Annotated in this window: 59 protein-coding genes (2 of these 59 only partly in view); 38 read left to right on the forward strand and 21 right to left on the reverse strand. The window is 65.3% G+C overall.

Features of this window, described 5'->3' with window-relative positions; genetic code table 11:
- A protein-coding gene (locus AC2FNJ_RS05680) for a CHASE2 domain-containing protein (RefSeq protein ID WP_496763128.1) crosses the window boundary here: on the forward strand, positions 1-2,176 show its 3' portion. It extends 56 nt beyond the left edge of the window; 2,176 of the gene's 2,232 nt are visible here — the last part of the coding sequence; the start codon falls outside the window, past its left edge; the stop codon is at positions 2,174-2,176.
- 6 nt (positions 2,177-2,182) lie between these two features.
- On the opposite strand, the gene AC2FNJ_RS05685 is transcribed toward AC2FNJ_RS05680, so the two are convergent.
- Positions 2,183-3,163, reverse strand: coding sequence for a DMT family transporter (locus AC2FNJ_RS05685; RefSeq protein WP_496763130.1), 981 nt, complete (start codon positions 3,161-3,163; stop codon positions 2,183-2,185).
- A 169-nt stretch (positions 3,164-3,332) separates the two neighbouring features.
- On the opposite strand from AC2FNJ_RS05685, the gene AC2FNJ_RS05690 reads away from it, so the two are divergent.
- The 11 genes from AC2FNJ_RS05690 (at position 3,333) to AC2FNJ_RS05740 (ending at position 12,049) form a co-directional block, all read left to right on the forward strand.
- On the forward strand, positions 3,333-3,857 hold the full coding sequence (locus tag AC2FNJ_RS05690; RefSeq protein ID WP_496763131.1) for an SRPBCC family protein: 525 nt from the start codon (positions 3,333-3,335) through the stop codon (positions 3,855-3,857).
- Positions 3,858-3,947: 90 nt separating this feature from the next.
- The gene (locus AC2FNJ_RS05695; RefSeq protein ID WP_496763132.1) at positions 3,948-4,877 is read left to right on the forward strand and encodes an ABC transporter ATP-binding protein; all 930 of its coding nucleotides are present in this window, start codon (positions 3,948-3,950) and stop codon (positions 4,875-4,877) included.
- On the forward strand, positions 4,874-5,635 hold the full coding sequence (locus AC2FNJ_RS05700) for an ABC transporter permease (RefSeq protein WP_496763133.1): 762 nt from the start codon (positions 4,874-4,876) through the stop codon (positions 5,633-5,635). The genes AC2FNJ_RS05695 and AC2FNJ_RS05700 overlap by 4 nt, the downstream gene beginning before the upstream one ends.
- 116 nt (positions 5,636-5,751) lie before the next feature.
- Positions 5,752-6,549 carry a S49 family peptidase gene (locus AC2FNJ_RS05705; protein WP_496763135.1) on the forward strand — a complete coding sequence of 266 codons (798 nt, stop codon included), beginning with the start codon at positions 5,752-5,754 and terminating at the stop codon, positions 6,547-6,549.
- Between the two features lies 1 nt (position 6,550).
- The gene (locus AC2FNJ_RS05710) at positions 6,551-6,721 is read left to right on the forward strand and encodes a hypothetical protein (protein WP_496763136.1); all 171 of its coding nucleotides are present in this window, start codon (positions 6,551-6,553) and stop codon (positions 6,719-6,721) included.
- On the forward strand, positions 6,718-7,680 hold the full coding sequence (locus AC2FNJ_RS05715; RefSeq protein WP_496763138.1) for a calcium/sodium antiporter: 963 nt from the start codon (positions 6,718-6,720) through the stop codon (positions 7,678-7,680). The genes AC2FNJ_RS05710 and AC2FNJ_RS05715 overlap by 4 nt, the downstream gene beginning before the upstream one ends.
- Positions 7,681-7,702: 22 nt before the next feature.
- On the forward strand, positions 7,703-8,482 hold the full coding sequence (locus AC2FNJ_RS05720; protein ID WP_496763139.1) for an SDR family oxidoreductase: 780 nt from the start codon (positions 7,703-7,705) through the stop codon (positions 8,480-8,482).
- A 290-nt stretch (positions 8,483-8,772) separates the two neighbouring features.
- Complete coding sequence (gene uvrC / locus AC2FNJ_RS05725) at positions 8,773-10,647, forward strand: excinuclease ABC subunit UvrC (protein ID WP_496763220.1); 1,875 nt, start codon at positions 8,773-8,775, stop codon at positions 10,645-10,647.
- 114 nt (positions 10,648-10,761) lie between these two features.
- On the forward strand, positions 10,762-11,352 hold the full coding sequence (gene pgsA, locus AC2FNJ_RS05730) for a CDP-diacylglycerol--glycerol-3-phosphate 3-phosphatidyltransferase (protein ID WP_496763141.1): 591 nt from the start codon (positions 10,762-10,764) through the stop codon (positions 11,350-11,352).
- Positions 11,353-11,355: 3 nt separating this feature from the next.
- Positions 11,356-11,601, forward strand: coding sequence for a molybdopterin converting factor subunit 1 (moaD, locus tag AC2FNJ_RS05735; RefSeq protein WP_496763142.1), 246 nt, complete (start codon positions 11,356-11,358; stop codon positions 11,599-11,601).
- 4 nt (positions 11,602-11,605) lie between these two features.
- The gene (locus tag AC2FNJ_RS05740) at positions 11,606-12,049 is read left to right on the forward strand and encodes a molybdenum cofactor biosynthesis protein MoaE (RefSeq protein ID WP_496763144.1); all 444 of its coding nucleotides are present in this window, start codon (positions 11,606-11,608) and stop codon (positions 12,047-12,049) included.
- 62 nt (positions 12,050-12,111) lie between these two features.
- Here the strand turns inward: AC2FNJ_RS05740 and AC2FNJ_RS05745 are convergent, their stop codons facing one another.
- From AC2FNJ_RS05745 to ubiA, 3 genes are all read right to left on the reverse strand, one after another.
- A complete protein-coding gene (locus AC2FNJ_RS05745; RefSeq protein WP_496763145.1) occupies positions 12,112-12,426 on the reverse strand; it encodes an MreC domain-containing protein in 315 nt (104 codons plus the stop codon).
- A 1-nt stretch (position 12,427) separates the two neighbouring features.
- Complete coding sequence (locus AC2FNJ_RS05750) at positions 12,428-14,344, reverse strand: OmpA family protein (RefSeq protein ID WP_496763146.1); 1,917 nt, start codon at positions 14,342-14,344, stop codon at positions 12,428-12,430.
- Between the two features lie 66 nt (positions 14,345-14,410).
- The gene (gene ubiA, locus AC2FNJ_RS05755; RefSeq protein ID WP_496763147.1) at positions 14,411-15,373 is read right to left on the reverse strand and encodes a 4-hydroxybenzoate octaprenyltransferase; all 963 of its coding nucleotides are present in this window, start codon (positions 15,371-15,373) and stop codon (positions 14,411-14,413) included.
- A gap of 12 nt (positions 15,374-15,385) precedes the next feature.
- On the opposite strand from ubiA, the gene AC2FNJ_RS05760 reads away from it, so the two are divergent.
- The 3 genes from AC2FNJ_RS05760 to AC2FNJ_RS05770 all read left to right on the forward strand — a co-directional run bounded on the left by AC2FNJ_RS05760 (position 15,386) and on the right by AC2FNJ_RS05770 (position 18,246).
- Positions 15,386-16,111, forward strand: coding sequence for a 16S rRNA (uracil(1498)-N(3))-methyltransferase (locus tag AC2FNJ_RS05760; RefSeq protein ID WP_496763149.1), 726 nt, complete (start codon positions 15,386-15,388; stop codon positions 16,109-16,111).
- A gap of 170 nt (positions 16,112-16,281) precedes the next feature.
- Entirely contained in the window at positions 16,282-16,809 is a 528-nt protein-coding gene (locus tag AC2FNJ_RS05765; RefSeq protein ID WP_496763150.1) for a hypothetical protein, read from the forward strand.
- Between the two features lie 66 nt (positions 16,810-16,875).
- Positions 16,876-18,246 (forward strand): glutamate--cysteine ligase, encoded by a 1,371-nt coding sequence (locus AC2FNJ_RS05770; RefSeq protein ID WP_496763151.1) that lies wholly within the window; start codon positions 16,876-16,878, stop codon positions 18,244-18,246.
- 76 nt (positions 18,247-18,322) lie between these two features.
- Here AC2FNJ_RS05770 and AC2FNJ_RS05775 read toward each other — a convergent pair whose 3' ends face one another.
- From AC2FNJ_RS05775 to AC2FNJ_RS05810, 8 genes are all read right to left on the reverse strand, one after another.
- Complete coding sequence (locus AC2FNJ_RS05775; RefSeq protein WP_496763152.1) at positions 18,323-18,877, reverse strand: outer membrane protein; 555 nt, start codon at positions 18,875-18,877, stop codon at positions 18,323-18,325.
- Positions 18,878-19,068: 191 nt separating this feature from the next.
- Positions 19,069-19,545, reverse strand: a complete 477-nt coding sequence (locus tag AC2FNJ_RS05780) for a YHS domain-containing (seleno)protein (protein ID WP_496763154.1) — start codon at positions 19,543-19,545, stop codon at positions 19,069-19,071.
- Between the two features lie 238 nt (positions 19,546-19,783).
- Positions 19,784-20,389 carry a glycerol-3-phosphate 1-O-acyltransferase PlsY gene (gene plsY / locus AC2FNJ_RS05785; protein WP_496763155.1) on the reverse strand — a complete coding sequence of 202 codons (606 nt, stop codon included), beginning with the start codon at positions 20,387-20,389 and terminating at the stop codon, positions 19,784-19,786.
- The gene (pyrC, locus tag AC2FNJ_RS05790; RefSeq protein ID WP_496763157.1) at positions 20,389-21,669 is read right to left on the reverse strand and encodes a dihydroorotase; all 1,281 of its coding nucleotides are present in this window, start codon (positions 21,667-21,669) and stop codon (positions 20,389-20,391) included. Before pyrC ends, plsY begins: the two co-directional genes overlap by 1 nt.
- On the reverse strand, positions 21,666-22,043 hold the full coding sequence (locus AC2FNJ_RS05795) for a hypothetical protein (RefSeq protein ID WP_496763159.1): 378 nt from the start codon (positions 22,041-22,043) through the stop codon (positions 21,666-21,668). The genes pyrC and AC2FNJ_RS05795 overlap by 4 nt, the downstream gene beginning before the upstream one ends.
- Positions 22,040-22,564, reverse strand: coding sequence for a hypothetical protein (locus tag AC2FNJ_RS05800; protein WP_496763160.1), 525 nt, complete (start codon positions 22,562-22,564; stop codon positions 22,040-22,042). Before AC2FNJ_RS05800 ends, AC2FNJ_RS05795 begins: the two co-directional genes overlap by 4 nt.
- The gene (locus tag AC2FNJ_RS05805) at positions 22,561-23,496 is read right to left on the reverse strand and encodes an aspartate carbamoyltransferase catalytic subunit (RefSeq protein WP_496763162.1); all 936 of its coding nucleotides are present in this window, start codon (positions 23,494-23,496) and stop codon (positions 22,561-22,563) included. Before AC2FNJ_RS05805 ends, AC2FNJ_RS05800 begins: the two co-directional genes overlap by 4 nt.
- A 65-nt stretch (positions 23,497-23,561) precedes the next feature.
- Positions 23,562-24,182 carry a scavenger receptor class F, member 2 gene (locus AC2FNJ_RS05810; RefSeq protein WP_496763163.1) on the reverse strand — a complete coding sequence of 207 codons (621 nt, stop codon included), beginning with the start codon at positions 24,180-24,182 and terminating at the stop codon, positions 23,562-23,564.
- Between the two features lie 84 nt (positions 24,183-24,266).
- On the opposite strand from AC2FNJ_RS05810, the gene AC2FNJ_RS05815 reads away from it, so the two are divergent.
- The 5 genes from AC2FNJ_RS05815 (at position 24,267) to AC2FNJ_RS05835 (ending at position 31,199) form a co-directional block, all read left to right on the forward strand.
- Positions 24,267-25,034 (forward strand): uracil-DNA glycosylase, encoded by a 768-nt coding sequence (locus AC2FNJ_RS05815; RefSeq protein ID WP_496763164.1) that lies wholly within the window; start codon positions 24,267-24,269, stop codon positions 25,032-25,034.
- Positions 25,031-25,624, forward strand: coding sequence for a metallophosphoesterase family protein (locus AC2FNJ_RS05820; protein ID WP_496763166.1), 594 nt, complete (start codon positions 25,031-25,033; stop codon positions 25,622-25,624). The genes AC2FNJ_RS05815 and AC2FNJ_RS05820 overlap by 4 nt, the downstream gene beginning before the upstream one ends.
- Before the next feature lie 63 nt (positions 25,625-25,687).
- A complete protein-coding gene (gene moaB, locus AC2FNJ_RS05825; protein ID WP_496763167.1) occupies positions 25,688-26,230 on the forward strand; it encodes a molybdenum cofactor biosynthesis protein B in 543 nt (180 codons plus the stop codon).
- A gap of 107 nt (positions 26,231-26,337) precedes the next feature.
- Positions 26,338-27,792: an efflux RND transporter periplasmic adaptor subunit gene (locus AC2FNJ_RS05830; protein ID WP_496763169.1), complete on the forward strand. Its 1,455-nt coding sequence runs from the start codon at positions 26,338-26,340 to the stop codon at positions 27,790-27,792.
- Positions 27,793-27,797: 5 nt separating this feature from the next.
- Positions 27,798-31,199: an efflux RND transporter permease subunit gene (locus tag AC2FNJ_RS05835; RefSeq protein WP_496763170.1), complete on the forward strand. Its 3,402-nt coding sequence runs from the start codon at positions 27,798-27,800 to the stop codon at positions 31,197-31,199.
- Positions 31,200-31,209: 10 nt separating this feature from the next.
- Here AC2FNJ_RS05835 and AC2FNJ_RS05840 read toward each other — a convergent pair whose 3' ends face one another.
- Together AC2FNJ_RS05840 and AC2FNJ_RS05845 are read right to left on the reverse strand one after the other, a co-directional pair.
- The gene (locus AC2FNJ_RS05840) at positions 31,210-31,635 is read right to left on the reverse strand and encodes an NUDIX hydrolase (RefSeq protein ID WP_496763172.1); all 426 of its coding nucleotides are present in this window, start codon (positions 31,633-31,635) and stop codon (positions 31,210-31,212) included.
- Between the two features lie 3 nt (positions 31,636-31,638).
- Complete coding sequence (locus AC2FNJ_RS05845) at positions 31,639-32,451, reverse strand: protein-disulfide reductase DsbD domain-containing protein (RefSeq protein WP_496763173.1); 813 nt, start codon at positions 32,449-32,451, stop codon at positions 31,639-31,641.
- Positions 32,452-32,596: 145 nt separating this feature from the next.
- On the opposite strand from AC2FNJ_RS05845, the gene AC2FNJ_RS05850 reads away from it, so the two are divergent.
- The gene (locus tag AC2FNJ_RS05850) at positions 32,597-33,151 is read left to right on the forward strand and encodes a YqgE/AlgH family protein (RefSeq protein ID WP_496763174.1); all 555 of its coding nucleotides are present in this window, start codon (positions 32,597-32,599) and stop codon (positions 33,149-33,151) included.
- Here AC2FNJ_RS05850 and AC2FNJ_RS05855 read toward each other — a convergent pair whose 3' ends face one another.
- Positions 33,152-34,102, reverse strand: coding sequence for an L-threonylcarbamoyladenylate synthase (locus tag AC2FNJ_RS05855; RefSeq protein WP_496763175.1), 951 nt, complete (start codon positions 34,100-34,102; stop codon positions 33,152-33,154).
- Positions 34,103-34,238: 136 nt separating this feature from the next.
- Between AC2FNJ_RS05855 and AC2FNJ_RS05860 the strand changes: the two genes are divergently transcribed.
- The 7 genes from AC2FNJ_RS05860 (at position 34,239) to AC2FNJ_RS05890 (ending at position 40,740) form a co-directional block, all read left to right on the forward strand.
- Positions 34,239-35,942 carry an acyl-CoA dehydrogenase gene (locus AC2FNJ_RS05860; RefSeq protein WP_496763177.1) on the forward strand — a complete coding sequence of 568 codons (1,704 nt, stop codon included), beginning with the start codon at positions 34,239-34,241 and terminating at the stop codon, positions 35,940-35,942.
- Positions 35,942-36,988, forward strand: coding sequence for an MBL fold metallo-hydrolase (locus AC2FNJ_RS05865; protein ID WP_496763178.1), 1,047 nt, complete (start codon positions 35,942-35,944; stop codon positions 36,986-36,988). The genes AC2FNJ_RS05860 and AC2FNJ_RS05865 overlap by 1 nt, the downstream gene beginning before the upstream one ends.
- A 3-nt stretch (positions 36,989-36,991) precedes the next feature.
- The gene (locus AC2FNJ_RS05870) at positions 36,992-37,444 is read left to right on the forward strand and encodes a DUF6173 family protein (protein WP_496763180.1); all 453 of its coding nucleotides are present in this window, start codon (positions 36,992-36,994) and stop codon (positions 37,442-37,444) included.
- 64 nt (positions 37,445-37,508) lie between these two features.
- Positions 37,509-39,347 (forward strand): glycerophosphodiester phosphodiesterase family protein, encoded by a 1,839-nt coding sequence (locus AC2FNJ_RS05875; protein ID WP_496763181.1) that lies wholly within the window; start codon positions 37,509-37,511, stop codon positions 39,345-39,347.
- Positions 39,334-39,894: a hypothetical protein gene (locus AC2FNJ_RS05880; RefSeq protein WP_496763182.1), complete on the forward strand. Its 561-nt coding sequence runs from the start codon at positions 39,334-39,336 to the stop codon at positions 39,892-39,894. The genes AC2FNJ_RS05875 and AC2FNJ_RS05880 overlap by 14 nt, the downstream gene beginning before the upstream one ends.
- A gap of 63 nt (positions 39,895-39,957) precedes the next feature.
- Positions 39,958-40,092, forward strand: coding sequence for an aa3-type cytochrome c oxidase subunit IV (locus AC2FNJ_RS05885; protein WP_496763184.1), 135 nt, complete (start codon positions 39,958-39,960; stop codon positions 40,090-40,092).
- An 18-nt stretch (positions 40,093-40,110) separates the two neighbouring features.
- Positions 40,111-40,740 (forward strand): hypothetical protein, encoded by a 630-nt coding sequence (locus tag AC2FNJ_RS05890; RefSeq protein ID WP_496763185.1) that lies wholly within the window; start codon positions 40,111-40,113, stop codon positions 40,738-40,740.
- A gap of 3 nt (positions 40,741-40,743) precedes the next feature.
- Here the strand turns inward: AC2FNJ_RS05890 and AC2FNJ_RS05895 are convergent, their stop codons facing one another.
- Both AC2FNJ_RS05895 and AC2FNJ_RS05900 read right to left on the reverse strand, forming a co-directional pair.
- On the reverse strand, positions 40,744-41,052 hold the full coding sequence (locus tag AC2FNJ_RS05895) for an AzlD domain-containing protein (RefSeq protein ID WP_496763222.1): 309 nt from the start codon (positions 41,050-41,052) through the stop codon (positions 40,744-40,746).
- A gap of 20 nt (positions 41,053-41,072) precedes the next feature.
- Positions 41,073-41,789 carry an AzlC family ABC transporter permease gene (locus AC2FNJ_RS05900; protein WP_496763187.1) on the reverse strand — a complete coding sequence of 239 codons (717 nt, stop codon included), beginning with the start codon at positions 41,787-41,789 and terminating at the stop codon, positions 41,073-41,075.
- A 49-nt stretch (positions 41,790-41,838) separates the two neighbouring features.
- Here AC2FNJ_RS05900 and AC2FNJ_RS05905 point away from each other — a divergent pair, with 49 nt between their 5' ends.
- From AC2FNJ_RS05905 to AC2FNJ_RS05930, 6 genes are all read left to right on the forward strand, one after another.
- On the forward strand, positions 41,839-42,729 hold the full coding sequence (locus AC2FNJ_RS05905) for a formate dehydrogenase accessory sulfurtransferase FdhD (protein WP_496763223.1): 891 nt from the start codon (positions 41,839-41,841) through the stop codon (positions 42,727-42,729).
- Between the two features lie 42 nt (positions 42,730-42,771).
- On the forward strand, positions 42,772-43,725 hold the full coding sequence (locus AC2FNJ_RS05910; RefSeq protein ID WP_496763188.1) for an AEC family transporter: 954 nt from the start codon (positions 42,772-42,774) through the stop codon (positions 43,723-43,725).
- A gap of 61 nt (positions 43,726-43,786) precedes the next feature.
- Positions 43,787-44,428, forward strand: coding sequence for a molybdenum cofactor guanylyltransferase MobA (mobA, locus tag AC2FNJ_RS05915; protein WP_496763189.1), 642 nt, complete (start codon positions 43,787-43,789; stop codon positions 44,426-44,428).
- On the forward strand, positions 44,425-44,916 hold the full coding sequence (gene mobB / locus AC2FNJ_RS05920; RefSeq protein WP_496763190.1) for a molybdopterin-guanine dinucleotide biosynthesis protein B: 492 nt from the start codon (positions 44,425-44,427) through the stop codon (positions 44,914-44,916). The genes mobA and mobB overlap by 4 nt, the downstream gene beginning before the upstream one ends.
- Positions 44,913-46,982, forward strand: coding sequence for a molybdopterin-binding protein (locus AC2FNJ_RS05925; protein WP_496763192.1), 2,070 nt, complete (start codon positions 44,913-44,915; stop codon positions 46,980-46,982). The genes mobB and AC2FNJ_RS05925 overlap by 4 nt, the downstream gene beginning before the upstream one ends.
- Positions 46,979-47,581, forward strand: a complete 603-nt coding sequence (locus tag AC2FNJ_RS05930) for a GNAT family N-acetyltransferase (RefSeq protein WP_496763193.1) — start codon at positions 46,979-46,981, stop codon at positions 47,579-47,581. The genes AC2FNJ_RS05925 and AC2FNJ_RS05930 overlap by 4 nt, the downstream gene beginning before the upstream one ends.
- 9 nt (positions 47,582-47,590) lie before the next feature.
- Here the strand turns inward: AC2FNJ_RS05930 and AC2FNJ_RS05935 are convergent, their stop codons facing one another.
- The 3 genes from AC2FNJ_RS05935 to AC2FNJ_RS05945 all read right to left on the reverse strand — a co-directional run bounded on the left by AC2FNJ_RS05935 (position 47,591) and on the right by AC2FNJ_RS05945 (position 49,600).
- Entirely contained in the window at positions 47,591-48,598 is a 1,008-nt protein-coding gene (locus AC2FNJ_RS05935; RefSeq protein WP_496763194.1) for a hypothetical protein, read from the reverse strand.
- Positions 48,599-48,611: 13 nt separating this feature from the next.
- The gene (gene greA / locus AC2FNJ_RS05940; protein WP_496763196.1) at positions 48,612-49,082 is read right to left on the reverse strand and encodes a transcription elongation factor GreA; all 471 of its coding nucleotides are present in this window, start codon (positions 49,080-49,082) and stop codon (positions 48,612-48,614) included.
- Positions 49,083-49,219: 137 nt separating this feature from the next.
- Complete coding sequence (locus AC2FNJ_RS05945) at positions 49,220-49,600, reverse strand: VOC family protein (protein ID WP_496763197.1); 381 nt, start codon at positions 49,598-49,600, stop codon at positions 49,220-49,222.
- A gap of 78 nt (positions 49,601-49,678) precedes the next feature.
- On the opposite strand from AC2FNJ_RS05945, the gene soxR reads away from it, so the two are divergent.
- The 4 genes from soxR (at position 49,679) to AC2FNJ_RS05965 (ending at position 54,545) form a co-directional block, all read left to right on the forward strand.
- Positions 49,679-50,134, forward strand: a complete 456-nt coding sequence (gene soxR, locus AC2FNJ_RS05950; protein WP_496763199.1) for a redox-sensitive transcriptional activator SoxR — start codon at positions 49,679-49,681, stop codon at positions 50,132-50,134.
- Positions 50,135-50,270: 136 nt separating this feature from the next.
- On the forward strand, positions 50,271-51,917 hold the full coding sequence (locus AC2FNJ_RS05955; protein WP_496763200.1) for an electron transfer flavoprotein-ubiquinone oxidoreductase: 1,647 nt from the start codon (positions 50,271-50,273) through the stop codon (positions 51,915-51,917).
- Between the two features lie 104 nt (positions 51,918-52,021).
- Positions 52,022-53,737: a tetratricopeptide repeat protein gene (locus AC2FNJ_RS05960; protein ID WP_496763202.1), complete on the forward strand. Its 1,716-nt coding sequence runs from the start codon at positions 52,022-52,024 to the stop codon at positions 53,735-53,737.
- Entirely contained in the window at positions 53,730-54,545 is an 816-nt protein-coding gene (locus AC2FNJ_RS05965; RefSeq protein WP_496763203.1) for a 4-(cytidine 5'-diphospho)-2-C-methyl-D-erythritol kinase, read from the forward strand. The genes AC2FNJ_RS05960 and AC2FNJ_RS05965 overlap by 8 nt, the downstream gene beginning before the upstream one ends.
- Here the strand turns inward: AC2FNJ_RS05965 and AC2FNJ_RS05970 are convergent.
- Positions 54,538-54,623 carry the 3' end of a polyprenyl synthetase family protein gene (locus AC2FNJ_RS05970; protein ID WP_496763204.1) on the reverse strand. 913 nt of this gene lie beyond the right edge of the window, so the window shows 86 of its 999 coding nt (coding positions 914-999); the start codon falls outside the window, past its right edge — the gene reads right to left on this strand; the stop codon is at positions 54,538-54,540. The two genes, AC2FNJ_RS05965 and AC2FNJ_RS05970, sit on opposite strands and share 8 nt — an antisense overlap.

Below are 54,623 nucleotides of genomic sequence, written 5' to 3' on the forward strand. Positions count from 1 at the left end.
CGTCCTCATCCTAGCGGGGTGTTTCCTGAGGGTGTCGGACCCCTATCCGGTCGAGGCCGCGCGGCTGATCTATTTCGACTATCTGCAGCGGCTTTCACCCAGAAGCTTCGAGCCGGACCTGCCGGTGCGCGTGGTGGATATCGACGAGGCCTCGCTGTCTTCTGTGGGTCATTGGCCCTGGCCCCGCACCAAACTGGCGGAACTGGTCGAGAGGTTGGGCGACTACGGTGCCGCAGCGATCGCGTTCGACATGCTGTTTGCGGAACCGGACCGCTATTCCCCCGCACGCCTGTCGCAAGATCCCGCCTTCGCCGGCTTGCTACGCGACGACGTGGACGCAGAGCGGCTGGACAACGATCTGAGGTTCGGAAACGCCATCGCCGAATGGCCGGTGATCCTCGGCGTGGCCGCGCGATTGCACTCGGAGGGGGATGAGGTCGCCCCCCATGCCGGCATCGTGGAAATCGGCGAGCGGCCGGCCGAGGGACTGGTCCGGGTGCCCAGCTGGACGTCACTGGCGCCACCGCTGGCGGACACGGCGCAGGGGATCGGCGGGGTGAACGTGTCACCGCTGGGCAGCCTGGGCGTGGTCCGGACCGTTCCGCTTCTGTGGCATGGGCCGACGGGAGTGATGCCCAGCCTGAACATCGAAGCGTTGCGGGTCGCCACCGGGCAGGCGAACATTTTCGTTGAAGGCGCACAGGGCGAACCCGGCGTCATGCTGGCGCTGGACTTCGGCGGCTTTCAGGTGCCGACCACCGAACACGGCGAGATCTGGGTGCGCTATCGGCGCGACGATCCAAGGCTGTACGTTTCGGCCGTCGATGTGCTCGACGGCGGGTTCGATCCGGCTCTGCAGGCCGAGATCGAAGGGCGGATCGTTCTGGTGGGCACCTCGGCCGCGGGCCTGCTGGACATCCGGGAAACTTCCCTTGGCGAATCCGTTCCGGGCGTTTCGATCCATGCACAGATCATCGAACAGATATTGCTGGGCGAGACCCTCCGCCGTTCGGACGTGACCGCCGCGCTCGAAGTGATCGCATTCGTGGCGCTGGGTCTGATCGTCACCGCGGTCATGTCCGGGGCCGGCGCGATTCCGTCCTTTGTCGCCGGCGGCGTGGCGGCGGCCTCGGTCGTCGGGATGAGCTGGCTGGCGTTTCAGAACGGCGCGGTGCTGCTGGATGTCACCTTTCCTCTGATCGGCGGCATGGCGAATTTCGGTGCCCTGGCCGGGTACCTGTTCATCGTGACGGAACGGGACAAACGCGCGATACGCCGGACATTCTCGCACTATGTCGCTCCCGAAGTTCTGGACGAGATGGAAAGCAGCGGCCGCACGCTGACGCTCGGGGGGCAGACCCAGGACATCACGGTGATGTTCTGCGACATTCGCGGCTTTACGCCCCTGTCCGAAAAACTGCCCGCATCCGGTTTGGTGGCCTTGCTCAACGAGCTGTTCTCGCGGCTCGGGGACAAGATCCTTGCCGAACGGGGTACGATCGACAAGTTCATCGGCGACGCGATCATGGCGTTTTGGAATGCGCCTGTTCCGGTTGCGGATCACCCGGTTCGGGCCGTGCGCGCCGCCCTGCAGATGCGCCGGGCGCTGGCGGCGTTCAACGCATCCGCGGGAATGCAGGGACAGGAGCCGGTTGCGCTCGCGACCGGATGCGCCACGGGGCGGGGCTGCGTCGGCAATATCGGTTCGCGCAAGCGGTTCAACTATACGGTTATCGGCGATGTCGTGAACGTCGCGGCGCGGCTCGAAACTGTTTGTCGTCATGTCTGCTATGACATCGTTGTGTCCGGCGCCGTCCACGAAGCGGCGCAGGGAGAGATTGCGATGCTTGAGGCCGGTGCGATCAGGCTGCGCGGGAAGTCCCAGCCCGAGCCGATCTATGTCGTGGTCGGTAACGTGGAGGTACTGGCGTCGGATGCGTTTGCGAAACTGCAAGACTTGCATTCGACGTTGATCGCATGTCTGCGCGATGAGGGCCGAGGCGCGCATGTTGACGCCTGTCTGAGGGAGTGTTCGGCATTGGCGCAGGGCGTCGAACCGGGACTGGTGGCCTTCTATTCGGAATTGCCGGAGAGGCTGCCTGATTTCACGTCCGATGGATCCGGCTCCGAGGTCGCCTTCCGGCATTTCGACCGGTCGCGCCTGGCGGGTGAATGACGGGCCTCAGTAGCGGCCCTTGACCTCGGTGCGGGCCAGCTTCGTCGATTTCTGACGTTCCCGCAGGAACACGAACAGCCCCGATCCCATGATCAGGGCCATGCCGATCCAGACGACCGCATCCGGAATCTCGCCCCAGATCAGCCAGCCCCAGAACACGGCCAACGGCAGGCCGACATATTCGAACGGTGCGACCGTGGCCGCATCGGTGACGCGATAGGCCTGCGCCAGGCAATAGCCGACGACGCCGGAGTTCAGGCCGAGCCAGATGAAATAGATCCAGTCACCGTCCGCGGGCCATGTCCAGGCCCGCAGCAGGAAGGTCAGGCTCGGGTTGTCGGTGCCGGCCGCGAACCGGCCGTCGCCGGCAACCAGATAGAAGCCGACCGAAACCAGGATGAACATGCCCTGGATATAGACGGCCAGCGCCGACGCCTTGGTGGTCGCACCCAGCTTGCGTGTCATCAATTGGTTGAGCGCATAGGTCAGCGCCGAAAACACCGGCAGCAGCAGCACGATCCGGTCAGCCTGCATCGACTCGCTGCCTTCCCAGGGGCGCTGCATGAGGATCACGCCGGCGAAACCGGCGACGACGGCGGCGATCCGCATCGGCCCGACCCTTTCGCCCAGGATCGGAATCGACAGCACGGTGATGAACAGCGGCGCGGCAAAGAACAAGGCGGTCACATCGGCAAGCGGAGCCGCAGCCAGCGCCACGAAGAAGGTCATGTTCGACACCACCACCAACAGACACCGGATCGTGTGCAGGATCGGATGGCGGGTGTGCAGCAGGTGGACGCCGCCTTCGAACTGAACCAGCGCCAGCGAGAACACGATGCCGATGGACGAGCGCAGGAACACCATTTCGTGCAGGGGATAGCTGCCGGACAGTTGTTTGATCAGCATGTCGTTGACCGAGATCGCCACCATGCCCGCGATGATGAAGGCGATGCCGGCGGCGGATCGGTTCTGCATGGGTTCCGTCATTGCGTGCTCCTGCGGCGGTTCGGCAGATCAATGGCCGGTCACCGCAACCACCGCTAACACAAGTGACCGCCGAGTCCATGGCTCTCAGCGCGCGGCAACGGTTGCCTGACAGGCCAATAAGGCGCTAGGTCTGGTTGCAGCACGCAGGCGACAGCAGGGGAGACCGGCCATGCAGATGAGCGACTCGCGGGAAATTCGGGCCGAGCCCGCCGCCGTGTATGCGGCGTTGCTGGACCCGGAGGTGCTCAGAAAATGCGTTCCGGGCGCGCAGGAGGTGACGGGAACGCCGGCCGACGGATACGAGGCCACGGTGGTTCAGAAGGTCGGGCCAGTCAAGGCGACCTTCAAGGGAACCGTGACCATGTCCGACATGGTCGAAAACGAACGGCTGACCATCGCTGGCGAGGGCAAGGGCGGCGCCGCGGGGTTTGCCAAGGGCGGTGCTAGCGTGACGCTGGGTCCAACCGACAGTGGCGGCACTCTGCTGGCCTATGACGTCGAGGCCAAGGTCGGGGGCAAGCTGGCGCAACTGGGCAGCCGCCTGATCGACAGCTTTGCCAAGAAGATGGCGGATCAGTTCTTCGCCAGCCTGCAGGAGCATCTGGAAGGACCGGCCGAGCCGGAGACCCCCGAACAGGAAGATGCGCCGGAAGAAAAGAAGGGCTGGCTCGGCCGCCTGACCGGGCGGGACTGACTTTGCGCAATCGCGCATGGTCTTGTGCGCAAATGGCCTGTTCCGCCGGGGACGGGCGTAATAGGGTCTTGGCCAGAACGGGAATTTGACATGCCGGCCATTCTGTCCATCAAGAACCTGCGCAAGACCTATGCCGACGGTTTCGAGGCGCTCAAGGGCGTCACGCTCGACATCGAGCAGGGCGAAATCCTTGCCCTGCTCGGCCCGAACGGGGCCGGCAAGACGACGCTGATTTCCACCATATGCGGAATAACAACCCCCACGTCGGGTACCGTCACCGTCGGTGGCCACGACATCCAGGACGACTACCGCGCCGCCCGCCGGATGATCGGGCTTGTGCCGCAGGAGATCGCCCTGGAGCCGTTCGAAAAGGTCTGGAACACCGTCCGGTTCTCGCGGGGCCTGTTCGGTCACGGGCCGGACAATGCCCGGCTTGAAGAGATCCTGCGCAAACTGTCGCTCTGGGACAAGCGCAGCAATTCGATCAAGGAACTGTCCGGCGGCATGAAGCGCCGGGTTCTGATCGCCAAGGCGCTGGCCCACGAACCCCGCGTTCTGTTCCTTGACGAGCCCACGGCCGGCGTCGATGTGGAACTGCGCAAGGATATGTGGGACATCGTGGCCGAGTTGAAACAAGGCGGCGTGACCATCATTCTGACGACGCACTATATCGAAGAGGCCGAGGCGATCGCCGACCGCGTGGGCGTGATCAACAAGGGCGAGTTGCTGCTGGTCGAGGACAAGGATGCGCTGATGGCGCAGATGGGTCAGAAACAGATCGAGGTGATGCTGACCGCACCGATCCCGGCCATTCCCGAAAGCCTCGCGCGCCATCGTCTGGCGCTGAACGGCAACAAGGATGCGCTGGTCTATACCTATGACACCCAGGCCGAGCGCACGGGCATCACGACCTTGCTCAACGACGTTGCGCAGGCAGGTCTGGTTCTGAAGGATGTCCAGACCCGGCAATCCAGCCTCGAGGAAATCTTCGTCAACCTGGTGTCGGAGGATGCGCGATGAACTGGGCCGCCATCGCCGCCATATACCGTTTCGAGATGGCGCGTTTTTTTCGCACGCTGGCGCAGAGCTTTCTGTCGCCGGTCCTGTCCACCTCGTTGTATTTCGTCGTGTTCGGCACCGCCATCGGCAGCCGTATCCAGGAGATCGAAGGCGTGTCCTACGGCGCGTTCATCGTGCCCGGCCTCATCATGCTGTCGGTGGTGATGCTGTCGATCTCGAACGCCTCATTCGGCATCTACTTTCCCAAGTTTCTGGGCACGATCTATGAGTTGCTGTCGGCACCGGTGAATTTCCTGGAAATCGTCATCGGCTATGTCGGGGCGGCGGCGACGAAATCCCTGTTTGTCGGGCTGGTGATACTGCTGACCGCAACCTTCTTCGTGGATATCCGGATCGAGCATCCCTTTGCCATGGCGGCCTTCCTGATCCTGTCCTGCCTCAGCTTTGCCCTGCTGGGTTTCATCGTGGGGATCTGGGCCAGCAACTTCGAACAGATGTCGCTGATCCCGCAACTCATCGTGACGCCGCTCATCTTTCTGGGCGGGACATTCTATTCGGTGTCCATGCTCCCGCCGCTCTGGCAGACGATCACGCTTTTCAATCCCGTGGTCTATCTGATCTCGGGGTTCCGCTGGTCGTTCTACGGGCTGGCCGATGTGCCGATCGTGTTCAGTCTGCTGGCGATCGCGGCGTTCACCTGCATCTGCCTCGGCGTGATCTGGTGGATCTTCAAGACCGGCTGGCGTATCCGCAACTGAGCCGTCCTGCGGCGGCGTTGCATTTTTGCCCAAAGCACGCGGGAATCTCGAACGCCCCGCATTTCCTCGGACCGCGTGTCTTGTTTACGGCTGGGGCGCACTCTACATCGGCACCCATGAACTTTCGCCTGCCGTTTCTGAAAAAGCCGCCTGTCGTTGCCGTGGTTCGCTTGTCCGGCGCCATCGGTTTGGCGGGACGTGCGTCGATCAACGACACCGCCTTGGCCCCAGTTCTGGAAAAGGCGTTTCGCAAGGGCAAACCCGTTGCGGTCGCGCTTGAAATCAACTCGCCCGGCGGCTCGCCGGTGCAAAGTTCGCTGATCGGGTCGCGCATCCGGCGTCTGGCGGAAGAGGCCAAGATTCCGGTTTTCGCCTTTGTCGAGGACGTTGCGGCCTCGGGCGGCTACTGGCTGGCCGCTGCGGCGGATGAGATCTGGGCCGACGACAGCTCGGTTCTGGGATCGATCGGCGTCATCTCGGCCAGTTTCGGCGCGCATGTGTTTCTGGCACGGCAGGGGATCGAGCGGCGGGTGCACACGGCGGGAAAATCCAAATCCATGCTCGATCCGTTCGCACCGGAGAAGGAAGAGGATGTCGAAAGGCTCCGGGTCATTCTGGACGACATCCACCAGAACTTCATCTCGCACGTCAAGAACCGGCGTGGTTCGAAGTTGCGCGAAGACACCGACTTGTTCACCGGCGAAATCTGGTTGGCGAAACGCGCGGCCGAGCTTGGGCTGATCGACGGCATCGGCCATCTCAAGCCCAAGATGCAGGAACGGTTCGGCGAAAAGGTGAAATTCAGGCGATACGGGATGCGGCGCCCGTTCTGGTCGCGTTTCGGCACGCAACTGGCGCAGGACGCCATCGCGGGTCTGGAGGAGCGGGCGGCCTACGCGCGTTTCGGGCTGTGACGTGATCATCAAGGCCGTCACCCTGTTTCTGATCGGCATGGCCGTGCTGGCGATGTTCGGCAAGCTTCGGTTTCCGGGGCAGAAGCGTCTGTCCTCGGCCAAATGTCCGCGCTGCGGGCGATTCAGAATCGGCAAGGGGCCCTGCGCCTGCGAAAAGGGAGGGCGGTCATGATCGCATGGCTGCTCGCCGGGCTCGGGCTGCTGATCCTGCTGCTTGCCGGCGATGCGCTTGTGCGCGGGGCCGTCAACCTCAGCCTTCGCATCGGTGTGCCGGCCCTGATCGTCAGCCTGACCATCGTGGCCTTTGGAACCTCGGCGCCCGAGTTGCTGATCGCCATCAAGGCGGTCCAGGAAAACGCCCCGGGCATCGCGCTGGGCAACGTCGTGGGGTCGAACACCGCGAATGTGCTGCTCGTCCTCGGAATCCCGGCGGTGCTGGCCACCCTGCACACCAGCGAATGCAACACCCGCCGCAACTACGTCTTCATGCTGATCGCGTCCGTGGTCTTCATCGCGCTCGCATTCCGCGGAGAGTTCACTCTGGTCAGCGCGGTGATCCTGCTGGCTGGCCTCACGCTGATACTGCTCAACGCGTTCCGACAGGCACATGCACATCGCAAGAATTGTGGGGACAGTTTCGCAGGGCCCGAAGATCTCGACGCCTTGGAAGAGGCCGACCCGGACATGCCGTACTGGCGCATTGCGGTCTATGTCGCGCTGGGCCTGATCGGACTGCCGATGGGGGCGCATCTGCTGGTGGACAATGCGTCGGTCATCGCGCGCACCTATGGAGTCAGTGAAACCGTCATCGGCCTGACCCTGGTCGCGGTCGGCACGTCGCTGCCCGAACTCGCGACCACGATCATGGCGGCCCTCCGGCGGCAGGCGGATGTGGCGCTGGGCAACGTGATCGGGTCGAACATGTTCAACCTCCTGGCCATCGTCGGTATCGCCACCCTGTTCGGCAATATCGTGGTCGATCCGGAGTTTCTGGAATTCGACCTGTGGGTGATGCTGGGCGCGTCGCTGCTGCTCATCCCGTTCGTCTTTCTGAAGCAGAACATCACCCGATTGTGGGGCTTTGCCCTGTCCACGCTCTACGCCGTTTACGTGATTGCCGTTCTGACTTGAGGTTCCAGCCGAGGAGTTGCCCATGACCCGAGCTCTCGTGACCGGTGCCGGCCATCGCCTGGGCCGCGCGATGGCATTCTACCTTGCCGAGCGCGGCTTCGACGTGGCGGTTCACTTTGCCAGTTCCGCGGATGCTGCGGCGGAGACGGTGCGCGGCATCGAGGAAACCGGCAGATCGGCGGTCGGCCTTCAGGCGGATCTTCTGGACGAAACGCAGACGCAGGCATTGCTGCCCAAGGCTGCCGAGGCGCTGGGCGGTCCGATCACCTGCCTCGTCAACAATGCGTCGATCTTCGAGCATGACACCGTCCACACGGCGACCCGCTTCAGCTGGGATCGCCACATCGAAAGCAACCTGCGCGCTCCGTTCGTCTTGACGCAGGCAATGGCGCGGCAGGGCTTGAAACCGGAAACCGATGACCGGGGCGAACCGGTCGCGACCGGTCTGATCGTCAACATGGTGGACATGCGCGTGCGCAAGCTGACGCCCGAGTTCATGTCCTACACGATTGCCAAGATGGGATTGTGGGCCTTGACGCGCACGGCGGCGCAGGCCCTGACCCCGGCGATCCGGGTGAATGCGATCGGACCGGGGCCGACCTTGCAGGGGCACCGGCAAAGCGATGCGCATTTCGCGGCACAGCGCGCGAATACCATCCTGCAACGCGGTGCGAATCCGTCCGATATCACGGCCGCGCTGGGCTATTTTCTGGACGCCCCGGCGGTCACGGGTCAGCTTCTATGCGTGGATGGCGGACAGCATCTGGCATGGCAAACGCCCGATGTCCTTGGACCTGAATGAGGGTTTCGGCTGCAAGTTTTGCACCGCTCGCAGTTGCGTTACAATCGCGTTACAGAAATGTCTTTTATTTCATACACTTGTCAGATGTTGGAAAAAGTTTCCTTTAAATTCAATGCGTTGAAATGCTGCCCAATTTTTGTGCAACTCTGAGAAATCTCCTTGAAACAACAAAAAATCCTGCCGACCGGAAAGTTATCGGCACAGTTATCCACAGAAATCGTGGATTTGTTTTCTCTTGAACTGAACGGCCAGAGATTGCAGCCGGTGACAGAGAATCATAATTGAAGACAATGACCAGCGAAGGCGACATTCCATCGGGTTCCGGCGAAACCGGCTATGCCTGCATTCAGAAGTATCTGAAGACGCTGGACGGTTCGCCCGGAGTCTACCGGATGCTCGATGGCGAAAGCCGGGTGCTCTATGTCGGCAAGGCCAGAAACCTCAAGGCGCGGGTCTCGAACTATGCGCGCCCGGGCCATTCGGGCCGGATCGAGCGCATGATTGCCGCGACCGCCTCGATGATGTTCCTGACCACCCGCACCGAGACCGAGGCGCTGCTGCTGGAGCAGAACCTGATCAAGCAGCTCAAGCCCAAATACAACGTGCTGCTGCGCGACGACAAAAGCTTCCCCAACATTCTGGTGGCCAAGGACCACCCGTTTCCGCAAATCAAGAAACATCGCGGGGCCAAGAAGGAAAAGGGCGCCTATTTCGGCCCCTTCGCCAGCGCGGGCGCGGTGAACCGCACGTTGAACCAGCTGCAGAAGGCGTTTCTGCTGCGCAACTGCTCGGACGCGATGTTCGACAGTCGCACCCGGCCCTGCCTGCTCTATCAGATCAAGCGGTGCTCGGGGCCATGCGTCGGGCTGATTTCGCGGGCCGACTATGCCGAAAGCGTGCGCGACGCCGAGCGGTTCCTGTCCGGACGCTCGACCCGAATCCAGGAGGAACTGGCCGCGCAGATGCAGGAGGCTTCGGACGCGATGGAATTCGAGCGCGCTGCGGCCTTGCGCGACCGGATCCGTGCGCTGACGCAGGTGCAGACGGCGCAGGGCATCAACCCGCGCGGCGTGACCGAGGCGGATGTGATCGGCCTTTACATGGACAGCGGGCAGGCCTGCGTTCAGGTGTTCTTCATCCGTGCCAACCAGAACTGGGGCAACCGCGATTTCTATCCACGGGTCGGGCCGGATGTCTCTGCCGCCGAGGTAATGGAGGCGTTTCTGGGCCAGTTCTACGACAACAAGGAACCGCCGCGCCAACTGATCCTGTCGGACGGGATCGAGAACGCGGACTTGATGCAGCAGGCCCTGTCGGAAAAGGCGGGCCGCAAGGTCGAGATCCTGGTGCCGCAGCGGGGCGAAAAGCTCGAGCTGGTCTCGGGCGCGCTGCGCAACGCGCGCGAGGCGCTGGCCCGCCGCATGTCGGAAAGCGCGACGCAGGCCAAGCTGCTGCGCGGTCTGGCCGAGGCCTTCGATCTGGACGCGCCGCCGAACCGGATCGAAGTCTATGACAACTCGCACATTCAGGGCACCAACGCGGTGGGCGCGATGATCGTCGCCGGTCCCGAGGGGTTCATGAAGAACGCCTATCGCAAGTTCAACATCCGCGGAGATGACCTGACGCCGGGCGACGATTTCGGCATGATGAAAGAGGTGCTGACCCGCCGCTTTACCCGCCTTCTGAAAGAGGACGCCGACCGCGACAAGGGCCTGTGGCCCGATCTGCTGCTGATCGACGGGGGCGCGGGGCAGGTGAGCGCCGTGCACGAGATCATGCAGGCGCACGGGGTCGAGGACATCCCCATGGTCGGCGTTGCCAAGGGCGTCGATCGCGACCACGGCAAGGAAGAGTTCCACCGCATCGGCCAGCACCCCTTTGCCCTGAAGCGCAACGACCCGGTTCTGTATTTCATTCAGCGGCTGCGGGACGAGGCGCACCGCTTTGCCATCGGCACCCACCGCGCCAAGCGTGCCAAGGCGGTCGGTGCGACGCCGCTGGACGAAATCCCCGGCGTGGGTGCGGCGCGCAAACGCGCCCTGTTGGCGCATTTCGGCAGCGCCAAGGCGGTATCACGCGCCAACCTGTCGGATCTTAAGGCCGTCGAAGGGATCTCGGCGGGACTGGCGCAGAAGGTCTATGACTTTTTCCACGAAAGGGGCTGAACAGTCCCGCCAAGAGTACTTGCGACAGGGCCCGAAGATCTCGGGCGGGTTGCGCGTCATCGATTTTTTTGCGCCCGTCTTTCCACTCTCCAGCCGCCGGTGTAGTGTCCGCCCATGAACTGGAACCTGCCTAATGTCCTGACCTTGCTGCGCCTTCTTGCGGCCCCCGGGCTGGCGGTCATGTTTCTCTACTTCCACCGCCCCTATGCCGACTGGTTCGCACTGCTGTTGTTCGTATCGGCCGCGGTGACGGACTGGTTCGACGGGTATCTGGCACGGACCTGGAAGCAGGAAACCAAGATGGGCGCGATGATGGACCCGATCGCCGACAAGGCCATGGTCGTGATCGCGCTGATGATCATCGTCGGCTATTCGACCGAGCACTGGACCCCGTGGCTGGTGCTGCCGGCCACGATGATCCTGTTCCGCGAGGTCTTCGTGTCGGGCCTGCGCGAGTACCTGGGCGACACGGCGGGGACGCTGAAGGTCACGAAGCTGGCCAAATGGAAGACAACGGCCCAGATGATCGCCATTGCGGTATTGTTTTCGCAGGGAATTTTCGAACACTACGTGGGTTCCTCGTCCTGGAGCGTCGTCTGGTCGGGCCGCGTCGGGCTGTGGTTGCTCTGGATCGCGGCGGGGCTGACATTGATCACCGGCTATGACTACCTACGTAAAGCCATGCCCCATCTGAGGGAGAACTAAGGGATGGATGTACTCTATTTCGCGTGGGTCCGTGAACGGATCGGCCTTCCGCGCGAACGGATCGAGACCGAGGCCGCGACCGTCTCGGATCTGGTTGCCGAACTGCGCGCCCGCGAGCCGCGGTACGAGGCCGCCTTTGCAGATCTTTCCGCCCTGCGGGTGGCGCTGGATCAGGAGCTTTCCGATTTCGACGCGCCGCTGGCCGGGGTGCGCGAGGTCGCCTTTTTCCCACCGATGACCGGGGGATGATCCGATGCGGATCGTCGTTCAGCAAGAGCCGTTCGATCTGGGCGCCGAGGCCAATACCTTTGCGGCCGGCAACACGGCCAACGGCGCGATCGTCACCTTCACCGGCGTCGTGCGCGATCTTGCTTCCGATGCACTGAATGCGATGGAGATCGAGCACTATCCCGGCATGACCGAAAAGGCGATCGCCCGGATCGCGGCCGAGGCGCGGGACCGTTGGAGCCTCGGGGATGTCCTGGTGATTCACCGGTATGGGCGTCTGACCCCCGGCGAGCGGATCATGATGGTGGCCACCGCCGCACCGCATCGCAAGGACGCGTTCGAAGCGGCCGAATTCCTGATGGACTACCTAAAGTCCCGCGCTCCGTTCTGGAAAAAGGAAATCACCTCGGGTAGCGCGGACTGGGTCGCCGCGAAAGACGAGGACGAGGATGCGCTGACCCGCTGGTGAGGCGCAGACAGCTGGCGAGATCGCTTTCCGTTTTGCATCTGGTGCGCGGCTTCGCCGCACCCTCAGCCGTTCAGTTGCGCCCGCAACTCTTCGGCTTCCTGGCGCGCGGCGCGCAGACCATCCATTGCGGCCGCCAGTTCGGCCTCGGCCTGTGTCAGCTGGTTGGTCAGTTCCGCCTCGCGCTGCTGCAGATACGTGATGGCCTGATCACGGGTTTCTTCCGCCTCGTGCAGCTCCTGACTCATGCGATCCAGATCGGCCACGTCGCTCTGGCGGACGCGCGACAGGCGGTGAACCAGCCAGTTTGTGAACCAGCCCACGGCAAAGGCGGCAAACAGGATGATGGCCGTGGCAAGGATGAATTCGGTTCTGTTCATGTCACTGATCCTCTGCCTGAGTTTCCCCGGTCGCGTCCGCCGGGTCGGTGTCCGGCTCTGCGGCCTGCTCTTCGGCGGCTTCCAGGCCGGTCGGCCCTTCGTCAACCGGTTCCGGCCGGATCAGGCGGAACTCGATCCGGCGGTTCTGTTCGCGTCCTTCTTCGGTCTGGTTGTCGCCGATCGGCTGGCTTTCTCCGTAACCGACGGCCGCAAAACTCGATGTCGGCACCCGACGCGCCCGCAATTCGTTCAGAATGGACTGCGCCCGGGCCTGGCTGAGTTGCAGGTTCATCTCTTCGCGGCCCTGGCTGTCGGTGTGACCCTGGATCTCCATGCGGATCGGGCCGCACTCGCGCAGGACATCCGCAATCTGGTTCACCGCATCGAGCGAGTCGGATGCAACCGTGGCCGAGCCCGGTTCGAACGTGATCTTTTCGCTTTGCTGGATTTCGGCGATTCTCGCCTCGCAGAGTTCCGGATCGGGCAGGGCGTCTTCGGGTTCCGGCGGCGACTCATAGGTGATGTCCAGCTTGTAATCCTGCGCCTCGCCCAGCTTGTCGGACAAGAGCCCCGAGATGTCGGCATTCGCATCGGCGTCGTGGCTCATCCCTCTCAGCGTGACGGTGTCCGGCGTGACGGTCAGAACGCCGTTGTTGAGCCGCGACAGCGCCTCCAGCCCCGCCAACACCCGTACCGGCCAGTTGGCGGGCAGGTCGGGCACGATGCGCGTGGCGGTGTGCACGGCATCTGAACCGAACGCGGCGCGGGCATAGCTGTCCACCATTTCGCGCAGGGTCTCGTCGTTCAGGCGGCCCCGCAATTGCACCAACCCTTCCGGGCTGCGGGTCGCAGTGAATTCCGGCGGTCCGGTCGCGGCCAGGACTTCGGACTCGGGCAGCACCGCATGCAGCGCAAAGACATCCGGCAGGCTGTTTTCCAGCTCGCCCACGACCCTGTCGAACAAGGCCTGATCCGTTCCCTGGCGGGCCACCAGGGTGATGTCGGCATCCGCAATCGTGATGCTGCCCTGGCCGAGTTCGGCCAGCGCGCCGATGCCCAGTTCGGCCGCCTGCGCCCAACGGGGGGACGGCACGCCCAAACCGATCGTGCAAGCCGCTTTTCCGCTCAGCCCCGCACGATGCGCCGCCGCGATGATGCTGTCGCGGGCCTTTTCATCCTGCGCCGAGCAGGCATCGAACCGGCTGCCGGTCTCGTCGATCAGAAAGCGCAGCGTGAACGGCGTGATGACTGGCCGCGGCGCCGAGATCGAAAGGCCGATCCGCAGGCTCGGCGGCGCCGCGCGGGTCAGTTCCTGTTCCAGCCGCACTTTTTCTTCGGGGCTGTCGGCGATCGCCGTGATCTTGACGAGACCCGCACTGGCCGAAATCTTGGCACGCGGCAGCTTGGACAGGGCCAGCACGGCATAGGCCATCGCATCGTCCCACCCCCGCGGCTTGGGATAATCGGCCGTCTCCATCAGGTCGGACACCCGCGCCTGCCGATCCAGCACCTGCAGGGATTTCACCAGCTCGTCGCGGTCCTGGCTGGCAGGGATCAGACCGATCAGGGATATGCCGCTGTCGTTGCGCAGGATTTCCGCCGAGAAACGCGGCGGTTCCAGATCTGCCGTCGGGGCCACGTCCATCTCGTCGATGACGCGCGACGGATCGACCTCGGCGCCCGCAACGGTCAGCGCGTTGAACCGGGTCGCCTCGTCGTTGGCGGTTCCGGTCAGGACCACGCGCAGCCCGTCCGCCTGAACCTCGGCCCAGTCGTGCCCGTTGAGATCCAGCGCCTTCCGTATGGCGGCCTCCGAGCTTCGCTCGATCGCCGTGACCGCGTAGCTCGCGCCGATGATGCACAGACCTGCGGCCAGGACAAAGGTCAGGATGACCACAACTGTGAAGGGTACTCGCATCAGACGGTTTGCAGCCTCGATTGCCGTTTGGCCGGCAGTCTTACAATCGCCCGGCCCGAGGTGCAATCACACCGCCAGGGCAATGCAGAAGAAGATCAGCGGAATTAGGCCGGTGTCGCGATTGGCGCGGAAAAGCTGCAGGAGTTTGGCGTTGTCCTCGATGTCCAGCCCGCGCAATTGCCAGGCCATGTGCCACCCCATTGCCCAGGGACCGGCGATGGCCAGGATGAGTGCGAGGAAGCTGGCGTCAGGCAGCGCGGCCTCGATCACCGCCAGACCCATCAGGCCGACCGTGGCGACCAGGAAATACTTGAGCCATCTGGCGGTGTCGGTTCCGAAAAGCCGCGCGGTGGACTTGATCCCGATCAGCGCGTCGTCCTCGGTGTCCTGATGCGCATAGATCGTGTCGTAGAACAGCGTCCAGGCGATGCCCGATGCATAAAGCAGGATGGCGGGCCAGCCGACGCCGCCGCTATGCGCCGCCCAGGCCAGGAGCGCCCCCCAATTGAACGCAAGGCCCAGAAAGACCTGCGGCCACCAGGTAAAGCGTTTCGCGAACGGATAGATCGTGACCGGCAACAGCGACAGCACGCCCATCGCGATGGCGGCCCGGTTGAAGGTCAGCAGGATCAGCAGGGCCAGCAGCGACTGGATGACCATCCATGCGACCGCCTGCCGGACCGAAACCTGCCCCGATGGGATCGGGCGCGACCGGGTGCGTTCCACCCGGCCGTCGAAGTCGCGGTCGGTGATGTCGTTCCAGGTGCAGCCCGCGCCGCGCATCAGAAACGCGCCGATGGCGCAACCGGCCGCGATCCAGAGATCTTCCCAGCGCGGATCGCCGCCGTCCAGGATCGCCAGCGCCAGCCCCCACCAGCAGGGAATCAGCAGCAGCCATGTGCCGATGGGACGATCGGCGCGGGACAACCGCAGGTAGGGCCGGGCAAAGGCCGGCGCCCAGGTATCGACCCAGTTGTCGGCAACCGCATCAGCGACCTGACCGTCTGGTGTTGGAACATCGCCTTGCATATGTAGGGTCTCATGAGTGCGAAGATCAGGCTGTATGTAGAGCACCCTTTGGGTGCGGGGCAATCGGTTCCTTTGACGCGCGAGCAGGCGCATTACCTGTTCGGGGTGATGAGGCTGGCCACCGGTGCTACGGTGGCGCTGTTCAACGGGCGCGACGGCGAATGGGCGGCAGAGGTCGCCGAGGCCGGCAAGCGCGGCGGCAGGTTGCTATGCCTGCGTCAGACACGTCCGCTGCAGAGGCCGCCCGATCTGTGGCTGCTGTTCGCCCCGATCAAGAAGGCACGCACCGATTTCATCGTCGAAAAGGCGGCCGAGATGGGGGCCGCGCGCATCCTGCCGGTGCAGACCGATTTCACCAATTCCGAAAGAATCCGCCAGGACCGCTTGCAGGCGCATGCCGTGGAGGCCGCCGAGCAATGCGGCGGCACCTTCGTGCCCGAGGTCGGGGAACTGCAGAAACTGGACAGGGTGCTGGACGCCTGGCCCCCGGAACGCCGGCTCATGTTCTGCGACGAGGCCGAGGTCGGCTCGGCCCGGCGTCTTGCAGACAGCGGCAAGGGGCTGCCCTGGGCCATCCTGATCGGACCCGAGGGCGGGTTTTCCGACCGGGAGAGGTCGCGCCTGGCGGCGCTGCCATTCGCCCATGTGGTGAGCCTCGGCCCTCGCATCCTGCGCGCCGATACGGCGGCGGTGGCGGCCCTGACGCTGTGGCAGCAGACGCTGGGGGACTGGGCGTGACCCCGGCGCAGTGCCCGCTGGCGACCGATCCGGCCGGCAAGCCCCCCGGGGGGGCGTTGGTCCCCTGCCGTGGTCGGGCTTGAAGATTGCGCCCGGTTGCACGATGTTTCCGGCATGACGTTGCAAACGAACTTCCTCTCCGCCGCGATCATCCGGAAAAGGTCCGAAACATGAGCTTTGTCCGGCCCGAGGCGCGGGCGGCTTTCTGGCGCTGGCGCGAGCTGTTTGCCGCTGCGGCGGTGTTGCTGGTCGGCCTGAGCTGGATCACCGGTCCTGGTGGCCTGCTGGCCTGGCTCGGCTGGTTGCTGGTGGGCATTGCCGTGGGCCTGACGATCGTCGGCATCCAGAGGGGCCGGTTTCGCACCGGTTCCGGCGGGCCGGGCGTCGTCACCGTGGACGAGGGACAGATCACCTATATGGGGCCGCTGACCGGCGGCGTCGTGGCCACGCGCGAGATCGAACGCCTGGCGCTCGATCCCACGGCTCGGCCCGCGCTCTGGGTGCTCGAGCAGCCGGGGCAGCCGAGCCTGCACATACCGGTCAATGCCGAAGGGGCCGAGGCGCTGTTCGACGTGTTCTCGACCCTGCCTGGGCTCAAGACCGAACAGATGCTCTCGGAACTCAACGGCGGGGCGGTTCACCCGGTCGTGATCTGGGAACGGCATCCAACCCGGCCGCTGGGGATCAGGTTGCATTGACACCGGTGCGAAATGCGCCCACGACTGGCGCCCACAGTGCAATGACCCAGCATCGGAGCGCAGCTCATGTCAATCCCTCAGTCCGGCGGCGGACCGATCGAACGCCATGAACAACTGGCCGAATATCTGGCGGCGGGCTGTAAGCCCAAGAAAGATTGGCGCATCGGGACCGAGCACGAGAAATTCGGATACTGCCGGGATACGCTGAAACCGCTGCCCTATGAAGGCGAACGCTCCATCGTCGCCGTCCTGCAGGGGCTTCGCGACCTGCACGGCTGGTCGCCGCTGGAAGAGGGCGGCAAGCTGATCGGGCTGACCAAGGACGGGGCGAATGTCTCGCTCGAACCGGGCGGGCAACTGGAACTCAGCGGCGCGCCGCTCGAAAACATCCACGAAACCTGCGACGAGGTGAACGCGCATCTGCGCGACGTCAAGGACATCGCCGACAAGATCGGCGTGGGGTTCATCGGTCTGGGCGCCGCCCCGATCTGGCGGCACGAGGACATGCCGCTGATGCCCAAGGGCCGCTACAAGCTGATGGACAGCTACATGCAAAAGGTCGGCACCATGGGCACCACCATGATGCGGCGCACCTGCACGGTTCAGGTCAATCTCGATTTCGCCTCCGAGGCCGACATGGTGCAGAAGCTGCGCGTGGCGGTTGCCTTGCAGCCCGTGGCGACGGCGCTGTTCGCCAATTCGCCGTTCCTGGACGGAAAACCCAACGGTCACAAATCCTGGCGTTCGCGCGTCTGGCGCGATCTCGACCCGGATCGCACCGGCATGGTCCCCTTCGTGTTCGAGGACGGCTTCGGATTCGAGCGTTGGGTGCAGTACGCGCTCGATGTGCCGATGTATTTCGTCTATCGCGACGGCAAATACGTCGATGCGCTGGGCCAGTCATTCCGCGATTTCCTCCAGGGCAAGCTGCCGGCCCTGCCGGGCGAAACGCCGACCCTGTCGGACTGGGCCGATCACCTGACGACGCTATTTCCCGAGGCACGGATCAAGAAATTCATCGAAATGCGCGGCGCTGACGGCGGCCCCTGGCGGCGCTTGTGCGCCTTGCCCGCCTTCTGGGTCGGCCTGACCTACGACCAGTCGGCGCTGGATGCCGCGTGGGATCTCGTCAAGGGATGGGATGCCGAGACGCGCGAGGCGCTGCGCATTGCAGCCAGCAAGGACGGCCTGCAGGCCAGGGCCGGCAATATCGAGATGCACGCTTTGGCGCGCGAGGTTCTGGCCATCTCCGAGGCCGGTCTCAAGGCCCGTGCCCGGCCTGGCGCCGGTGGGCTGGTCCCGGATGAAACGCATTTCCTGAATGCGCTGAAGGACAGCATCGACAGCGGCCGCGTCCCGGCCGATGAGCTGTTGCAGCACTACAATGGCGATTGGGACGGCGATCTGACCCGCATCTATGCGGACTTCAGCTACTGACACCCGCCTTTCTTGCCGGCCAGATTTATAACGACCCGCCGCCCGGTGCGGCGGGTCCGTTCGCTCCGGTCCGGTCTCAGAACCGATAGGCGGCCCGGATCTGGAACGTGGTCGCATCCACGTCGATTCCGGTTCCGTTGAAATTGTCGAATTCGTGATACAGCAACTCGCCGCCAATGCTGAAATTGCCGTTGATGACCTGTTCGTAACCCGCACCGATCAGCCAACCGTCATCGTCGCCCAGAACGTCGGTGCTGGCGTCGGCATAGCCGGCGACGCCGTAAAGCAGGCCGTCGGAGGTTATCTTGTACCCCGCGCGGGCCTTGAGGCGCCAAACGTTCTCGAGTTCGGCGGCACCGCTGAGGTTCACCCCGGTCCAGTCATAGTCGAAGCCGCCACCGATGACCCAGGTGCCCAGGTCATAGTCGTATCCCAGTATGATACCGCCCAGCCAGTCGTCGCCGTCGATACCCGACACGCTGGTGCCCACGTCGATGTAGCCAACCTGCGCGCCAGCGTAGAATCCCGTCCAGTTCCCCGAAGCCGTCGACAGACCGGAGAAGGACTGCGCAGCCGTTTGCCCGGCAGCAAACGCAGCGACGGTGGATATCAGAGCCAGTCTTGCGATCATTTTCGGTTCCTTTCCTGCAAAGGTCTAGGTTCGTTCGTCACGAGCGAACTTCTGTCGGTAATACGTCGCGTCGGCCCTCCCGGATCACCGGCCGTCGCCATGCACAAGCGCTCGGGCCTCAGCGGATCTCGCACCGCCTAGCGGCAAACAAAGAAAACCGGCGGCGGAAGGCCCGCCGCCGATGCGCCGGTTCATTGCTGCTGCAACTCTGTCGGTTCCTTGTCCGCGATGTCCTGCCAGTTGGCGCTGGCCTTCTCGATGAAGCCGGGGATGTCGCCTTCCCACTTCTTCTGGATGTCCTCCGACAGGTTCAGGTACAGCTTGTCGTCCACGATCTTCCAATAGTTCGGATCGCCGTCGAACTTGAAGCCCATCGCCGCGCCAAAGGCGCAGTATCCCCCGTAGGCCGGCAAGTAGGCTTCGGGATTGGCCTCGAACGCGGCCTTGTTTTCTTCCGATGCAAAGCGATAGGTCGCGTCGTCATGGATCGCCGTGATCTTCCAATCCCCTTTCGTGGCCTCGCCGTCGGTGAAATAGGCCACCGGGTCGTAGCCCTGCATCGCCAGGCCGGTGGAAGAGGCGTTGATTTCGACGCCTGCCGCGATCGCCGACGTCGCAATCGCGACCGACAGGGCAACGCCACTCAGCAGCGTTTTGATCTTGTTCATGGGTACACCTTTCTGATGCACTGACCGTCGCGCCGAAATTGCACGGTGGTCAGCATGGTTCCTGAGCATTCCGTGCGCCGCAATTGACTGCACATCCCAGCAGGTGGCGACGGCCGGGGTCACGTTCAAAACAATCAATCGTGTATGTGCGCAGATGAGGGGATCCTGTGCGCTGCCGATCAGATCGCCCGTGGGGTCGGAGCCCTGGGAACCAAGGGCAGCGCACATGGCGCAGGTGTTACGACCGCCCGATCCTCGGCTCGGTTCCGGCCTTGATACGCGCGATATTCGCAGCGTGCCGCCAGTAGACCAAGAGCGTCAGGATCGCGCCCAGCACAAACGCGGTGCCATGGCCCAGCAGCACGGCCCAGATCGTCGAGCTGGCCGCCGCCGCCAGCGCGCCCACCGAGGAAATCCGCGACACCGCGGCGGCGGCCAGCCAGGTGAGGCAGAGGGCGACGCCCACAGGCCAGGCCAGAGCCAGCCACAGCCCCAGAAATGTGGCCACACCCTTGCCGCCCCGGAACCCCAGCCAGACCGGAAAACAATGCCCCAGAAAAGCGGTCAGCGCGGCAATCTGTGCGGCGTCCTCGCCGGCAAAGGCGCGCGCCAACAGAACCGCCGCCGCGCCCTTGGCGGCGTCAAGCAACAAGGTCAGTGCCGCCGCAACCTTGTTTCCCGTGCGCAGCACGTTGGTCGCCCCGATGTTGCCCGACCCGATCTTGCGCAGGTTTCCGAGGCCCAGAACCCTGGCGATGACCATGCCGAAGGGGACCGAGCCCAGCCCGTATCCGATCAGCGCCCAGATCAGCAATTGGGCGGTCGTGCTCTCGATGGGCGGCATCAGGGTCTCCGGAATATTTCTTTGCCAGCGACGTAGGTTGCCAGCACCCTACCTTGCATGCGCTGCCCGTCAAACGGTGTGTTCTGCGACTTCGATTTCAGCGTGAATCGGTCCAGCACAAAGGGCACGTCCGGGTCGAACAGGACCAGATCCGCCGGTGCCCCGACCGCCAGCCGCCCGCAGTCCAGTCCCAGCCGCCTGGCGGGGTTCAGGGCCATGGCGCGAAACAGGGTCGGCAGGTCGAGCTGTTCCGCGTGGTAGAGGCGCAAGGCTGCAGGCAACAGCGTTTCCAGCGCCACCGCGCCCGAGGCGGCCTCTTCGAAAGGCAGCCGTTTGCTTTCCTCGTCCTGCGGCGTGTGCATCGAGCTGATGATGTCGATGAGCCCGGTCCGCACCGCCTCGATCACCGCCTGCCGGTCGTCTTCTGACCTCAGCGGCGGTTTGACCTTGAAGAAGGTGCGATAGTCGGCCACGTCCAGCTCGTTCAGCGTCAGATGATGGATGGAGGTGCCCGCCGTCACGTCGAAGCCGTTGCGCTTGGCCCGTTCCAGCGCAGGCAGGGCGCGGGCCGTGGTGATCTGGTCGGCATGGTATTTCGCGCCGGTCATCTCGATCAGAGCGATGTCGCGGTCCAGCCCCATGCGCTCGGCCATCGGCGACACCGAAGGCAGGCCGCGCAGGGCGGCGAACTTGCCGCTCGTGGCCGCGGCCCCATGGCTCAGCCCCGGCTCCTGCGGATGGGCGATGACCAGCGCGCCGCAGGACCGGGCATAGGTCAGGGCGCGGGAAAAGACCTTGGTATCCGTCACCACATGGTCGCAATCGGTGAAGGCCACGGCACCGGCATCCATGAGGAACCCGATCTCGGTCATCTCGCGCCCATCGCGCCCCTTGGTCAGCGCGGCCATGGGCAGCACGTTCACGGGTGTGTCCGCCTGCGCGCGGCGGGTGACGAATTCCAGTGACTCGGGCGTGTCGATGGCGGGGGTCGTGTCCGGGCGCGTCACCATCGTCGTCACCCCGCCGGCCGCCGCCGCCAGACCCGCCGACTTGTAGCTTTCCTTGTGCCGCTCGCCTGGCTCACACACCTTGACGCCTACATCGACGATGCCGGGGGCAAGGCATTTGCCGCCGCAATCGACGACCTCCGCGCCGCCCGGTTCGGTGTCGCCCGCACCCACCGCCGTGATGCGTCCGTCCGAAATCCGCAGCCAGCCAACCGTGTCCGTTCCGGCCTCGGGGTCGATCAGGCGGGCGGTGGTGAACAGGATTTCGCTCATAGCTGCGCCCTTTCGATCGCGGCCTTCGTGGCGGCGGGGTCCGCCTGATACTTGATCAGGTGCTTGTCGCCGCCGCGGGTCACGACCTGGACGAAACTGCCCATGGTCCGGACCAGTTCGATCTGGTTCAGCGTCACCTTGCGGTCGTTGGGACCATACAGCGCGCCGTCCCGGATTTCCCAGACTGTCGCCAGTTCCTCGGAGGCCAGGTACCAGCTGCGCACGACGACGGCGGCAAGCCCGGCGGGGGCGCCGGTCCAGACATACGGGTTGCCGATCAGCCACAGAAAGGCCATCGCGGCCGCCATGGCAAAGGCTGCCAGCCAGGCATTGGCGCGGATATAGGTCTGCCGGTCCGCCGGAAAGCGAGTCACGGTAGTAGCCACAGGACACCTCCAACGATCAGGGCCATGACCAGGATGAAGAGGCTCAGACCGATCAGCCTGGCCCGCGCGCGCCGCTTGCGGGGCGGCACTGGCGCGGCCGAATAGGGTTTGGCGCTTTCGGTTTCGATGGGCTGCCCGGTCCAGTTTGTGGCTTCTTCCGTGAAAAAGCCCGCCAGCTTCACGCGCGGATCCGGTTTCAACTCCACCGCCCGCCCCCCGAACGCCTTGCTGCGCACGACCATGACCCATCCCTTCATCGCATCGAGCCTGCCCCGGTCCAGCTGATCCTCCGGTATCCCGCACCCTTCGGTCAGGTAGCCGAACAGACCCAGTTCCTCCAGGTCTGCGATGGGGAAGACCTCGATCTCGTCGTCCTCCAGCCGCTCGACGCCCAACACCTGTGCCGCGGCACCTGGTTCGCGCAGAAACTTCGCCTCTTCCGGCCGCATGTCCAGTGTGAACAGGCGCACCACGCCGCGTTCGTTGGGGGCGACGCTGAGCTTGCTCATGCCGCCTCGCGCAGGTTGCGGGCCAGCAGCTCCATCGCGGCCATGCGCACGGCCACGCCCATTTCCACCTGTTCCTGAATGACCGAGCGGTTGATGTCGTCGGCCAGCGTGCCGTCGATCTCGACCCCGCGATTCATCGGGCCGGGATGCATCACGATCGCGTCGGGCTTGGCCAGCGCCAGTTTCTCGCGATCCAGCCCGTAGCGGTGATAATACTCCCGCTCGGACGGGATGAAGCCACCATCCATGCGCTCTTTCTGAAGCCGCAGCATCATCACCACGTCCACGTCCCGCAGCCCTTCGCGCATGTCGTCATAGACTTCGGCCCCGAACTCGGCGAATTGCGCGGGCACCAGCGTCGGCGGGCCGATCAGGCGGATGCGGTTTTCCATCTTGCCCAGCAGGATGAGGTTCGAGCGCGCGACGCGGCTGTGGGCGATGTCGCCGCAGATGGCGATGGACAGCCGGTGGAGGCGCCCCTTGGCGCGGCGGATGGTCAGCGCGTCCAGCAGCGCCTGCGTCGGATGCTCGTGCCGCCCGTCGCCGGCGTTCAGCACGGCGCAGTTGACCTTCTGCGCCAGCAGGTCCACCGCGCCCGACTGCGGATGCCGCACCACCAGAAGGTCGGGATGCATCGCGTTCAGCGTCATCGCGGTGTCGATCAGGGTCTCGCCCTTCTTGATCGAGCTGGCCTGCATCGCCATGTTCATCACGTCCGCGCCCAGCCGCTTGCCCGCCAGCTCGAAACTCGCCTGCGTGCGGGTGGAGCTTTCGAAGAACATGTTGATCTGCGTCAGCCCCGCCAGAACGTCCGCCCGCTTGGCCTGCTGCCGGTTCAGATCGACATATTTCTCGGCCAGATCCAGAATGGCGGTGATGTCAGCGGGCGACAGGTGCTCGATGCCGAGAAGATGGCGATGGGCGAAACTCATGGGCCGGGCTCCGGTCTGACGGTCGGGCTGCTTATAGGAAGGACCGGGCGGCGGGGCAACATCAACTAGGGGTCGTTCGCCGGCTCTGCCGGAGCGATCGCGCATCCGCCCTCTTCCAGGCAGATCTGTCCCGGCTTGCACCATTTGCCGTAACCGCAATCCACCGCCAGTTTCGGCACGCAACCCTGGACGGCCGAGCATTTGAAACCCGGACGGCATTGCGATCCGGTTTCCTCGCACAGAAACCAGCCGGGCCGGGAACATCCGCCGTTCGGCAGGCAGGTCGAACCGCCGGGGCAGACGCGGCCGTCCTTGCAGGTGGTCGGGCGCGCCGGGACGCGCTCCGCCTCGTCGATCCGCACGCATTCGCCCGCCGTGGTACAGATCATGCCTGGGCCGCAGGTGAGGCCCGAGGTGCACTTGCCCGTCCCCTTTGGCGCGCATCGGGTGCCCCCGGCCACGCATTCCTCGAACGGGCCGCAGGAGCGCCCGCCGCCGCAATAGGTTCCGCCCTGCGGGATGCAATAGCCGTCCCAGCTGCACCTTTGCGTCGCGCCGCAGCAGTTGGAGCGCCCGCATTGCAGTTTGCCCGGCGGGCACTGGTTGTGAAAGCTGGCATTGGCCGGCAGGCCGGTCGCAAGCACGAACAGCGCGATCAGAAGCGGGAATCGGAGTCTCAACAGCATCGGTCCGTCCAGTTTCGCCGATGCCAAGGCGCAGGCAAGGGCAATTCGCTTTTCCTTCGGGACAGGACGTTTAGATTGGAGGGCATGGAATCGGCACTGGATCCACTCACCGCCCGCGCGCTGCTGGAATGGCAGATCGAACTGGGCGTCACCGAGGCCATCGGAGATCTTCCGGTGGATCGCTATGCCCTGCCCGACAGCGCGCCGAGACAACGGCAGGCGGAACCGGCCGGGCAGGTGGCCGCAAACCCGACCGAGGCCGACCCCGTGCAAGTCGCACAAGCCGCGGCCGGTTCGGCCGGCAGCCTGCCCGAACTGCGCGCCGCGATGGAGGCCTTCGATCTCTGCGATCTCAAGCGCGGAGCGCGTCAACTGGTCTTTGCCGACGGTACGCCGGGTGCGCGGGTGATGATCATCGGCGAGGCTCCGGGGCGCGACGAAGACCGCGAGGGGCGGCCGTTTGTCGGCCGGGCCGGTCAATTGCTGGACCGGATGCTGGCCGCCATCGGGCTGGACCGGGCGGACAGCGTCTACATCACCAATGTCCTGCCATGGCGGCCCCCGCAGAACCGCGACCCCCGTCCCGAGGAAATCGGCATGATGAAACCTTTCCTGGAACGGCATGTGGCGCTGGCTGCGCCCGAAATTCTGGTGCTGATGGGCAATATCAGCTGCCAGGCGGTGCTGGGCAGGCGCGGCATCACGCGGCTTCGCGGCCAGTGGGATCAGGCGATGAACCTGCCGGTCCTGCCGATGTTCCATCCTGCCTATCTGCTGCGCCAACCACACATGAAACGGCTGGCCTGGGCCGATCTGCTGGAGCTGCGGTCCCGGATTGGGGACACGTCATGAAGATTCTGGCTTTTTCGGACCTGCATCTTGCCCGCGCACGCGCCGCCGATCTGGTCGCCGCCAGCAAGGAGGCGGATGTGGTCATCGGGGCCGGGGACTATTGCAACATGCGGCACGGGCTGGAGGACGCGATGGCGATGCTCTGCCACATCTCGGCCCCGCTTGTCCTGGTGCCGGGCAACGCCGAAAGCGTGGATGAGCTGGAAGGCGTGGTTCCCGATGGCGTGCACGTCCTGCATGGCCACGGGATGACCGTCGATGGTGTCCGTCTGTTCGGGCTGGGCTACGGCGTGCCGCCCACGCCGTTCGGAGACTGGTCCTGCGACCTGACCGAGGCGGAGGCCACCGAATTGCTGGCGCGATGTGCGACCGCGGATGTCCTGATCACCCATTCCCCGCCCAAGGGCATCGGCGACCGGACCTCGCAGGGTTTTTCCGTCGGGTCGGTCGCCGTGCGCAACGCCATCGAACGGATTCAACCCCGGCTGGCCTTCTGCGGGCATATCCACGACAGCTGGGGCGCGCGCGGCCGGATCGGGCGGACCGAGGTCGCCAATCTCGGCCCAAAGGTCAACTGGTTCGCCTTGTGATGAAAGTCGCGCCTAGGGCCAATGCAACGACACTTCTCAAACCATCCGAAAGGGTCTGATCCGATGTCCCGTATCGACGAGAGCAAGGGCTTCATTCCTGTCCGAATTGCGGTGCTGACGGTCTCCGACACCCGGTCCCTCGACGAGGATCGCTCGGGCCAGACGCTGGTGGACCGGATCGAACGGGCCGGGCATGTGGTGGCCGACCGCAGGATCCTGCGCGACGAGCGGGCCGAGATCGCGGACCAGCTGCGCGCCTGGGTGGCCGATCCGGGGATCGATGTGGTGATTTCCACCGGCGGCACCGGACTGACCGGGCGGGATGTGACGGTCGAAGCGCATCGGGACGTGTACGAAAAGGAAATCGACGCTTTCGGCACCGTTTTCACGATCGTCTCGATGAACAAGATCGGAACCTCGGCGGTGCAGTCCCGCGCGACCGGCGGCGTGGCGGGCGGAACCTATCTGTTCGCCTTGCCGGGCAGCCCCGGCGCCTGCAAGGACGCCTGGGACGAAATCCTCGAAAAACAGTTCGATTATCGCCACCGGCCGTGCAATTTCGTCGAAATCATGCCCCGATTGGACGAACACCTGCGACGGAAGTAGACTGGTTGCACGTTGTATTGTCCGTAACCGCTTTGTGGCTTGGCATTTTTCGTTGTCCGGCTACTTACTTGTGAAGGCATTTCGGAATGACCGGAGCGGATTGACCGATGCGATTCTTGCGGCAGAGCCTGGTTGGGGTGTTTCTGGCTTCGCTGACGCTGGCCCTGCTGATCTATGCCGCGCAGTTGGTCACGGGGGCGATGCAGGACTTCCTGACCAACGAAAAACAGGCCCCGCCGACGCGCGAGCGCGTGTTCGCGGTCAATGTCCGCACCGCGGAATTCGAGACCGTCACGCCCTATCTGAACGTGTTCGGCGAAATCCAGAGCCGCCGCAGGCTGGAACTGCGGGCCGCCGCTGGCGGGCGCGTGATCTGGCTGTCCGAGGATTTCGAAGAGGGCGGCTCGGTCACGGCCGGAGAGGTTCTCGTCGAACTCGACCCCGCCGATGCGCAATCCGCGCTGGACCGGGCCAAATCGGACCTGCTGGATGCGCAGGTCGAGGAACGGGATGCCGAGCGGTCGCTGCTTCTGGCTCAGGACGAATTGAAGGCGGCCGAGGATCAGTCCGAATTGCGCGAACGCGCGCTTCAGCGCCAGCGCGACCTTGCCGAGCGGGGCGTCGGGTCGGCCACGGCCGTGGAAACCGCCGAACTGGCGGCGGCGCAGGCCCGGCAGGCCGCACTGGCCCGCCGGATCGCGGTCGCGCAGGCCGAAGCGCGGGTGGATCAGACATCCACCCGTCTGGCCCGGGCGCGCATCGCGCTCGAGGCGGCGGAACGCGACCTGGAAGACATGACGATCCGCGCGCGGTTCGATGGCACCCTCAGCGGGGTCACGCTGGTCGAAGGGCGTCTGGTTTCGGCCAATGAAAAGCTGGCGGAACTGGTCGATCCCAACGCGCTCGAAGTCGCGTTCCGGGTCTCGACCGCGCAATATGTCCGGCTGCTGGACGATGCAGGGCGCCTGATACCGGCGCCGGTCATCGTGTCGCTGGAAGTGACGGGTACCGACCTGACGGCGCATGGCCGGATCAGCCGCGACAGCGGCTCGGCTGGAGAGGGGCAGTCGGGCCGGCTGATCTTTGCCCGGCTCGACGCGGCGCCCGGTTTCAAGCCCGGCGATTTCGTCACGGTCTCGGTCGAGGAGCAGCCGGTGGAACGGGTGGCACGCCTGCCGGCATCTTCGCTGGATGCGTCCGGATCGGTTCTGGTCATCGGGCCGGAAGACCGGCTCGAGGCGATCCCCGTGCAACTCGTGCGCCGGCAAGGCGACGAAGTTCTGCTGCGCGGCGAAGGCCTGGAGGGCCGCGAGGTGGTGATCGGGCGCACGCCGCTGCTGGGCGCCGGCGTCCGGGTCAGGCCGCTCAGAACCGAGGCCAGCACCGAGCTCGACCCCGGCATGGTGGAGCTCACGGATGAACGTCGCGCCCTGTTGGTGGCGGCGGTCGAGGCGAACGACCGGTTGCCCGACGACGTCAAGGCCCGCGTCCTCAGCCAGTTGGCGGCGGCCCGCGTCCCGGCACGCCTCGTCCAGCGCATCGAATCGCGGATCGGGGGATAGGCGCGATGATGCGCGAGATCCCGAGCGCGGCCGGCGGGCTTCTCAGCTATTTCACGCGCCACAGGACCGCGGCCAATCTGTTGCTGGTGGTCTTGTTGGTTCTGGGCGCAGCCGCGATCCCCAACATGCGGGCACAGTTCTTTCCCGACGTGATCATCGAGCGCGTCGATGTCACCGTCGAGTGGGACGGGGCAGGGCCTGAGGACGTGGACAACGCCATCGTGCAGGTGCTCGAACCCGCGCTGCTGGCGGTCGAGGGCGTGACGAGCACGGAATCCAGATCGCGCGAGGGCGAAGCCCGGATCCAGCTGGAATTCGAACCCGGCTGGGACATGTCCCGCGCGGTCGATGAGGTTCAGACCGTCATCGACGGCATAACGAACCTGCCGGATGAGGCCGAGGAGCCCACCGTGCGGCGCGGCGGATGGCGCGATCGTGTGACCGATGTCGTCATCACGGGCCCGGTCGATCCCGCACAGCTGGCCCTGTTCGCGGACGAACTGATCACGCGGCTGTTCAAGGCCGGCGTGACCCGGACGACCATTCGCGGCCTCGCCGCACCCCGGATCGTTGTCGAGGTGCCGACCGCCCAGCTCATCGCCAATGACATCAGCATGGCCGACATCGCCTCGGCCATCGCCGCCGAAGTGGATGCCAATCCGGCAGGCGACGTGACCGGCGCCAATGCCCGCATCCGCACCGGAGTCGAGAAACGGACGCCCGACGCCATCGAGGGCATCGTGCTGCGCACCTTTGCCGACGGTTCGACACTTGCCATCGAGGATCTGGCCACCGTCCGCGTCGAAGGCGTCACCCGCAACCGGAGCTATTATGTCGGCGACGACCCGGCCATGTCGATCCGCGTGGACCGGTCCGACCGGGGCGACGCCATCGACGTGCAGGACACGGTCGAAACCGTCGTGGCCGAGATGCAGGCCAGCCTGCCGGACGGCGTGACGGTCGAACTCATCCGCACCCGTGCGCAGGCCATCACGGATCGCCTGAACATCCTCGTGGACAACGGCCTGATGGGGCTGGCGCTGGTGGTGTGCCTGCTGTTCCTGTTCCTGAACGCGCGCATCGCCTTCTGGGTGGCGGCCGGTATTCCCGCCGCCATGTTCGCGGCCATCGCGCTGATGTATATCGGCGGTCTGTCGCTCAACATGGTGTCGCTGTTCGGGCTGATCATCACCTTGGGCATCGTCGTGGACGATGCCATCGTGGTCGGCGAGCACGCCGATTTCCGCGCGCGTCGCTTGGGCGAAGATCCCGTGACCGCATCGGAACGCGCCGCATCCCGCATGGCGATGCCGGTCTTTGCGGCAACCGTGACCACCGTGATCGCCTTTTTCGGCCTGACGGCAATCGGTGGCCGGTTCGGAGAGCTGATCCGCGACATTCCCTTTACGGTGATCGCGGTGCTGCTGGCGTCGCTGGTGGAGTGCTTTCTGATCCTGCCCAACCACATGTCGCACGCCATCGCCCATTCGGCCAAGCAGCACTGGTATGACATGCCCAACCGCGTGGTCAATCGCGGGTTCCGCTGGGTGCGCGACCACCTGTTCCGCCCCCTGATCGGCTGGGTGATCTGGGCGCGCTACGTGGTGCTGGCCGGCGTCGTCGCCATCCTGGCAAGCCAGGTGGCCCTGTTCATCCGGGGCGATGTGAACTGGCGGTTCTTCAACGCGCCCGAACGCGGCTCCGTGACCGGCAATTTCGTCATGGTCGAGGGTGCCACACGCGCGGATTCGCTGGAAATGATGCGTGAAATGCAGCGTGCGACTGAAGAACTGGGCCGGATCTATGAAGAACGCCACGGACGAAACCCGATCGACTATGTTCTGGCCGAGGTCGGGGGCAGCGCGGGGTGGGGCCTCGCGGCCGCCGAAGGAAAGGATATCGATCTGCTCGGCGGCATCTCCATCGAACTGATCGACGCCGACCTGCGCCCCTATTCCAGCTTCGAATTCGTCGGCGAGTTGCAGGATTTCGTCAATCGCCACCCGATGGTCGAGGTTCTCACGTTCCGTGGCTGGCGGTCGGGGCCGGGCGGGGACGCGCTGGACGTACAGTTCTTCGGTGCGGATGTGAGCACGCTCAAGGCCGCCTCGCTGGACTTGCAGGCCGCGTTGCAGCGGTATCCCGAGGTCTCGGCGCTGGAGGACAACCTGGCCTACGACAAGGAAGAATTCGTTCTCGACCTCACGCCGCAGGGGCAGGCGCTCGGCTTCACCATCGAAACCCTCGGGCGCGCCCTGCGCAACCGGCTGAACGGGATCGAGGCGGCCACCTTTCCGGACGGTCCCCGCAGCGCCGAGATACGGGTGGAACTGCCCGAGGGCGAGTTGACGGCGGATTTCCTGGAACGGACCCTGATGCGGACCCCTCAAGGCGTCTACGTGCCGCTGGCCGACATCGTTTCCGTGCAGCGCGAAGTCGGGTTCTCGACCGTGCGCCGCGAAAACGGCCTGCGGGTCATTTCCGTGACCGGCGACATTTCCGAAGACGACCCGGCCCGCGCGGCCGAGATCGCGGCGGCCCTCGAAAACGAGATCCTTCCACGCATCGCCAGTGAACGCCAGGTCGAATGGCGCCTGGCAGGCCTGAGCGAGCAGGAGGACGAATTCCTCAGCGAGGCCAGAACGGGCCTGATCCTGTGCCTGACCGGAATCTATCTCGTCCTGGCCTGGGTCTTTGCCAGCTGGACCCGGCCTCTTGTGGTCATGGCGATCATCCCCTTCGGCCTCGTCGGCACGATCTGGGGGCACTACATCTGGGACGTGCCGCTCAGCATGTTCACGGTGGTGGGGCTTTTGGGCATGACCGGCATCATCATCAACGATTCGATCGTGCTGGTGACGACGATCGACCAGTATCAGCAGGATCGCGGCCTGGTCCCCTCGATCGTCGAAGGGGCGGCGGACCGCCTGCGCCCGGTGATGCTGACGACGATGACCACGGTATTGGGGCTGGCCCCGCTGCTGTACGAAAGCTCGCAACAGGCGCAGTTCCTCAAGCCGACCGTGATCACGCTGGTCTATGGCCTCGGCTTCGGCATGTTCCTGGTCCTGCTGGTCGTGCCGGCCCTGCTTGCGATCCAGCGCGATTTCGCGCGCCCCCTCACCGCCTTGCGCCGGGCGCTCCGCGGCCCCGATCGCGGGGTCACGGCAACCGTCGCCGGTATGGGTGTGCTGATGCTGGGATGGCTCGGCATCACCATGGTCTGGCCGTTTCTCGAAGGCGCCTTGCCCGATGTCATGCTGCGGATCGCACCGATGCTCGACGGCGTTCCGGTCGCACGGGCCGGCCTGGGGCTGTTCGTTGCCGGTGCGCTGGTCATCCTGCTGGCCGGTATCCTGATCTCGGCGCTGGTCTATCCGCGCCTCTCGTCCCGCACAAAGACTTGATACCGGACGCTCAGGAAACGCCGCGGTCCAATGCCTTGGTCAGCAGCTCGGGGACACGGGCGCTCATCGGCAGCGCGCCCTGAAGGATCCGTTCAACCGGAAACCAACCCGCATCCAGCGCGTCATCCGCAGGGCTGGGTGATCCGTTCACATACCTGCAGGCAACCCCGACGAGCAGGTAGTGGCTCGTGACCTGCCCCTGCCCGTCGCGCCGCAGAAAGTCCAGATTGTCCAGATAGGCGGTCGGCTCGGCCCGGATACCGGTTTCCTCCAGCAATTCGCGCGCCGCGGCCTCCAGTACCGTCTCGCCCCATTCCACATGCCCGCCGGGAAATCCCCACAGGCCGGCATCGGGCTGCTTGCTCCGCTGCACCAGCAGCACCCGGCCCTCATGGACCAGCACGGCCAGAGCGCCGATGAATGGAAGACGGGGCATGGGTCAGCCCGCCGAGCAGCCTCGGATGTCGACCGCGTGGCTGGAGCCCAGGACGGTGATCCGGATTTCGGACCGGTCGAGCGCAAAGGCGCTGCCCGAATCGCTCAGAAGCTCGGATCGGGCAATCAGCGTGTCGCCCTGGCGCGTGGTCTGCGTCTCGGCGGCCCACAGGGACGGATCGCCCGGCTCGATCACCGCAACTTCCTCGCCGCCCGCCGACGGCATCGCGATATGCGCCTCGATCTGCATTCCGTCCCGAGTCGGCCGCAGATGGCAGCGGGCCGATTCCACCCCGGCTTCGCGTTCGGAGAACGGACGCTGGGCGAGGGCGGCGGCAATCGCAGGGTGACGGCGGGAGTCGGGGGACAGCATCTGATCAAAGCCCAGGTTGCCGGGCACGCAGACATCCTTGCACACGCCGAAGTCCATCCGCCCTTTCAGGCGCACCGGCTGATCGGGCTGCGCCGGCGTGATCTCGACCGGCAGGACAAGCTGATCCTGATACCCGATGGACCGCAACCCGTTCTGGTCGAACACATGCGGGGCAGGCCAGGTGATCGAGATGTCGCCGACATTCTGCGAGCCCTGCCAGTCGAATTGCGGTGGAATGCCCGCTTCGCCCGGCGCCCGCCAATAGGTCTTCCAGCCATCCGCAAGGGTCAGGCGGATCGCCCCCAGATAGGTGCCGCGCTTGGTCAGGCCACCATCCAGAATGTCCAGCCGCACGAGGTTCTCCACGCCCCCCGCCATCGCGGGGGTCGCAAGCGCCAGACAAGCCGACAGCGCGGCCAGGGCCTTCTTGAACGACAAAGACATGACGCATACATGCGCGCTGAATGGGGAAATGCCAAGTCACGTTCAGGTCAGAAACGTGAAATCTGGCGGAATCCGGGGCTCCTCCCTTGCAAATCCCAAGGCGGCGGGGCCATTGTCGAAAGGACGCCAAGGAGAATTCGCAGCGATGGATCTGACCGGAAAACTGTTGATCGCGATGCCGGGGATGGGCGATCCGCGCTTCGACCATTCGGTGATCTACCTGTGCAGCCACGGCGATGACGGCGCCATGGGACTGATCGTCAACAAGCCCGCCGACCTGCGAATCAAGGCGTTGCTGTCGCAGTTGAACATCGCCTGTGAAATCCCCGTTGTGGGGGAAAGACTGGTCCGGTTCGGCGGGCCGGTCGAAACGTCGCGCGGATTCGTGCTGCACAGTTCGGATTACGAGGCGAATCTGCATTCCATGCCGGTCAAGAGCGGGTTCAGCATGACCGCGACCCTGGACATCCTCGAAGACATCGCCGCCGGACGCGGACCGGCACATGCGATGCTGATGCTGGGCTACTCCGGCTGGGGCCCTGGTCAGCTGGAGGGCGAGATCGCGATGAATGGCTGGCTGACGGCCGATGCCACCCCCGAACTGGTATTCGAGACCACGGACGAAGAGAAGTGGGAGGCCGCGCTGGCCACGCTCGGCGTGGACCCGCTGACCCTGTCGGCCAGCGCCGGTCACGCGTGATCAGCCGTCGCGCGGTGCCGCCGCCCGGCGCAGGCGGTCGTTGATGGCCGCGCCCAGGCCGTGGTCTGGAATGGCGGTCACGGCAATCGGACGGCCGGTTTCGTTCAGCTGGTGCAGCGCCGAAAACAGGTTGGCCGCCGCTTCGGTCAGACTGCCGGATTCGGACAGGTTCAGATCGCAGTCCACCGGTCCGAAACCCAGAAGAATTTCGTCGCCGCGCCGGGATCTGGCGTTGAGACGAACGGGAGCCTCCGGCGCATAGTGCGACTGCAACTGACCCGGCGCCGAGACCGCATCGCTGGCCTCGTGGCGGTGCAGGGGATGCCCCAGAACCGCCTGGATCTCTTCTTCTGCGATGCCGCCGGGGCGCAGCAGGACGGGCTCTCCGGCCAGCCCGACGATGGTGGACTCCAGCCCGACACCGCAGGGTCCGTCGTCGATCACCGCCGCGATCCGGCCGTCCAGTCCGGCGCGGACATGCGCGGCGGTGGTGGGGCTGATCCGGCCCGAGGGGTTGGCCGACGGCGCCGCCACCGGCCCGTCGAACGCCGACAGCAGCGCCCGGGCCACAGGATGCGCCGGCACGCGCACGGCCAGCGTGTCGAGCCCCGCCGTCACCAGCGAGGAAATGCCGTGCCCCGCGCGCAGCGGCAGAACCAGTGTCAGCGGTCCGGGCCAGAACGCGCCGGCCAGCCGCGTGGTCGCATCGTTCCAGGCAACGTACCGCCTGGCCATCTCGACCGAGGCCATATGCGCGATCAGCGGGTTGAAGCTGGGCCGGCCCTTGGCCGCGTATATGGCGGCCACCGCCGTGCCGTCGCAGGCGTCACCGCCCAGCCCATAGACCGTCTCCGTGGGAAACGCGACCAGCCGGCCCGCGCGCAACAGTGCGGCGGCGCGGGCCAGTCCCGGGGGATCGGCGGCCAGGTATTCGGTGGCGCAGGGGTTCATGGGCTATGACGCGGCGTTTTGGTTGCTTGCAAGACCGGCTTCGATAGGTAATCGTCCAAGCCCCGATGAATACCCGTGCAGGCGGCGGATGCCAAGCCTGCCCATCAGACCGGCAAGATCAGACCCCGAGGAAGCCATGCCGTACCGAGCTCCCGTCTCCGATTACCAATTCCTGTTCGACAACGTGGTCGGGTTCGACCAGGTCTGCGCCACAGACTTGTTCACCGAAGCCAGCCCCGATGTGGTCAGCGCAATTCTGGCCGAGGCGGGAAAGATGTGCGAAGAGGTCCTGGCGCCGTTGCAACGCCCCGGCGATCTGGAACCCGCGCGGTTGGAAAACGGGGTGCTGCGCACCTCGCCGGGCTATGCGGACGGGTGGAAGGCCATCGCCGAAGGCGGCTGGATCGGGATCAGCGCCGACCCGGAATATGGCGGGATGGGCCTGCCGATGACCGTGACGACCGCCGTGAACGAGATGATGAGCGCCGCCTGCCTGTCGCTGCAACTGGCCCCGCTGATGAGCCAGGGCCAGATCGAGGCGCTGGAACATCACGCCAGCGACGCATTGAAGGCGCTTTACCTTCCCAGGCTGATCTCGGGCGAATGGTCCGCCACCATGAACCTGACAGAACCGCAGGCGGGTTCGGACGTGGGGGCGCTGTCGTCCAGGGCCGAGCCGAACGGGGACGGCACCTATGCGGTGACCGGACAGAAGATCTTCATCTCCTGGGGCGACAACGACTTTTGCAGCAATGTCTGCCATCTGGTGCTGGCCCGGCTGCCCGACGGCGTGCCCGGAACCAAGGGCATTTCCCTGTTCCTGGTGCCGAAATACATTCCTGACGAGACCGGCGAACCGGGTGTGGCCAACAGCCTCAAGGTCGTGTCGGTGGAGCACAAGATGGGCCTGCACGGCTCGCCCACCTGCGTGATGCAGTATGACGGCGCTCAGGGGTGGCTCGTGGGCCGGGAACACGGTGGCATGGCGGCCATGTTCACCATGATGAACAACGCGCGCCTGGGCGTCGGCGGCCAGGGTGTCGGTGTGGCCGAAGGCGCCTATCAGCACGCGCTCGCCTTTGCTCTGGAACGCAAACAGGGCAAGACGCCCTCGGGCACGATCATCGACCATGCGGACGTGCGCCGGATGCTGCTGGAAATGCGTGCCGACGTGTTCGCGTCGCGCGCCATCCTGCTGGCAAACGCGGTGGCCACCGACATGGCGAAGGCGACCGGGGATTCGGACTGGGCGGCGCGCGCGGCCCTGCTGACGCCGATTGCCAAGGCGTTCGGAGCCGAAACCGGAATGCGGGTGTCCGACACCGGCGTTCAGGTGCACGGCGGCATGGGCGTCGTCGAAGAGACCGGCGCGGCGCAATATTACCGCGACGTGCGGGTGACGGCGATCTACGAGGGCACCAACGGCATCCAGTCGATAGACCTGGTCGGCCGCAAGATGATGGACGGGGGCGAGGCGGCCTTGCGCCTGCTCGACGAGATCGAGGCGCAGGCCGAAGCCGCCCGTGCCACTCTGCCGGAACTGGCCGGCCCGGTCTGGGAGGCGACCGAATCGCTGCGCGAAGCGACCGAGTGGCTGGTCGGCCAGACGGACATGACGCAGCGGTTCGCGGGTGCCTTGCCCTATCTCCGGGCCTTTGCGCGGGTTCTGGGCGGGCATTTCCACTTGACCGCTGCCTTGGCCGATCCGGACGGACCGCGCGCCAAGCTGGCCCGGTTCTACATCAACGCGCTGCTGCCGGAACATGCCGGACTGCTGGCGCAGTCCCAGAACGGTTCGGACGATCTCTATGCGCTCAGCGCGGACGAGATGGCCGCCTGATGGACGGCGGCCAACCGCTCGGCATGCGTTACCCGTGGGAAGAGCCCCCGGCGCCCGGCGAGGCCATCGAAGTGGCCGAGGGCGTGCTCTGGATGCGACTGCCGCTGCCGATGAAGCTGGATCACGTCAACGTCTATGCGCTGGATGACGGCGACGGCTGGACGATCGTCGATACCGGCTTCTCGTCGCGCAAGACGCGGGCGATCTGGGACCAGCTGATGGCGGGGCCACTCGCGGGCCGGCCCGTCCGCCGGGTCGTCGTCACCCATCACCATCCCGATCACGTCGGCAATGCCGGGTGGTTCCAGTCGGCCCACGGTGCCGAACTTGTGACCACGCGGACGGCCTGGCTGTTCGCGCGGATGCTGACGCTGGATGTCCAGGAAACCTGGCCCGAGGAGACGCTCGACTACTACCGCAGCGCAGGCATGGCCCCGGAAATCCTGGCCAAGCGTATGTCCGAACGGCCGTTCAACTTTGCCGACATGGTCTATCCGATGCCGCTGGGCTTCACCCGGATCCGGCAGGGCGACGTGTTCCGCATGGGCGGGCGCGACTGGGATGTTCACATGGGCAACGGCCACGCGCCCGAACACGCGACGTTCTGGAGCCGCGACGACAATCTGGTGCTCACCGGCGACCAGATCCTCAGTTCGATCAGCCCCAATATCGGCGTCTACGCGACCGAACCGCTGGCCGATCCGGTGGCCGAATGGCTGGAAGCCTGCGCGCGGCTGGAGCCTCTGGCCCGGCCAGATCACCTGACGCTGGGCGGGCACAAGCTGCCCTTCACCGGCCTGCCGGCGCGGATGCGGCAGCTGATCGACAATCATCACGGCGCGCTCAAACGGTTGCTCGACCATCTCGATGTGCCGAAACCGGCCTCGGCCTGCTTCGCCCCGCTGTTCAAGCGCAACATCGGCGAAGGCGAATACGGGCTTGCGCTGGTCGAAGCGGTTGCGCATGTGAACCATCTCTACCACATTGGAGCCGTGACCCGGACGCGGCGCGCGGATGGCGCGTGGCTGTACCAACGCAAGGGGTAGAGGATGGGCGACAAGATCGAAACCTCCGCAGAAGCCGCCGAGGCCGACGCCCTGCCGCGGTGTCACGAGGTCCATGCCGACCCGAACGCGCAGTCGGGCCCGCAGGAATTGCCGAAACCCTACCAGAAGCCGGTCAAGACCAAGAGCCCGGCGCAATGGGCCTATGAGCGGCTGATCCTCTATATCAAGAACTTCGAGGAACAGCTCGACAGCAGCCAGGAAGCCGCGATGGGCTTTACCGGCGGCGATGCCGGGGTGCTGCGGATCGAAGGGATGGGTTACTTCGATCCCGACATCGTCACCTTCTACGGGTCGGACGCGACCGGCGCCAAGACTCAGCTGGTCCAGCATGTCAGCCAGTTGAACGTCATGTTGCGGGCCCTGCCCAAATCGGTCGAGGACAAACCGGCCCACCGGATCGGGTTCCGGCTGGCGGCCGACCTGGAAGAGGACTGACCTCGTTTCTTGCTTTTCGCTCGGCCACGGCGTTGAATGACCGGGATTTTCGGGAGTTCGGCACGTGGCACACATTTCGACGGTAACAGCGGCCTATTCCGCCGCCTGGTCGCGCAGGCGAATCTTCGTGCCGGTCTATCTGGTGCTGCGGTTTCTGACGCTGGCCCTGATCGCGCCCGCCCTTGCGGTCGTGATCAACCTGGCGGTTCTGGTGTCGCGGCAGCCGGCGCTGACGGATCAGGACATCGCCATGTTCATCCTGTCTCCTGTCGGCTTCGTGGTGACGCTGGCGGTTCTCAGCCTGTTTCTGGTGGCCGAGGTGCTGGGCTTCGCGGTCATGGCGGCGACCCTGCGGATGGGCAAGACCGACCTCTGGACTGCCGGTCGCTCGGCCCTCGCGCTGGTCGTTGGCCGGCTTCCATCGCTTCTGTCATTTGCGGCGCGCTTCGTGTTGCGGGTCTTGCTGCTGGTGCTTCCGTTCGCCGCCGTGAGCGGCCTGATCGCGTGGTGGACGCTGACCGAATACGACATCAACTATTACCTCACCTTCCATCCGCCGGCCTTCTGGGTCGCCGTGACGCTGATCGGAGCGGTCATGGTCGTCATGGCCTGGGTTCTGATCCGGCGCCTGTCCGCCTGGGCGCTGTCGCTGCATCTCGTCCTGTTCGAGCAGGTCGCCCCCGGCGCCGCCTTTGGCGAAAGCGCGCGCCGGATGGAGGGGCACCGGGGCCGCCTCAAACTCCAACTGGTGCTGTGGCTGGCCGTGCGCCTCGTCATCGCGGCCGGCATCGGCCTGGTCGCGGGTGGTCTGCTTGGGTTGATTCCCTTGAGCCCCGACACGAACCTGCGCGTGGCCCTTGCGCTCAGCCTGGCCATTGCGGGGCTGTGGTCGCTGGCGGGCCTGATCCTGGCGGCAACCGCGCTGGGCGCTCTGGCCGTGCTGCTGGACGGGTTCTACGAAGGCGAAACCAGGATCGACGCGCCGACACCCACGGGCAGCATCCGGGGCCGCCTCATCGGCCTCGTGGCGGTGTCGGCGGCGGCGGTGTTGGGTGGATTCTGGCTGGGCAACTTTCTGCTGCAGAACGTGCAGGCCAATGACGAGGTCGAGATCATCGGCCATCGCGGCGCGGCGGCGCTGCGGCCGGAAAACACCATGGCCTCGGTGCTCAAGGCGATCGAGGACGGGGCCGATTGGGTCGAGGTGGATGTGCAGGAAACGGCGGACGGCGTGGTTGTCGTCGCGCATGACAGCGATTTCATGAAACTCGCCGGTGTCGATCTCAAGGTCTGGGACGCCACCATGTCCGATCTGGACGACATCGATATCGGCAGCTGGTTCGGCCCCGACTATGCCGACGAACGGACTCCGACGCTGCGCGACGTTCTGGCTGCGGCGCGCGGCAAGGCCAAGGTCATCATCGAACTGAAATATTACGGCCATGACGTGGATCTGGAAAACCGCGTCGCCGGGATCGTGGAAGATCTCGAGATGCAGGACGAGATCGCCACCATGTCGCTGAAATACCCCGCCGTGCAGAAGATGCGCGACCTGCGCCCGGATTGGCGGACGGGCGTACTGGCGGCGACGGCGGTCGGCGACATTTCCGGCCTGGACGCCGATTTCATTGCGGTCAATGCCGGCATGGCCTCGCCCGGCCTGATCCGCCGGGTTCACGACGCGGGCAAGGATTTCTACGTCTGGACCGTCAACGACCCGCTTCAGATGTCGCAGATGGTGTCGATGGGCGTTGACGGCCTGATCACCGACGAACCGGCACTGGCGCGAAAGGTGCTGGAAGTGCGCGCCGAACTGGGCCCGGCCGAGCGATTGATGCTGTGGCTTGCGGGCGAGTTGGGCATGCAGATCAAGACCGACCGGATGCGCGATGACAGCCCTTAGAATCGCTGTGCTGATGTGCTGTTTCGCGGTGCCCGCGACGGCGCAGGATCTGGCGCGCAAGGTCGAATTGCCCGCCCACCGCGCGCTGATGCTGGCGCGGCAGGGCGCGGACCCGATTCCGTTCGAAACCGACGGTTGCTCGGGCGGCATGTCCTCGGTCTGGCGGCTGCTGGCCGACCGGTTTCCCGACTTCGCGCAGGCGTTCCAATCGAATCCGCCGTGGGAGCCGTGCTGCGTGGTGCATGACCGGGCCTATCACGATGCTGCCGGGGCGACCGGGGCCGAACAAAGCTATGACGCGCGGCTCGCCGCCGACATGGCGCTCAGGGCCTGCGTGATCGACGACGGAGCGGTGCGCGCCGAGGAATTGGCGCTTCGTTTCGACACCACGCCGGATCAGGTGCGATTGGCGTATGACACGGTCGCGCAGGCGATGTTCCTGGCCGTCCGTTTTGGCGGCGGGCCGTGCACCGGTCTGCCCTGGCGGTGGGGCTTCGGTTTTCCGGGATGTACTCCGTTCGACACGCTGGCCCCTGCGCGCGATTGACGTCGTGACATGGATGAGAGAATCCACTATCCAACGAAAAACACGCGAATGGGAACCGGACACATGGCTGAGTACAAACACGGCGAAATGGACATCAAGGTGCAGACCGAAACCTTCAACGGGTTCGTCAAGTTCACCATCTGGACCGTGGTGGTCATCTTATTCATCCTGCTATTCCTGGCCGTCTTCGCCGCCTGATCGGGTTGAGGAGCGGATATGTTGCGGATCGTTCTCGCCGGCGCGCTGGTGCTGAGCCTGGCGGCTTGCGCGACCCCGCGTGGCCCGCAGGCCGATGACGCCACCATCGCGGCGGTCAGCTATCGCGATCCGGGGCCAGCGAAGTTCACCCTCTACACGATCGTGAACAACCGCACCGGGTCGGGAGGGCACTCGTCGCTGATGATCAATGCCAGCGAGCGGGTGATCTTCGATCCGGCGGGATCGTTCCAGGCCGATATCGTGCCCGAGCGCGACGACGTGCTGTACGGCATCACGCCGCCGGTCGAAAAGGCGTATCGCGGCTCGCATGCCCGCGAAACCTATCACGTGATCGTTCAGGAGCTTGAAGTCACCCCGGAACAGGCCGAAACCGCCTATCGGCTGGCCAAGCAGATGGGACCGGTGCCGGGCACGTTCTGCGCCAATTACACCGCGCGCCTGTTGCAGCAGGTGCCGGGGTTCGAGCAGATCCGGACGGTGTTCCAACCGGTGAAACTCGCGGACCAGTTCGGCGACCTCCCCGGTGCGATCACCCAGAAATATTTCGAAGACGATGACGCGGATCTCCAGACCGGCATCGCCGCGAACAACGCCCGGCTGAACGCAACCCTTGCGACGCAGAACTGACGTTCACCCCAGCAGGTACAACAGCCCGTAAAGCGTCGCCGCGCCCGAGAAGATCGCGGCGATCACGTTCTTCGTCAGAAACCCCACCGTCAGAGCCATGGCGGCGGCGCTCATCCGCGGCAGGTCGGGCTGCCCGCCGGTTGCCGAGGGCCAGACCACCAGCGGCGCGATCAGCGCGGGCAGGATCGCCACCGCCGTGTAACGCAGGTGCCGCAGCAGCCAGGGCGGCATCGGGCGGTCTCCCACGAAACCCAGGAACACGAACCGCAAGGCAAAGCTGCCGACGGCCAGCCCGACGATCACGATCCACATGGTATCGGTGTCGATCGCGCTCACGCCCGGACCCCTCGGCGCTCAAGCCGCAATTCGGCATACGCCCCGGCCATCATGCCGGCGCATCCGGCGATCAGCAGGCCCAGATTGAACGGCACCCAGACCGAGCAGAGGGCCACCACGATCGCCACCAATGCGGCGACCACATGCGCCAAGGTGCGTAGCATCGGTCCGATCATAGACAGAAAGGTGATCGGCAGCGCGAAATCCAGCGCCCAGCTTTCTGGAATCTGCGTCCCCAGAACCGCGCCCAGATAGGTGCTCAGATACCACAGCGGTGCGATGGGCGAGATGGTGCCAAAGAAATACGCCACTCGCTGCGGAACGGTCATCGCGGGTTCCGTCTCGAACTGGACAATCGAACAGGCATAGGACTGATCGACGACGAAATAGGCCGCGCAGGCCCGCTGCCACAAAGGCGCAGCGCCGAGATAGGGCGTCAGCGAGGCCGAATACATCGCCACCCTCAGGTTGACCGCCAAGGCCGAGGCAAGCACGATCAGAGTCGGCGCATTGTCCTGCAGCAGTTGCAGCGCGGCAAACTGCGCCGCGCCGGCAAACACCGTGGCGGTGAAGGTCATGGTTTGAACGATGTCCAGCCCCGCCTCGGTGGCGAAGACACCGAACAGCAATCCAAACGGAACCGCCACGAAGACAAAAGGAGACCCGTCGCGAAATCCCTTCCAGTAGTAGGATTTGGATGTGGTGATTGCCATGGCGAGATCCTATTGTGACGGCGTCAGCAGTACTGTGCTTGCGAAAGGGTTGCAATTGGCCACCGAACTGGATCTTTCCGACTACATCATCGCCCCCGATCCCACGGCGGCACGCCTGACGCGCGCGGTGGACGGGGTCGATCACACCGGCCAGGCACGCCGCATCTCGGTGGTCGAGGAACGCCCGCTCACGATCTTTCTGAACAAGCAGGAAATCGTGACGGCGATGACGATCGGCGACTATCCGGAATACCTGGCGCTGGGATTCCTGCGCAATCAGGGCATGCTGCACCCCGAGGATCAGGTCGTGCGCGTGGACTATGACGACGAGCTGGAAACCGTCGTCGTCCGCACCGCCCGCGAAACCTCCTACGAGGACAAGCTCAGGAAAAAGACCCGCACCAGCGGCTGCGCCGTGGGCACCGTCTTTGGGGACATGATGGAAGGGCTCGAAGACGTGACGCTGCCGCAGGTGACGGTGCGCACCTCGTGGCTCTACGACCTGGCGGCCAAGATCAACCGGACCCCATCGCTCTATCTCGAAGCCGGGGCGATCCACGGCACGGTGCTCTGCCGCGAAAACCGCCCGCTGGTCTACATGGAGGATGTCGGCCGTCACAACGCGGTGGACAAGATCGCCGGCTGGATGCTGTCGGAGAACGTCCAGGCGGATGACAAGATCCTCTACACGACCGGCCGACTGACTTCGGAAATGGTGATCAAGACGGCCCTGATGGGCATCCCCGTACTCGCCTCGCGTTCGGGCTTCACCGCCTGGGGTGTCGAAATCGCGCGTGAGGTGGGTCTGACCCTGATCGGCCGGATGCGCGGCCAGCGGTTCGTCTGCCTTTCCGGCGAGGATCGGTTGCTGCGCGACGTGGATCCGTCCACGGTGCCCGGCGAGGACAAGAAGCACCGCAGAAAAAGCGCCTTGGATTGACACGCGGCGCCTGGCTCGCTCAGATCGCCAAAGGGGGATCACGTGGAACTCATCAACCTCATCGCGCCGGTCTTCGCGGTCATTGTCACGGGCTATGTCTTCTCCTGGACGAACCTGCTGGGCGAATCCACGTCCGAAGCCCTGGTGCAGTTCGCCGTTTACGTCCTGATCCCGGCCATCATGTTTTACCTCATCGGTCAGGAAGACTTTGCCAACCTGTTCAACCCCGGCTTCTACCTGTCTTATGGCGGGTCCATGGCGCTCCTGCTGGTCGTGCTGTTCCTGGTCCTCCGATACGCCTTCAGGTTCCAGACCGCCTCCGCGGCGGTCGCCGCCTTTGCGGGGGTGGCCTCGAACACGGCGCTGGTCGCGCTGCCGGTTCTGCACGCCATTTTCGGCTCCAAGGGCGCTTTGCCTGCGGTGCTGGCGAATCTGGTCGTCGCCATCGTGATCCTCGCCTTCACGGTAACGCTGGAAACCGCGGCCAGCCAGACCGCCCGCAAGCGGACGCCGGTCTGGAAGATCGTGCTGAACGTCCTGAAGAACCCGGTCATTCTGGCGACCCTGCTGGGCGTGGCATATTCCTTTACCGGATTGGGGTTCCCCAAGGCGGTCGCCGGCTATCTGGAGCTTCTCAGCCAGGCCCTGGCAGCCGTGGCGCTGTTCGCGATCGGGTTCACCACCAGCGTGAAAACGATCGTCAAGACAGGGCCGCTCATCCTGGCGCTGTCCTTCGCCAAGCTGATTGCCGCGCCCGGCCTCGTCCTGCTGGCCGCGCATCTCATCGGGCTCGACCCGCTCTGGACCATCGCGGCAACCGTGTCGGCGGCGGTTCCGACGGCCAAGAACATCTATTTGCTCGCGCAGCACTACGATCAGGAACCGCAACTTGCCGCCCATACGATTTCGGCAACGTCGATCCTGTCTTTCGGCACCCTGATCCTGTGGCTGTTCCTTTTGCACCGCATCTATCCGACGGCATTCCAGTTGCAGTGAAACCGGGTATAAGGGTCTGAAACATCTGGGCCGGTCAGCGGCCGGAAACTGGGATCAGGTCATGCAACAGCCTTTGGGTGTCATTCTCGCCGGTGGCCTTGCCACCCGCATGGGCGGCGGCGACAAGGGGATGCTGATGCTCGGCGGACAGCCCCTGCTCGGCCGCGTCATCGACCGGCTCGGGCCGCAGGTGGGGGCGCTGGCGCTCAACGCCAATGGTGATCCGGCGCGGTTTGCGCATCTCGGCCTTCCGGTCATCGCGGATTCGGTGCAGGGATATGCCGGCCCGCTGGCGGGCGTCCTGGCCGGGCTGGACTGGGCGGCGGGACAGGGCGCCGAAACCATCGTCACAGCCGCCGCCGACACACCGTTCTTTCCCGACGATCTGGTGGCACGGCTGACCGAAGCCGCCGCGGGGCAGGACCACCCCCTGGTTCTGGCCACCACCCCGCGCACCGGCGAAGAGCTGAAATCCGGCGGGCGTGGCAAGGTCAACCGCCATCCCACGTTCGGTCTCTGGCCGGTGGCGCTGCGGGACGATCTGCGCTCGGCCCTGAACGCGGGGCTGCGAAAGGTGGTGGTCTGGACCGACCGGCACAACGGGCGCGAGGCGCTGTTTCCGGTGGGCCGGTTCGACCCGTTCTTTAACGTCAACACGCCCGAGGATCTGAACCTGGCCGAAAAGCTTCTGGAGGAGGCATGAGGATCTACGGCGTCACCGGCTGGAAGAACGCCGGCAAGACCGGGCTCATGGAGCGGCTGGTGGCCGAGATCACCGGACGGGGCTATTCGGTTTCGACCATCAAGCACGCGCATCATTCCTTTGACATCGACCATCCCGGACGCGACAGCTTCCGCCACCGGCAGGCCGGTGCGCATGAGGTGCTGCTGGCCTCGCAATACCGGGTCGCGCTGATGCAGGAGCTGCGCGGCGCGCCGGAACCGCCGCTGCCGGATCTGCTGGCGCGGTTGTCCCCGGTCGATCTGGTGCTGATCGAAGGCTACAAGACCGCCCGCCACCCCAAGATCGAAGCGTATCGGGCCGAGCCCGGAAACGACCTGATCGCGCGGTGGGACGAGACCATCCGCGCCGTGGCCAGCGATACCCCGCTGGATCTGGACCGGCCGGTCTTCGATCTGAACGACGCCGGGACGATCGCGGATTTCGTGCTGGAGCAGGTGGGTCTTTGACCCCATTCCAGACCTTCGCGATGGTGGACTGGTCCGGCGGGAACGACACCGGCCCGCGGCCGCGCAAGGATGCCATCTGGGCCTGTGTGGCGCGGCAGGGCAGGGCGGACGAACCCGTCTATCTGCGCAACCGGACCCAGGCGGAAACCTGGCTTGCCTCCCTGATCCAAGCCGAGATCGCGGCCGGTCGGCGGCTGATTCTGGGCTTCGATTTCCCGTTCGGCTATCCTGCGGGTTTCGCCCGCGCACTGACCGGGCGCGATGACCCCCTGGCCCTGTGGGATTGGTTCGAAGCGCGGATCAAGGATGCGCCGAGGGCCAACAACCGCTTTGACCTGGCGGGTGAGATCAACCGCCGGTTTGGCGGCAAAGGTCCGTTCTGGGCCAACGGTCTCAAGCGCGACATCGACGGCCTGCCGCGCCGCAAGGACGGCTACCAAAACCCGTTTCCGGACAGGCGCGCGGTCGAAACCCTGGCAAAGGGCAGTTTTACCTGCTGGCAACTGGCCGGCGCGGGCGCGGTCGGCAGCCAGGTGATGATGGGCCTGCCGGTGCTGGCCCGCCTGCGCCGCCGGTTTGCCGGGCAGGTGTCCGTCTGGCCGTTCGAGCCGCTGCACACCCCCGTCGCCTTCGTCGAGATCTGGCCGTCCCTGACGCTGGGCGCCGCTCCGAAGGGCCGGATCAAGGACGCATGGCAGGTGCAACGGGTCGCCTTGACTCTGGCGCGGCTTCCGCCTCAGGAATTGGGACAACTGCTGGATGTCAGCGCGCCAGAGGAAGGATGGATCTTGGGTGTGACAGGGAACAAGCCGGACATCGCGCCGCCGCCGCTCAAAAACGACTGCTTCGCCCTGCCTGCCGGGGTGAACTGGACGCCCGTCGATGATGCGCTGGCGATGTTGCGCCAGCGGCTGACCCCGGTTGTCGGCGTCGAAACCGTCGCCCTGGCGCAGGCGTCCGGACGGGTGCTGGCCGAGGACGTGATCGCCCGCCGCTCCAACCCGCCGCTGCCCAACACCGCCGTGGACGGGTACGGGTTCGCGGGCGGCTATCCCGAGGGCGACCATGTCCTGCCGCTGCTTCCGGGGCGCGCGGCGGCCGGTATCGCCTTTGCGGGCACGGTCCCCGAGGGCAGCGCCCTCCGCGTCCTGACCGGCGCCGCCCTGCCTGCGGGTGTTGATACGGTGATTCTGGAAGAGGATGTGACTGTCGCGGACGGCCATATCGCCTTTCGCGGTCCGCTCAAGCGCGGGGCCAATACGCGCGATGCGGGCGAGGATGTGGCCGAAGGTGCGGTTGCCCTCAGCCGGGGCCGGAAGCTGACGCCGGCAGATCTGGCGCTGCTTTCCGCCATCGGCATTGCCGAAATCCCCGTGCGCAAGCAGTTGCGCGTCGCCGTCCTGTCCACCGGCGACGAACTGGTGGAGCCGGGGCAACCCGCTGCGCCCGGGCAGATCTTTGACGCCAACCGTCCGATGCTTCTCGCGATGGCGGGCCGCTTCGGCTACGCGACCCTGGACATGGGCCGGGTGCCGGACGATCGCGACACGCTGAAGGCGCGGCTGGATGCGGCTGCGGCCGGTGCGGACGTGATCCTGACCAGCGGCGGTGCGTCGGCGGGTGACGAAGACCATGTGTCGGCGCTGCTGCGCGAAGCGGGCGCGATGCAGGAATGGCGCATCGCCCTGAAACCCGGACGCCCCCTGGCGCTGGGCGTCTGGAACGGCACGCCGGTCTTCGGGCTGCCGGGCAATCCGGTCGCGGCCATGGTCTGCACCCTGATCTTCGCGCGTCCGGCAATGGGCGTGCTGGCCGGCGAGGACTGGCGCGCACCGCAGGGCTTCGACCTGCCCGCCGCCTTCGAAAAGCGCAAGAAACCGGGCCGCCGCGAATATCTGAGGGCGCGGGTGCGCGATGGCCGTGTCGAGGTGTTCCGCTCGGAAGGTTCCGGCCGGATCAGCGGTCTCAGCTGGGCCGAGGGCCTGGCCGAGATCGAAGACGGAGAACGCCACATTCGTCCCGGCGATCCCGTCCGGTTCATTCCGTACGGGAGTTTCGGGCATTGACCGTCACCGTCACACGCGGATTCCGGGACGTGGAACGCGATCAGGTGGCGGAGCTGTTCTGGCAGGCGTTTTCCGCGAAGCTGGGCAAGGTGATGGGGCAGGGCACCCGCGCGCGGGCCTTTTTCGCCCGCGTCCTGAACCCCGACTTCGCCTTGGTCGCCCGCGACGGGGATGGGCGGATGCTGGGGCTTGCGGGTTTCAAGACCGCCGAGGGCGCCCTTGTCGCCGGCACCCTGCGGGATCTCGCGCAGGTCTATGGGTGGTTCGGCCCGCTCTGGCGCGGCCCGATCCTGAGCGTTCTGGAACGCGAGCTTCAGCCCGGTGTCTTTCAGATGGACGGGATCTTCGTCGCCGCCGAGGCCCGTGGCAAGGGCGTCGGAACCGCGCTGCTCGGCGCGATCAAGTCCGAGGCGGCCTCGGCGGGATTGCGCGAGGTTCAGTTGGATGTGATCGACACCAACCCGCGCGCCCGCGCCCTGTACGAACGCCAGGGGTTCAGCCCGGTCGGAGAGGAAGAGACCGGCCCGTTGCGGCATGTCTTCGGGTTTCGGAAAGCCACCCGGATGCGCTGGACCGTCGAACCGGTCGCGGCATCCTGACGCGATCGCTCAGTCGAAAGTGCCGGCCACCCTTCCCAGCAGCATGAACGCCCGCGCCGTGCGGGTATCGGCCAGCGCCGCGATATCCGCATCGCTCGCGTCCGGCTCGAACGCGGAGAACATCTGATCGAAGCGGCGCAGGAAATGATGCGCCGCATCGCGAAAAATCGGATCCTGTTTCATGCGCCCGGCGGTCAGGGCCAGCGACGACCGGTCCCGAATCCCGCCCAGGGCGGCAATCGCGCGGCCTCGGGTGCCCTGCGCGAACTGGCGCCAGATTTCGGGTCGCGCCAGGTCGGGCTTGAGGTCGTCCATATAGATGCCCTCCTGGCTCAGCAGGGTCAGAACGTCCTGCGATGCCTGGATCAGTTGCGCCGCCTTTCGATCCTTGAGCGCGCGGCGCAGGGCGGCAAAGCCCTCGGTATCCTCGGCCGTTTCCGGAAAGTTCAGCGCGCGGATGAAGTCTTCGGTCGCCAGCGGCGGCGCCAGGGCCTCGGCCGGCGTGCCCAGTTCCAGCGCCGCCTGCTCGCCCCTCGGCACCGAGCGGTCCGGTTCCGGGACCGCCTTGCGCGGCATGTTTCCCCGCGATGTCGAAAACGTGGCCAGCGTGGTTTCGGCCTTTTTCGCCGCCGCCACGATCTCGTCCAGCTTGCGCGTGACCGAAGGTTCCTGCGCGATGGCCGCGCGCTGCTGCTGCAGGACATAGGCGTTGCGGATCGCGTCGATGGCGGTCTGCAGGCGCTGGCTCTCCTCGCGCATGACCCGGCTGGCCCGCATCGCCGTGGCTGCCACCCAGATCATCGCGACTGGCATGAACACGGCCAGCATCACCACCAGGAACCCGCTGCTTCCCGCATCGCGCGGCAACACGATGAAGACGACCGAAACCACCAGCCAGATCAGGCTGAGCACGATGGCGGCAATCTCGATGCCGGTGATCGCCGGCCATTGCGGCCGGTCATAGATGCCCAGCGAGGTCGGCCTGTCCGACTTCTTTTCCGGTTTGGGCTCCGACATCGGTCAGGCCCCGTCAGGAATACTGGATGGTCAGGATTTCATAGGACCGCAGCCCGCCGGGCGTGCGAACCTCGACACTGTCGCCTTCGTCCTTGCCGATCAGGGCCCGCGCGATGGGCGATTTGACGTTCAGCAGCCCGGCCTCGATATTCGCCTCGTGCTCGCCCACGATCTGCCAGGTTCGTTCCTCGTCGGTATCCTCGTCCACCAGCGTGACCCGCGCCCCGAACTTGATGGGGCCGGACAGCCTTTTCGGGTCGATCACGTCGGCCCGCGACAGGATGCCTTCCAGTTCCTTGATCCGGCCCTCGATGAACGACTGTTTTTCGCGCGCCGAATGGTATTCGGCGTTTTCGGACAGGTCGCCATGCTCGCGCGCCTCGGCGATGGCGCGAATGATCGCCGGGCGTTCCTCGGTCTTCAGCTTTTTCAACTCGGCCTCAAGCGCAGCAAAGCCCGCAGGCGTCATCGGAATCTTTTCCATCGTTCGTAACCCACGTAACAAAATTGCTTCGCCCCGCCGCGCGATGCGCCGGGGCGACAAGTTGGTTTCATGGATACCTGAACCAAATAGCGGGCAAATTGCAAGGGGCCACGGGATTTGCGCGCGCGGAATACGGCCTAGTCGTAGGCGACGACCTCGAATTCGATGCCGTTGTCATCGTCGAAATAGAACCGTCGTCCCGGCTCGTAATCCGCGTGGCTGCGCGGTTCGAACCCGGCCGCGCGCACTTTCGTTTCGACAGCATCCAGGTCTTCGACCAGAACGCCGACGTGATTGAGGCCCCCGACGGTATCGTAGCTGCTCTCGGTCGCGGGTTTGGGATCGTCGGGCGCGTAGAGCGCGAGATAGGTGTGGGTGCTGCCGACATGCACGGTGAAGCCGCCGGCGATGGCCGGCCCTTCCCACCGTGTTTTCCAGCCGAACACATCCTGCATCCAAGCGGCGGTCGCCCTGGGGTCGCGGACGGTGAAGTTGGTATGTTCAAGGGTGGCGGTCATGCTGTCTCCTTTTCGCTTGTTTCGACTCACCGTAATTTCTAAACCTAACTTCAGGTCAAGAGATTTTCGGAGCACGTCATGGCGCCGTCCGAAGGGCTGTCAATCGGCGCGCTGGCCCGGCGCACGGGGCTGGCCGTTTCAGCGATCCGCTACTACGAGGCGCAGGGCCTTATTTCGCCCTGGCGCAATCCGGGTGGGCAACGCCGTTACCAGCGCGCCGACATCCGGCGCCTCAGCTTCGTGATGATCGCGCAGCAATTCGGCCTGTCCCTGCCGGAAATCCGCGAGGTTCTGGCCGGGTTGCCGGGAAACCGGACTCCGACGCCGCAGGACTGGAAACGGATCAGCAAGGGCTTGCGCGCGCATCTGGATCAGCGAATCGACACGCTGGTGCGGCTGCGCGACAATCTGGACGGGTGCATCGGCTGCGGCTGTCTCAGCCTGCCGAAATGCGCCCTTTACAATCCCGACGACCGGGCAAAATCAAAAGGAAGCGGCCCCAGATACCTGATGGGTGACGCGCCAGAAGACTGATATGCCGCATTGCAGCGGTTTTACGCCGTGTTTCGATTGACCCGGGACTTTGACACCGGGTAATCAGCCGTGAAACAAAATTGCGCCGATCATGCGTTGAGAGCGCCAATTCGGAAAGTCAGCGAAGGAGCCCGCGATGGCCGAAATAGAACGCGAAGCGATGGAATATGACGTTGTGATCGTCGGCGCAGGCCCGGCTGGCCTGTCCGCGGCCATCCGATTGAAACAGCTCGACGCCGATCTGAACGTGGTCGTGCTCGAAAAGGGGTCCGAGGTCGGCGCGCATATCCTGTCGGGCGCGGTGCTGGATCCCTGCGGTCTGGATGCGCTGATCCCCGACTGGAAGGAAAAGGGCGCACCGCTCAACACGCCCGTGACCGAAGACAATTTCTACATGCTGGGCGAGGCGGGCCAGATCCGCATCCCGAACTGGCCGATGCCGCCGCTGATGAACAACCACGGCAACTACATCGTCTCGATGGGCAACGTCTGCCGGTGGATGGCCGAACAGGCCGAAGAGCTGGGGGTCGAGGTGTTTCCGGGCATGTCCTGTTCGGAACTGGTCTATGGCGAGAACGGCGAGGTCAAGGGCGTGGTCGCCGGCGAATTCGGCAAGAACCCCGACGGCACGCCGGGGCCGTCCTATGAGCCGGGCATGGAACTGCACGGCAAGTACGTGTTCCTGTCCGAAGGCGTTCGCGGGTCGCTGTCCAAGGAAGTCATCGCCAAATACGACCTGCAGGCCGGAAAGCAGCCGCAGAAATACGGCATCGGCATGAAGGAGATCTGGGAGATCGACCCGGCCAAGCACCGCGAGGGCACCGTCACCCACACCATGGGCTGGCCGCTGAACGGCAATGCCGGGGGCGGGTCGTTCATCTACCACCTTGAAAACAATCAGGTCTATGTGGGTTTCGTGGTGCACCTGAACTACAGGAACCCGTACCTGTATCCCTACATGGAGTTCCAGCGGTTCAAGCATCACCCGATGGTGGCCGACCTGCTCAAGGGCGGCAAGCGCGTCGCCTATGGCGCGCGGGCGATCACCGAAGGCGGCTATCAGTCGCTGCCGAAACTGGTGGCGCCGGGCGTGGCGCTGCTGGGCTGCTCGGCGGGCATGGTCAACGTGCCGCGCATCAAGGGCAACCACAACGCGATGCTGTCGGGCAAAGCCGCGGCCGAAGCGGCCTATGCGGCGATCCAGGCCGATCGCTCGGGCGACGAGCTGACCGCCTACGAAACCGAGGTGCGCAACGGTCCGATCGGCCGCGACCTGAAAAAGGTCCGCAACGTCAAGCCGATGTGGTCCAAGTGGGGCATGATCCCGTCGCTGGTCCTCGGCGGTCTCGACATGTGGACCAACACGCTGGGCTTTTCGCTGTTCGGAACGCTGGGCCATGGCAAGACCGATGCCGAGGCGACCGAGGAGGCCAGCAAGCACCAGCCCATCGACTATCCCAAGCCGGACGGCACCCTGTCGTTCGATCGCCTGACCAACGTGTCCTTCGCGATGACCAACCACGAGGAAAGCCAGCCCTGCCACCTGCACCTGACCGACCCGGAGGTGCCGGTCAAGGTCAACCTGCCGCGCTTTGACGAACCCGCGCAGCGCTATTGCCCGGCCGGCGTCTATGAGGTGGTCGAGGATGACGACGGGGCGCGGTTCGTCATCAACTTCCAGAACTGCGTGCACTGCAAGACCTGCGACATCAAGGATCCCAGCCAGAACATCACCTGGACCACGCCGCAGGGCGGCGACGGGCCGAACTATCCCAACATGTAAGCGGGAAACCGGATACTGGCAGAGTCGTGACGGCTCTGCCATTGCCTCTTTCGGCCCGAGGCCCTAGCTTGTTCCGCAGTCAAGGAGAAAAAGGCAGGATCTCGGTGATATCCCTGTTACGACATGCGGCGGGTGCCGTACTTGCTGCGGCTCTGGCCATCCCGTCCCACGTGTCGGCAGACTCGGTTGCCGGTGCCTATCTGGCCGGCCGTCAGGCGGTGTACCGCACCGACTACGCCGCCGCGGCCCAGTTCTATATCCGCGCGCTTGCGCTGGACCCGTCCAATCCCGCCCTGATGGAAAACGTGGTGCTGGCCCAACTGTCGCTGGGCCGGCTGGATCGCGCCTTTCCGGTCGCGGAGGAGATGGAGGGGATGGGCCTGCGCAGCCAGGTCGCCCATATGGTCGTGGTGGCGAACCTCGTCGCCCAGGGCCGGTATGACGACATCCTGGCGCGCGACCCCGAGACACTGGGCATCGGCCCGCTGGTGGACGGGCTCGTGACCGCCTGGGCGCATATGGGCAACGGCTCGGTCTCGATGGCGCTGGAACAGTTCGACAAGGTCGCCCAGCAAAACGGACTGCGCGACTTTGCCCGCTACCACAAGGCGATGGCCCTGGCGTCCGTGGGCGACTACGAGGGCGCGGAGGAAATCTTCGCCGCCGACGATGGCCAGGTCTCGCGCATGTCCCGCCGCGCGGCCATGGCGCGGGCCGAGGTTCTGTCGCAGCTCGACCGCAACGATGCCGCCCTGCAGTCGCTTCAGGATGTCTTCGGTTCCCGCGCCGACCCGGCGCTGACCCGGATCCAGGACCAGCTGGCGGCGGGGGAAAAGCTGCCCTTCACCCATGTGCGCTCGCCCGTCGATGGCATGGCCGAGGTGTTCTTCACCATCGGTGCGGCACTGAACAACGAAGCCGCCGACGACTATGTGCTGGTGTATTCGCGCACGGCCAGTTTCCTGCGGCCCGATCACATCGACGCCCTTCTTCTCAGCGCCGAATTGCTCGATGAGCTGGGCCAGTACGAACTCTCCGTCGAGACCTACAAGATGGTGCCGCGCGACGGTCCCGACTATCACGCCGCCGAACTGGGCCGGGCCGAGGCGCTGCGCCGGGCGGCGAAACCCGACGCCGCCATCGAAGTGCTTGAGAAGTTGGCGCAGGACTACCCGGATTTGCCGGTCGTGCACAGCTCCCTCGGAGACCTCCTGCGGCAGCAGGAGCAATATGCCGAGGCCATCGCCGCCTATGACACGGCCTTGGCGCTGACCGAGGAGGGCTCGGGCGGCCAGTGGTTCCTGTATTATGCGCGCGGTATCTGCCACGAACGGCTCAAGCAATGGGACCGGGCCGAGGCCGATTTCCGCGCCGCCCTGGAACTCAGCCCGGATCAGCCGCAGGTGCTGAACTATCTGGGGTATTCGCTGGTCGAGCGGCGCGAAAAGCTCGACGAGGCGCTGGAAATGATCCAGCGCGCGGTCGAGGCGCGCCCGGACAGCGGGTACATCGTCGACAGCCTCGGCTGGGTTCTGTTCCGCCTCGGCCGCTACGACGAGGCCGTGGGCCACATGGAGCGGGCGGTGGAACTCATGCCCATCGACCCGGTCGTGAACGATCACCTTGGCGATGTCTACTGGGCGGTCGGTCGCGAACGCGAGGCCGAATTCCAGTGGAAGCGCGCGCTGTCCTTCATCGACCCAGAAGACACGGATGGCGAGGCCGATCCCGACCGTATCCGCCGCAAGCTGGAGATCGGGCTGGACGCCGTGCTGGTCGAGGAAGGGGCGGAACCGCTGAAGGTCGCCACCGATGGTTGAGGGCTTTGCCCCCGCCAAGATCAACCTGACCCTGCACGTCACCGGCCAACGCGAAGACGGCTATCACCTGCTGGACTCGCTGGTGGTCTTCGCCGATATCGGCGACCGTCTGGAATTTTTCCCCGGGCCGGAATTGTCGCTGAAGGTCACGGGAGAGCACGCGAAAGGCGTGCCCGTGGACCATCGCAACCTGGTCTGGAAAGCGGCCAGGGCGGTCGACTGGACCGGCCGGATTCACTTGACCAAGGTTCTGCCGCACGGCGCCGGCATCGGCGGCGGCTCGTCGGACGCCGCCGCGACCCTGCGGGCGCTGGCGGACCGGACTGCGTTGCCCGACGCAGTTCCCCTGTCTTTGGGCGCCGATGTTCCCGTCTGCCTCATGGCGCAGGCCGCGCGGATGCGGGGGATCGGCGACAGGCTCGCGCCGATTGCCTTGCCATCCCTGCCGGCGCTGCTGGTCAATCCCGGCGTGCCGGTGCCGACCGCCCCGGTGTTCAAGGCGCTGGCATCCCGCGAGAACCCCCCGATGCCGGATCGGATCCCGGAGTTCGCAACCCCTGCCGATTGCGCCGGCTGGCTGCGCGCACAGCGCAACGACCTCGAGCCCCCCGCGACGGAGGTCGCGCAGGACATCGCGCTTGTTCTCGATGAGCTGAACCGGACCGCCCAGGCCATGCTGGCGCGCATGTCGGGATCGGGCTCGACCTGTTTCGCGCTCTACCCGTCGATGGAGGCCGCGCATCGGGCGGCCTACGACATCGGTGCGGCGCATCCGGATTGGTGGTGCCGTGCGACGCTGCTCAATTGAGCCGCGACACCACGTAGTCGGCCAGGTCGCGCAGCAGCGTGCGGATTTCATGATCCGGCAGCGCATCCAGCGCCCGCT

It is taken from the genome of Ruegeria sp. BHSB196 (genome assembly GCF_059613135.1).

Bases quoted from the DNA above. Each gene is read 5' to 3' on its own strand.
- AC2FNJ_RS05685 (WP_496763130.1), bottom strand. From the start codon at position 3,163: ATGACGGAACCCATGCAGAACCGATCCGCCGCCGGCATCGCCTTCATC.
- AC2FNJ_RS05690 (WP_496763131.1), top strand. From the start codon at position 3,333: ATGCAGATGAGCGACTCGCGGGAAATTCGGGCCGAGCCCGCCGCCGTG.
- AC2FNJ_RS05695 (WP_496763132.1), top strand. From the start codon at position 3,948: ATGCCGGCCATTCTGTCCATCAAGAACCTGCGCAAGACCTATGCCGAC.
- AC2FNJ_RS05700 (WP_496763133.1), top strand. From the start codon at position 4,874: ATGAACTGGGCCGCCATCGCCGCCATATACCGTTTCGAGATGGCGCGT.
- AC2FNJ_RS05705 (WP_496763135.1), top strand. From the start codon at position 5,752: ATGAACTTTCGCCTGCCGTTTCTGAAAAAGCCGCCTGTCGTTGCCGTG.
- AC2FNJ_RS05715 (WP_496763138.1), top strand. From the start codon at position 6,718: ATGATCGCATGGCTGCTCGCCGGGCTCGGGCTGCTGATCCTGCTGCTT.
- AC2FNJ_RS05720 (WP_496763139.1), top strand. From the start codon at position 7,703: ATGACCCGAGCTCTCGTGACCGGTGCCGGCCATCGCCTGGGCCGCGCG.
- uvrC (WP_496763220.1), top strand. From the start codon at position 8,773: ATGACCAGCGAAGGCGACATTCCATCGGGTTCCGGCGAAACCGGCTAT.
- pgsA (WP_496763141.1), top strand. From the start codon at position 10,762: ATGAACTGGAACCTGCCTAATGTCCTGACCTTGCTGCGCCTTCTTGCG.
- moaD (WP_496763142.1), top strand. From the start codon at position 11,356: ATGGATGTACTCTATTTCGCGTGGGTCCGTGAACGGATCGGCCTTCCG.
- AC2FNJ_RS05740 (WP_496763144.1), top strand. From the start codon at position 11,606: ATGCGGATCGTCGTTCAGCAAGAGCCGTTCGATCTGGGCGCCGAGGCC.
- AC2FNJ_RS05745 (WP_496763145.1), bottom strand. From the start codon at position 12,426: ATGAACAGAACCGAATTCATCCTTGCCACGGCCATCATCCTGTTTGCC.
- AC2FNJ_RS05750 (WP_496763146.1), bottom strand. From the start codon at position 14,344: ATGCGAGTACCCTTCACAGTTGTGGTCATCCTGACCTTTGTCCTGGCC.
- ubiA (WP_496763147.1), bottom strand. From the start codon at position 15,373: ATGCAAGGCGATGTTCCAACACCAGACGGTCAGGTCGCTGATGCGGTT.
- AC2FNJ_RS05760 (WP_496763149.1), top strand. From the start codon at position 15,386: ATGAGTGCGAAGATCAGGCTGTATGTAGAGCACCCTTTGGGTGCGGGG.
- AC2FNJ_RS05765 (WP_496763150.1), top strand. From the start codon at position 16,282: ATGAGCTTTGTCCGGCCCGAGGCGCGGGCGGCTTTCTGGCGCTGGCGC.
- AC2FNJ_RS05770 (WP_496763151.1), top strand. From the start codon at position 16,876: ATGTCAATCCCTCAGTCCGGCGGCGGACCGATCGAACGCCATGAACAA.
- AC2FNJ_RS05775 (WP_496763152.1), bottom strand. From the start codon at position 18,877: ATGATCGCAAGACTGGCTCTGATATCCACCGTCGCTGCGTTTGCTGCC.
- AC2FNJ_RS05780 (WP_496763154.1), bottom strand. From the start codon at position 19,545: ATGAACAAGATCAAAACGCTGCTGAGTGGCGTTGCCCTGTCGGTCGCG.
- plsY (WP_496763155.1), bottom strand. From the start codon at position 20,389: ATGCCGCCCATCGAGAGCACGACCGCCCAATTGCTGATCTGGGCGCTG.
- pyrC (WP_496763157.1), bottom strand. From the start codon at position 21,669: ATGAGCGAAATCCTGTTCACCACCGCCCGCCTGATCGACCCCGAGGCC.
- AC2FNJ_RS05800 (WP_496763160.1), bottom strand. From the start codon at position 22,564: ATGAGCAAGCTCAGCGTCGCCCCCAACGAACGCGGCGTGGTGCGCCTG.
- AC2FNJ_RS05805 (WP_496763162.1), bottom strand. From the start codon at position 23,496: ATGAGTTTCGCCCATCGCCATCTTCTCGGCATCGAGCACCTGTCGCCC.
- AC2FNJ_RS05810 (WP_496763163.1), bottom strand. From the start codon at position 24,182: ATGCTGTTGAGACTCCGATTCCCGCTTCTGATCGCGCTGTTCGTGCTT.
- AC2FNJ_RS05815 (WP_496763164.1), top strand. From the start codon at position 24,267: ATGGAATCGGCACTGGATCCACTCACCGCCCGCGCGCTGCTGGAATGG.
- AC2FNJ_RS05820 (WP_496763166.1), top strand. From the start codon at position 25,031: ATGAAGATTCTGGCTTTTTCGGACCTGCATCTTGCCCGCGCACGCGCC.
- moaB (WP_496763167.1), top strand. From the start codon at position 25,688: ATGTCCCGTATCGACGAGAGCAAGGGCTTCATTCCTGTCCGAATTGCG.
- AC2FNJ_RS05830 (WP_496763169.1), top strand. From the start codon at position 26,338: ATGCGATTCTTGCGGCAGAGCCTGGTTGGGGTGTTTCTGGCTTCGCTG.
- AC2FNJ_RS05835 (WP_496763170.1), top strand. From the start codon at position 27,798: ATGATGCGCGAGATCCCGAGCGCGGCCGGCGGGCTTCTCAGCTATTTC.
- AC2FNJ_RS05840 (WP_496763172.1), bottom strand. From the start codon at position 31,635: ATGCCCCGTCTTCCATTCATCGGCGCTCTGGCCGTGCTGGTCCATGAG.
- AC2FNJ_RS05845 (WP_496763173.1), bottom strand. From the start codon at position 32,451: ATGTCTTTGTCGTTCAAGAAGGCCCTGGCCGCGCTGTCGGCTTGTCTG.
- AC2FNJ_RS05850 (WP_496763174.1), top strand. From the start codon at position 32,597: ATGGATCTGACCGGAAAACTGTTGATCGCGATGCCGGGGATGGGCGAT.
- AC2FNJ_RS05855 (WP_496763175.1), bottom strand. From the start codon at position 34,102: ATGAACCCCTGCGCCACCGAATACCTGGCCGCCGATCCCCCGGGACTG.
- AC2FNJ_RS05860 (WP_496763177.1), top strand. From the start codon at position 34,239: ATGCCGTACCGAGCTCCCGTCTCCGATTACCAATTCCTGTTCGACAAC.
- AC2FNJ_RS05865 (WP_496763178.1), top strand. From the start codon at position 35,942: ATGGACGGCGGCCAACCGCTCGGCATGCGTTACCCGTGGGAAGAGCCC.
- AC2FNJ_RS05870 (WP_496763180.1), top strand. From the start codon at position 36,992: ATGGGCGACAAGATCGAAACCTCCGCAGAAGCCGCCGAGGCCGACGCC.
- AC2FNJ_RS05880 (WP_496763182.1), top strand. From the start codon at position 39,334: ATGACAGCCCTTAGAATCGCTGTGCTGATGTGCTGTTTCGCGGTGCCC.
- AC2FNJ_RS05885 (WP_496763184.1), top strand. From the start codon at position 39,958: ATGGCTGAGTACAAACACGGCGAAATGGACATCAAGGTGCAGACCGAA.
- AC2FNJ_RS05890 (WP_496763185.1), top strand. From the start codon at position 40,111: ATGTTGCGGATCGTTCTCGCCGGCGCGCTGGTGCTGAGCCTGGCGGCT.
- AC2FNJ_RS05895 (WP_496763222.1), bottom strand. From the start codon at position 41,052: ATGTGGATCGTGATCGTCGGGCTGGCCGTCGGCAGCTTTGCCTTGCGG.
- AC2FNJ_RS05900 (WP_496763187.1), bottom strand. From the start codon at position 41,789: ATGGCAATCACCACATCCAAATCCTACTACTGGAAGGGATTTCGCGAC.
- mobA (WP_496763189.1), top strand. From the start codon at position 43,787: ATGCAACAGCCTTTGGGTGTCATTCTCGCCGGTGGCCTTGCCACCCGC.
- mobB (WP_496763190.1), top strand. From the start codon at position 44,425: ATGAGGATCTACGGCGTCACCGGCTGGAAGAACGCCGGCAAGACCGGG.
- AC2FNJ_RS05935 (WP_496763194.1), bottom strand. From the start codon at position 48,598: ATGTCGGAGCCCAAACCGGAAAAGAAGTCGGACAGGCCGACCTCGCTG.
- greA (WP_496763196.1), bottom strand. From the start codon at position 49,082: ATGGAAAAGATTCCGATGACGCCTGCGGGCTTTGCTGCGCTTGAGGCC.
- AC2FNJ_RS05945 (WP_496763197.1), bottom strand. From the start codon at position 49,600: ATGACCGCCACCCTTGAACATACCAACTTCACCGTCCGCGACCCCAGG.
- soxR (WP_496763199.1), top strand. From the start codon at position 49,679: ATGGCGCCGTCCGAAGGGCTGTCAATCGGCGCGCTGGCCCGGCGCACG.
- AC2FNJ_RS05955 (WP_496763200.1), top strand. From the start codon at position 50,271: ATGGCCGAAATAGAACGCGAAGCGATGGAATATGACGTTGTGATCGTC.
- AC2FNJ_RS05965 (WP_496763203.1), top strand. From the start codon at position 53,730: ATGGTTGAGGGCTTTGCCCCCGCCAAGATCAACCTGACCCTGCACGTC.